The 57,671-nt window shown below is 45.1% G+C and carries 48 protein-coding genes, 1 tRNA gene and 7 pseudogenes (2 of these 56 running past the window's edge); 28 read left to right on the plus strand and 28 right to left on the minus strand.

Annotated features, from left to right (window positions below):
* Positions 1 to 2,988: the 5' portion of an exodeoxyribonuclease V subunit gamma gene (locus tag AC58CZ_RS10595; RefSeq protein WP_494224707.1), read on the minus strand. The gene continues 1,494 nt to the left of window position 1, outside the view; the window shows 2,988 of its 4,482 coding nt (coding positions 1-2,988); the start codon lies at positions 2,986 to 2,988; the stop codon falls past the left edge of the window.
* Positions 2,989 to 3,393: 405 nt separating this feature from the next.
* On the opposite strand from AC58CZ_RS10595, the gene AC58CZ_RS10600 reads away from it, so the two are divergent.
* From AC58CZ_RS10600 to AC58CZ_RS10620, 5 genes are all read left to right on the plus strand, one after another.
* Positions 3,394 to 3,894 (plus strand): hypothetical protein, encoded by a 501-nt coding sequence (locus AC58CZ_RS10600; RefSeq protein WP_494224708.1) that lies wholly within the window; start codon positions 3,394 to 3,396, stop codon positions 3,892 to 3,894.
* A 73-nt stretch (positions 3,895 to 3,967) separates the two neighbouring features.
* Complete coding sequence (locus AC58CZ_RS10605) at positions 3,968 to 4,786, plus strand: hypothetical protein (protein ID WP_494224709.1); 819 nt, start codon at positions 3,968 to 3,970, stop codon at positions 4,784 to 4,786.
* 70 nt (positions 4,787 to 4,856) lie between these two features.
* Positions 4,857 to 4,932 (plus strand) — tRNA-Arg (locus tag AC58CZ_RS10610).
* Complete coding sequence (locus tag AC58CZ_RS10615; RefSeq protein ID WP_494224710.1) at positions 4,921 to 5,409, plus strand: integrase arm-type DNA-binding domain-containing protein; 489 nt, start codon at positions 4,921 to 4,923, stop codon at positions 5,407 to 5,409. The genes AC58CZ_RS10610 and AC58CZ_RS10615 overlap by 12 nt, the downstream gene beginning before the upstream one ends.
* 300 nt (positions 5,410 to 5,709) lie before the next feature.
* The gene (locus AC58CZ_RS10620; protein WP_494224711.1) at positions 5,710 to 6,237 is read left to right on the plus strand and encodes a hypothetical protein; all 528 of its coding nucleotides are present in this window, start codon (positions 5,710 to 5,712) and stop codon (positions 6,235 to 6,237) included.
* A gap of 300 nt (positions 6,238 to 6,537) precedes the next feature.
* On the opposite strand, the gene AC58CZ_RS10625 is transcribed toward AC58CZ_RS10620, so the two are convergent.
* The gene (locus AC58CZ_RS10625) at positions 6,538 to 7,116 is read right to left on the minus strand and encodes a hypothetical protein (protein ID WP_494224712.1); all 579 of its coding nucleotides are present in this window, start codon (positions 7,114 to 7,116) and stop codon (positions 6,538 to 6,540) included.
* On the minus strand, positions 7,116 to 7,409 hold the full coding sequence (locus AC58CZ_RS10630) for a hypothetical protein (RefSeq protein ID WP_494224713.1): 294 nt from the start codon (positions 7,407 to 7,409) through the stop codon (positions 7,116 to 7,118). Before AC58CZ_RS10630 ends, AC58CZ_RS10625 begins: the two co-directional genes overlap by 1 nt.
* A gap of 39 nt (positions 7,410 to 7,448) precedes the next feature.
* Here AC58CZ_RS10630 and AC58CZ_RS10635 point away from each other — a divergent pair.
* Both AC58CZ_RS10635 and AC58CZ_RS10640 read left to right on the plus strand, forming a co-directional pair.
* Positions 7,449 to 7,712, plus strand: a pseudogene (locus AC58CZ_RS10635) (transposase); the annotation flags it as partial.
* 150 nt (positions 7,713 to 7,862) lie between these two features.
* A pseudogene (locus AC58CZ_RS10640) lies at positions 7,863 to 8,741 on the plus strand (IS3 family transposase); the annotation flags it as partial.
* On the opposite strand, the gene AC58CZ_RS10645 reads toward AC58CZ_RS10640, so the two are convergent.
* The 8 genes from AC58CZ_RS10645 to AC58CZ_RS10680 all read right to left on the minus strand — a co-directional run bounded on the left by AC58CZ_RS10645 (position 8,729) and on the right by AC58CZ_RS10680 (position 14,453).
* Entirely contained in the window at positions 8,729 to 8,932 is a 204-nt protein-coding gene (locus AC58CZ_RS10645) for a heavy metal-binding domain-containing protein (protein WP_494224714.1), read from the minus strand. The pseudogene AC58CZ_RS10640 and the gene AC58CZ_RS10645 sit on opposite strands and share 13 nt — an antisense overlap.
* 56 nt (positions 8,933 to 8,988) lie before the next feature.
* Positions 8,989 to 9,474, minus strand: a complete 486-nt coding sequence (locus tag AC58CZ_RS10650; RefSeq protein WP_494224715.1) for a DUF305 domain-containing protein — start codon at positions 9,472 to 9,474, stop codon at positions 8,989 to 8,991.
* 27 nt (positions 9,475 to 9,501) lie between these two features.
* Positions 9,502 to 10,434, minus strand: a complete 933-nt coding sequence (locus AC58CZ_RS10655) for a copper resistance protein B (protein ID WP_494224716.1) — start codon at positions 10,432 to 10,434, stop codon at positions 9,502 to 9,504.
* Between the two features lie 25 nt (positions 10,435 to 10,459).
* Complete coding sequence (locus AC58CZ_RS10660) at positions 10,460 to 12,160, minus strand: copper resistance system multicopper oxidase (RefSeq protein ID WP_494224717.1); 1,701 nt, start codon at positions 12,158 to 12,160, stop codon at positions 10,460 to 10,462.
* Between the two features lie 222 nt (positions 12,161 to 12,382).
* Entirely contained in the window at positions 12,383 to 13,024 is a 642-nt protein-coding gene (locus AC58CZ_RS10665; RefSeq protein ID WP_284719352.1) for a DUF411 domain-containing protein, read from the minus strand.
* Between the two features lie 135 nt (positions 13,025 to 13,159).
* A complete protein-coding gene (locus AC58CZ_RS10670) occupies positions 13,160 to 13,753 on the minus strand; it encodes a c-type cytochrome (RefSeq protein WP_071001532.1) in 594 nt (197 codons plus the stop codon).
* 86 nt (positions 13,754 to 13,839) lie between these two features.
* Positions 13,840 to 14,118 (minus strand): hypothetical protein, encoded by a 279-nt coding sequence (locus tag AC58CZ_RS10675; protein ID WP_071001531.1) that lies wholly within the window; start codon positions 14,116 to 14,118, stop codon positions 13,840 to 13,842.
* Between the two features lie 173 nt (positions 14,119 to 14,291).
* The gene (locus tag AC58CZ_RS10680; protein ID WP_227511550.1) at positions 14,292 to 14,453 is read right to left on the minus strand and encodes a hypothetical protein; all 162 of its coding nucleotides are present in this window, start codon (positions 14,451 to 14,453) and stop codon (positions 14,292 to 14,294) included.
* A 472-nt stretch (positions 14,454 to 14,925) separates the two neighbouring features.
* Here AC58CZ_RS10680 and AC58CZ_RS10685 point away from each other — a divergent pair, with 472 nt between their 5' ends.
* The 3 genes and pseudogenes from AC58CZ_RS10685 to AC58CZ_RS10695 form a co-directional block, all read left to right on the plus strand.
* Positions 14,926 to 15,648 (plus strand): heavy metal response regulator transcription factor, encoded by a 723-nt coding sequence (locus AC58CZ_RS10685; RefSeq protein WP_430284403.1) that lies wholly within the window; start codon positions 14,926 to 14,928, stop codon positions 15,646 to 15,648.
* 1 nt (position 15,649) lies between these two features.
* Positions 15,650 to 17,119: an ATP-binding protein gene (locus AC58CZ_RS10690; protein WP_093070875.1), complete on the plus strand. Its 1,470-nt coding sequence runs from the start codon at positions 15,650 to 15,652 to the stop codon at positions 17,117 to 17,119.
* 182 nt (positions 17,120 to 17,301) lie between these two features.
* Positions 17,302 to 17,463: pseudogene (locus tag AC58CZ_RS10695) on the plus strand (IS3 family transposase); the annotation flags it as partial.
* A 39-nt stretch (positions 17,464 to 17,502) separates the two neighbouring features.
* On the opposite strand, the pseudogene AC58CZ_RS10700 reads toward AC58CZ_RS10695, so the two are convergent.
* A pseudogene (locus AC58CZ_RS10700) lies at positions 17,503 to 18,132 on the minus strand (IS3 family transposase); the annotation flags it as partial.
* A gap of 246 nt (positions 18,133 to 18,378) precedes the next feature.
* On the opposite strand from AC58CZ_RS10700, the gene pqqA reads away from it, so the two are divergent.
* The 6 genes from pqqA to AC58CZ_RS10730 all read left to right on the plus strand — a co-directional run bounded on the left by pqqA (position 18,379) and on the right by AC58CZ_RS10730 (position 22,732).
* Positions 18,379 to 18,453, plus strand: a complete 75-nt coding sequence (pqqA, locus tag AC58CZ_RS10705; protein WP_075107140.1) for a pyrroloquinoline quinone precursor peptide PqqA — start codon at positions 18,379 to 18,381, stop codon at positions 18,451 to 18,453.
* A 79-nt stretch (positions 18,454 to 18,532) separates the two neighbouring features.
* On the plus strand, positions 18,533 to 19,444 hold the full coding sequence (gene pqqB / locus AC58CZ_RS10710; protein ID WP_494224718.1) for a pyrroloquinoline quinone biosynthesis protein PqqB: 912 nt from the start codon (positions 18,533 to 18,535) through the stop codon (positions 19,442 to 19,444).
* A 21-nt stretch (positions 19,445 to 19,465) separates the two neighbouring features.
* On the plus strand, positions 19,466 to 20,233 hold the full coding sequence (pqqC, locus tag AC58CZ_RS10715; protein ID WP_494224719.1) for a pyrroloquinoline-quinone synthase PqqC: 768 nt from the start codon (positions 19,466 to 19,468) through the stop codon (positions 20,231 to 20,233).
* The gene (gene pqqD, locus AC58CZ_RS10720) at positions 20,230 to 20,526 is read left to right on the plus strand and encodes a pyrroloquinoline quinone biosynthesis peptide chaperone PqqD (RefSeq protein ID WP_494224720.1); all 297 of its coding nucleotides are present in this window, start codon (positions 20,230 to 20,232) and stop codon (positions 20,524 to 20,526) included. The genes pqqC and pqqD overlap by 4 nt, the downstream gene beginning before the upstream one ends.
* Positions 20,523 to 21,680: a pyrroloquinoline quinone biosynthesis protein PqqE gene (gene pqqE / locus AC58CZ_RS10725; RefSeq protein ID WP_494224721.1), complete on the plus strand. Its 1,158-nt coding sequence runs from the start codon at positions 20,523 to 20,525 to the stop codon at positions 21,678 to 21,680. Before pqqD ends, pqqE begins: the two co-directional genes overlap by 4 nt.
* 2 nt (positions 21,681 to 21,682) lie before the next feature.
* Positions 21,683 to 22,732 (plus strand): membrane dipeptidase, encoded by a 1,050-nt coding sequence (locus tag AC58CZ_RS10730; protein WP_494224722.1) that lies wholly within the window; start codon positions 21,683 to 21,685, stop codon positions 22,730 to 22,732.
* Between the two features lie 303 nt (positions 22,733 to 23,035).
* On the opposite strand, the gene AC58CZ_RS10735 is transcribed toward AC58CZ_RS10730, so the two are convergent.
* From AC58CZ_RS10735 to AC58CZ_RS10760, 6 genes are all read right to left on the minus strand, one after another.
* Positions 23,036 to 23,419: a hypothetical protein gene (locus AC58CZ_RS10735; RefSeq protein WP_494224723.1), complete on the minus strand. Its 384-nt coding sequence runs from the start codon at positions 23,417 to 23,419 to the stop codon at positions 23,036 to 23,038.
* A 421-nt stretch (positions 23,420 to 23,840) separates the two neighbouring features.
* Positions 23,841 to 24,890, minus strand: a complete 1,050-nt coding sequence (locus AC58CZ_RS10740) for a zinc-binding alcohol dehydrogenase family protein (protein ID WP_494224761.1) — start codon at positions 24,888 to 24,890, stop codon at positions 23,841 to 23,843.
* A gap of 105 nt (positions 24,891 to 24,995) precedes the next feature.
* Positions 24,996 to 25,850 (minus strand): SDR family NAD(P)-dependent oxidoreductase, encoded by an 855-nt coding sequence (locus AC58CZ_RS10745; RefSeq protein ID WP_494224724.1) that lies wholly within the window; start codon positions 25,848 to 25,850, stop codon positions 24,996 to 24,998.
* Positions 25,851 to 26,168: 318 nt separating this feature from the next.
* On the minus strand, positions 26,169 to 27,296 hold the full coding sequence (locus tag AC58CZ_RS10750; RefSeq protein ID WP_494224725.1) for a M14-type cytosolic carboxypeptidase: 1,128 nt from the start codon (positions 27,294 to 27,296) through the stop codon (positions 26,169 to 26,171).
* Positions 27,297 to 27,619: 323 nt separating this feature from the next.
* Positions 27,620 to 28,444 carry a DODA-type extradiol aromatic ring-opening family dioxygenase gene (locus tag AC58CZ_RS10755; RefSeq protein ID WP_494224726.1) on the minus strand — a complete coding sequence of 275 codons (825 nt, stop codon included), beginning with the start codon at positions 28,442 to 28,444 and terminating at the stop codon, positions 27,620 to 27,622.
* 136 nt (positions 28,445 to 28,580) lie between these two features.
* Positions 28,581 to 29,033: a DoxX family membrane protein gene (locus tag AC58CZ_RS10760; RefSeq protein WP_494224727.1), complete on the minus strand. Its 453-nt coding sequence runs from the start codon at positions 29,031 to 29,033 to the stop codon at positions 28,581 to 28,583.
* A gap of 386 nt (positions 29,034 to 29,419) precedes the next feature.
* On the opposite strand from AC58CZ_RS10760, the gene AC58CZ_RS10765 reads away from it, so the two are divergent.
* The 3 genes from AC58CZ_RS10765 to AC58CZ_RS10775 all read left to right on the plus strand — a co-directional run bounded on the left by AC58CZ_RS10765 (position 29,420) and on the right by AC58CZ_RS10775 (position 31,976).
* Positions 29,420 to 30,415, plus strand: coding sequence for a phosphatase PAP2 family protein (locus tag AC58CZ_RS10765; protein ID WP_494224728.1), 996 nt, complete (start codon positions 29,420 to 29,422; stop codon positions 30,413 to 30,415).
* A gap of 257 nt (positions 30,416 to 30,672) precedes the next feature.
* Positions 30,673 to 30,942: an IS630 transposase-related protein gene (locus AC58CZ_RS10770; RefSeq protein ID WP_497413150.1), complete on the plus strand. Its 270-nt coding sequence runs from the start codon at positions 30,673 to 30,675 to the stop codon at positions 30,940 to 30,942.
* 2 nt (positions 30,943 to 30,944) lie between these two features.
* The gene (locus tag AC58CZ_RS10775; protein WP_494224730.1) at positions 30,945 to 31,976 is read left to right on the plus strand and encodes an alpha/beta hydrolase-fold protein; all 1,032 of its coding nucleotides are present in this window, start codon (positions 30,945 to 30,947) and stop codon (positions 31,974 to 31,976) included.
* Between the two features lie 3 nt (positions 31,977 to 31,979).
* On the opposite strand, the gene AC58CZ_RS10780 is transcribed toward AC58CZ_RS10775, so the two are convergent.
* A complete protein-coding gene (locus tag AC58CZ_RS10780) occupies positions 31,980 to 34,373 on the minus strand; it encodes a FepA family TonB-dependent siderophore receptor (protein WP_494224731.1) in 2,394 nt (797 codons plus the stop codon).
* Positions 34,374 to 34,783: 410 nt separating this feature from the next.
* Here AC58CZ_RS10780 and AC58CZ_RS10785 point away from each other — a divergent pair, with 410 nt between their 5' ends.
* Positions 34,784 to 35,698: a LysR substrate-binding domain-containing protein gene (locus tag AC58CZ_RS10785; RefSeq protein ID WP_494224732.1), complete on the plus strand. Its 915-nt coding sequence runs from the start codon at positions 34,784 to 34,786 to the stop codon at positions 35,696 to 35,698.
* 145 nt (positions 35,699 to 35,843) lie between these two features.
* Here the strand turns inward: AC58CZ_RS10785 and AC58CZ_RS10790 are convergent, their stop codons facing one another.
* From AC58CZ_RS10790 to AC58CZ_RS10815, 6 genes are all read right to left on the minus strand, one after another.
* The gene (locus tag AC58CZ_RS10790) at positions 35,844 to 36,839 is read right to left on the minus strand and encodes a porin family protein (protein WP_430284406.1); all 996 of its coding nucleotides are present in this window, start codon (positions 36,837 to 36,839) and stop codon (positions 35,844 to 35,846) included.
* 198 nt (positions 36,840 to 37,037) lie between these two features.
* A complete protein-coding gene (locus AC58CZ_RS10795; protein ID WP_423726092.1) occupies positions 37,038 to 37,517 on the minus strand; it encodes an acyl-CoA thioesterase in 480 nt (159 codons plus the stop codon).
* Positions 37,518 to 37,682: 165 nt separating this feature from the next.
* Positions 37,683 to 39,377, minus strand: a complete 1,695-nt coding sequence (locus tag AC58CZ_RS10800; protein WP_494224733.1) for a long-chain-fatty-acid--CoA ligase — start codon at positions 39,375 to 39,377, stop codon at positions 37,683 to 37,685.
* Positions 39,378 to 39,438: 61 nt separating this feature from the next.
* Positions 39,439 to 40,641, minus strand: a complete 1,203-nt coding sequence (locus AC58CZ_RS10805; RefSeq protein WP_494224734.1) for a 3-oxoadipyl-CoA thiolase — start codon at positions 40,639 to 40,641, stop codon at positions 39,439 to 39,441.
* Positions 40,642 to 40,707: 66 nt separating this feature from the next.
* On the minus strand, positions 40,708 to 42,303 hold the full coding sequence (locus tag AC58CZ_RS10810; protein ID WP_494224735.1) for a 3-hydroxyacyl-CoA dehydrogenase: 1,596 nt from the start codon (positions 42,301 to 42,303) through the stop codon (positions 40,708 to 40,710).
* Between the two features lie 70 nt (positions 42,304 to 42,373).
* Positions 42,374 to 43,150: an enoyl-CoA hydratase-related protein gene (locus tag AC58CZ_RS10815; protein ID WP_494224736.1), complete on the minus strand. Its 777-nt coding sequence runs from the start codon at positions 43,148 to 43,150 to the stop codon at positions 42,374 to 42,376.
* A gap of 384 nt (positions 43,151 to 43,534) precedes the next feature.
* Here AC58CZ_RS10815 and AC58CZ_RS10820 point away from each other — a divergent pair, with 384 nt between their 5' ends.
* The 7 genes and pseudogenes from AC58CZ_RS10820 (at position 43,535) to AC58CZ_RS10850 (ending at position 51,877) form a co-directional block, all read left to right on the plus strand.
* Entirely contained in the window at positions 43,535 to 44,689 is a 1,155-nt protein-coding gene (locus AC58CZ_RS10820) for an acyl-CoA dehydrogenase family protein (protein WP_058025401.1), read from the plus strand.
* Positions 44,690 to 44,804: 115 nt separating this feature from the next.
* Positions 44,805 to 46,073: an MFS transporter gene (locus tag AC58CZ_RS10825; RefSeq protein ID WP_071001514.1), complete on the plus strand. Its 1,269-nt coding sequence runs from the start codon at positions 44,805 to 44,807 to the stop codon at positions 46,071 to 46,073.
* Between the two features lie 280 nt (positions 46,074 to 46,353).
* Positions 46,354 to 47,199 carry an IclR family transcriptional regulator gene (locus AC58CZ_RS10830; protein ID WP_071001513.1) on the plus strand — a complete coding sequence of 282 codons (846 nt, stop codon included), beginning with the start codon at positions 46,354 to 46,356 and terminating at the stop codon, positions 47,197 to 47,199.
* A gap of 132 nt (positions 47,200 to 47,331) precedes the next feature.
* The gene (locus AC58CZ_RS10835) at positions 47,332 to 48,426 is read left to right on the plus strand and encodes an oxidoreductase (RefSeq protein WP_494224737.1); all 1,095 of its coding nucleotides are present in this window, start codon (positions 47,332 to 47,334) and stop codon (positions 48,424 to 48,426) included.
* Between the two features lie 208 nt (positions 48,427 to 48,634).
* Positions 48,635 to 49,263 (plus strand): annotated as a pseudogene (locus tag AC58CZ_RS10840) (IS256 family transposase); the annotation flags it as partial.
* A gap of 377 nt (positions 49,264 to 49,640) precedes the next feature.
* A pseudogene (locus tag AC58CZ_RS10845) lies at positions 49,641 to 50,552 on the plus strand (homocysteine S-methyltransferase family protein); the annotation flags it as partial.
* A gap of 10 nt (positions 50,553 to 50,562) precedes the next feature.
* A pseudogene (locus AC58CZ_RS10850) lies at positions 50,563 to 51,877 on the plus strand (basic amino acid/polyamine antiporter).
* 216 nt (positions 51,878 to 52,093) lie between these two features.
* Here AC58CZ_RS10850 and AC58CZ_RS10855 read toward each other — a convergent pair.
* The 3 genes from AC58CZ_RS10855 to AC58CZ_RS10865 form a co-directional block, all read right to left on the minus strand.
* Positions 52,094 to 53,548 carry an aldehyde dehydrogenase family protein gene (locus AC58CZ_RS10855; protein ID WP_494224738.1) on the minus strand — a complete coding sequence of 485 codons (1,455 nt, stop codon included), beginning with the start codon at positions 53,546 to 53,548 and terminating at the stop codon, positions 52,094 to 52,096.
* 192 nt (positions 53,549 to 53,740) lie between these two features.
* Positions 53,741 to 55,543 (minus strand): acyl-CoA dehydrogenase C-terminal domain-containing protein, encoded by a 1,803-nt coding sequence (locus AC58CZ_RS10860; RefSeq protein ID WP_497413151.1) that lies wholly within the window; start codon positions 55,541 to 55,543, stop codon positions 53,741 to 53,743.
* A 73-nt stretch (positions 55,544 to 55,616) separates the two neighbouring features.
* Positions 55,617 to 56,645 carry a TRAP transporter substrate-binding protein DctP gene (locus AC58CZ_RS10865; RefSeq protein ID WP_494224762.1) on the minus strand — a complete coding sequence of 343 codons (1,029 nt, stop codon included), beginning with the start codon at positions 56,643 to 56,645 and terminating at the stop codon, positions 55,617 to 55,619.
* 819 nt (positions 56,646 to 57,464) lie between these two features.
* Here AC58CZ_RS10865 and AC58CZ_RS10870 point away from each other — a divergent pair.
* Positions 57,465 to 57,671 carry the 5' portion of a hypothetical protein gene (locus AC58CZ_RS10870; RefSeq protein WP_494224740.1) on the plus strand. The gene runs 843 nt beyond the window's last position, so the window shows 207 of its 1,050 coding nt (coding positions 1-207); it begins with the start codon at positions 57,465 to 57,467; its stop codon lies beyond the right edge, outside the window.

Here is a 57,671-nt window from a genome sequence, read left to right on the forward strand (position 1 = left end):
TTTCTGAGCCAGTTTGGTTTTGCGCATGGCTTTATTTAGCAACCTATCTAGCTCATCGGCTACAGCAGTATCAGGGTTACTATCGCTAACATCATCAGACGTATCAGCCTTTTGCTCAGAAGCTCCTTCAATATCTGCTTCAAACAAGCTCTTGTGAAAAGGTAGTGCTGGATGCTCAGTGACCAGCCATTGCTTGATGAGCTTTGGTAAATAACGCTTAAGGCTTTCTGCCGTTGAATCAATACTTTCAGGCAAAGTATCAAGCGAGTTGACCTGCCACTGCACCTCACCTTGCAAAAACTGTAGCAGCTCACTCACAGGATTCGCTGGTAGATGCTCATGCGTGTCAGTCAAGCTTTGACCATTGTAGAATATCCAGCATGCACTACGCGCACATAGTAGCGCATCCAAAAATGCCCCATTATCATCGTCCTCGCTGACTCTATCACCGCGCCGTGAATTGGTCGCTTTCATCAAATCATATCGGTTGTCTCGGTCGCGCCCAGGAAACTCAGAGAGATCCATATTGAGCATGACCACCAGCTCAAAAGGGACGTTCCGTAGTGCACCAAATCGACCAAAAGTAATCACACCAGTCGGCTCAGCACTGACTTGCTGGCTTTCAAGCTCAGCTTCGATACTGTCTAGCATAAAGCTCAGCTTGAGCGGTAATTGCTCGACCCCTGCCAGCCTTTGCTCCACCTCTACCCTACTGCTATCACCACTAGAATATTGTCTATAATGACGATTGGCACGTAAGCTCGATTTAAAGCCATTCATCGCATTATAGATAGCGCGCATCGTACGCGTTTGATCGACATCGCCAAAGTATCGATGGATCACTTGGGTCTCAATCTGATCGAGCCAATCTTCCGCTTTCATTTTTTGTGCATGGTCATCACGCCTTGCCACCAAGCCAGTATAAATACGGCAAAGCGCTTCTACAATCATGGCGTCATTTAGACTCACTTGCGCGAGTGGTAAGCTCATCTCAGGTACAGCCGTACTTGGCCATTCATCTTCATGCAAAGGGTATAAACAATCACTCAGGCCCGCCTCTGGCATGATTAATCCCAAAGTCAGTCTGTCTAATGCTTGTGCGAAGCTAAAGCGATAATCATAGTCATTGACGTCTAGGGTCTGCTTTAGATGCAGCTCGTCAAACCCGCGGATAAATCCAGCTTCCACCAACAAATCACAACCACGGCTCATTTGCTCATAGGTCAACCCAAAACTCTCAAATAAGGGTGGCAGCATCAGCCAGTCCAACACCTCAGCCGCTTCAAAACGAGCGCTATGACTGCCAAGCAGCTTATAGAAACCAATAATCGCTTCCCATAACTGGCGAATATCAGCATCGACAACACCAGTCACCTTCGCAGGCAAAGTCAGACCATCTTGTCCCCTGCCATTGACGAAAATAGAGCTAATTAGCGCATGATGACGCTCAACATCAGGTAGCAACACCACGATGTCTGATATATGGCGTTTTTTCTCACCAGCTTTGATGGGCTCATTGAGCCAGCGTCCAATCATAATGCGCAGTACTTCAAGTTGGCGCTGTAAATTATGACAAGAATGAATGCTTAGGCTATTATCTTGAGAAGAGATAGCCCAAAAACGGTCTTTTTCAAAGCGCTTATTCTCTAATACCTCATCGTCATACCATGACGTTTCTTGCTCAAAATCCAATGCTATTTGGTTGCTGACGGCCTCTGAGACTTTTGCGGCTGTCGCTTGTTGGGTTGATTGCTCGTCAAGCATCAACACATCGTTTTGCAAACGGCGCAATAAACTTGGGCCGTTTTCTGCTGCTTGCAACCTATCATCATCACTGTTATTGGCACTGCCATCGATGACGCTACCAGTTTCATCATCAAACCTATCACTAAAGTTATCTTGCCACTCCACTAGCGCCTCTTGGTATTGCTCATTACCTGACAAATTGGCCAACATAGCAAAAGTATCACGAGACTGTTTGCCTAAACGCGACAGCAAACTGTGCCCGTAATCACGTAAAAACACGCTTTGGGGATTAATAATCTGCTGACGCTGTAGCCACGCTTTATCAACAATATCTGCCCAAAATAACTTTGAGGGATTGTAGTGTAGTAACGTGATGTCCATATATTTTGACAAGCGCTGCAAAAAATCAAGCTCAGTCTGTGGCAATTGCTGAATGGTGAAAATACGTAATACTTTGGGCAACTGCTCACGTTCATTTGCTTTATCATCTTCTAAGGCTGACCAAAAGGTATTCTCAATGGCCACACGGTGCTGATGTACATCCGCAAATAGATGCGACCACAAAAAACGCTGTGCAATCTCTAACTCTACATAGTGCGCCACTAACCATTCAGGCGTACCGCGTGCATACTGATCAAACCGTAGGGACAACGCATCTTTCTCTGCGATTAGCTTATCTACATCAAGTGGCTTGTTATCCGACCATAGCGCCAGCCAGTCCTCACGATGAGTCAAGTAACGGTTAAACACCCTTGCCAAATCACTTGCCAGCTGCCAAATGCGCGCGTCTTGTTGCGCCTTATCTTGCTTGACTCCTTCTTGCGGCTCGTCAATCAAAGATGCCAACAATGGGTTCACAGGATGCGTGTCATCATTGACAATCAACGCCTGATAGTAAGTTAGGTAGCCGAACAGGCGCCACTGCATCACCGTGGGCGACAGCACGGCAACTTCAGGTACATTCAAGGTTGCTGCTTCAGGATTAACCTCTAACAAATAAGCATTATGGCGAGTTAGCACATCCTGCATGAGTGTCCACTGATACTGACCCCAAAATTTGGTACGTACCAATGTACTGATACCAGCACGGCTAGCAATGGTTTTATCCAACCAGTCGCCCAATACCATTGACGGTACAATAACAATAAAAGGTTCAAAAATGTTCTGACTCTTTGACTGATATTGCACCAGTAGTTGGTCAACGAGATTTTCGGTACGATGTGACTGAATGATAGTAAACATAGACAATAATCTGATTAGAATAATCGTAAGCGCTGAGGGCTACTGTTGGTTACAGCTAACCTGTCAATCACTACGCTTGTAATAAAAGTGCCACAGAAAGTAGCAATGAAGCCCGAATTGATACTCATCAATACATCTTTGGCAGTCGTCACTATAATGCATTTCTGCTAGCATTATATGATGTACAATACGCTTTCATAAGCCACGTATATGCTCTGTCAGTGTGCCACTGATGTTCGATGTTTACCAGTATAGATATCAGCATTATACTATCTTGCGACATCTAATGTCGTTTTGTGGCACTGCTTATAATTATGATAATAAAATATACATTGCCACTCTTTTAAGTTATTTTCTATACCTTATCTAGACCTAATATCCATTATCACGAGATGATTTAACATTATGCCTTTGCGTCCTATTGATGCCGTCTTTGTTCATCCGAAACAACGTTTATACGTTGTTTACTATCGTGGTGAGCTATGGCAATTACCGCGTATGAAAATCGATGATAAATCATGGCAAAACAGACGTCCTTATACTGACGATAGTAGCTCCCTTTATCTGAGCATTCACCAAGTCATTAGCGATCCTGTGTTGGCACAAAAATTACGTACATTAGATTTGCCTATTGCAGTGCGTGGTAGCACCTTATCGCGTTTTGAAGCGTGGTGGGAGGCGCATGGGTTTAAATGGCTAAAAGACAAGCTTATGATCGGTCAGTCGCCATTGGCTGCACATCAAGCGACAGCTTATACAAAAGCGATTGATAGCCAGCCTGCATCGCCCGGTCATAACCGTACTGAGAATAAAACCCCAGCGTCTATGCCTTCTTTTGTGAATACAGATGTGTTTGCAGAGATGTTGACAGAGTTAACCAATGAAGTACTCGATCAAAAGCTTTGACGCAAGCCATATATCACCTATAGTGTCTTATGTAAATTTTGAACTGAATCCATTAATAAAAGAGCGGTAATATATGAAAGACTACAAGCTGCTACTGGCTGGGCTAATTTTATTGCTGCTAGCAATTTTTATCGCTCTGATTGCGTGGTTGTGGACCCACAATCGTAAAAGTATAGATCCGCTACCTATCATGGCAAGTGAGAATGAATCTGCCCCTGCCAAAGGCGATGAGACTGCCAAAACTGTGCCTGATAGCATCCTGTATGTCCGTGCAGCAAAAAGCCTGCAAGTGCCATTGGACGATATCATTGTCAGTTTTGAATCTCGTTATCCTCATATTCAAGTGTTAGCAAGCTATGTGCCACCAAACACACTTTTAACCTTATCAGATAATGATATCAATGCTAACAACGACAGCGACGCCGCTTTTAATACAGACATCATTATCGCAAATGATAGGCTATCGGCAGAACGTCTCGCGCAACTACAAGCAAAGCTGACAGCGTCTCAACACCAAGATAACCAGAGTAAGGCAAACGCCAATACCGTTATTACAGAGGATGAAACCGATAGTGAAAATACTGATAGTGAACAGGCAACTGCCGAGAACGATAATAAAGAGGCACGTACACTAACCTCCTTTAATTATGCCTTGAAAGACAAGCAAGAACTCGAAGGCGTTATTTTGACAGACCGTACGGTTGCCGTTAGTTTTCGCAATTTCTTACTCTCAAGTACGGGCCAAGGTATTTTAGAGAAATACGATTATTATAATATTAATGGTTATAAGAATAGCGTAAACGACTTGTTTCAACCAACATCACGGGCAAAAAAAGCATCAGGCGATAATCCAGTAGATGTCGCTGATGCTCTTAGCAATGGAGATAAATGACAAATTGCCTCTATTTGTCTTTTGTTGATTGCTTTTATGACTGCTTTTTCCTACAATGTCACCCCATAATGCGCCTATAGCTCAACAGGATAGAGCAGTTGCCTCCTAAGCGATCGATCGGGGTTCGAGTCCCTGTGGGCGCACCACATGAATATACTAAAACACCCCTTAACGCCCCTCCAACAAGGCTTTTAGGGGTTTTTTATTGTCCAAACCTTACCTTATATACCCATAATTACCCCTTGCTTACTGTAAAAACGGCAAAAACCGTCAAACCCCTTACCAATACTCAAGTCGATAAGACCAAGCCTTTAGACAAACCCTATACCTTAACCGATGGCGGTGGTCTTTATTTACATATCAGTAAGGCCGGCACAAAAGCATGGCGCATTGACTATACGACACCTATCACAAGAAAACGTGGCACAGTAACACTAGGTCAATACCCAGAGATCACTTTAGCAACTGCAAGACAGATGCGGACTGATATTAAGTATCATTTTGCTAACGGTGATGATCCACGCGATATCAAAAGAGAGGAAGAGCGCAAGCAATTGCTTAAGTCTAAAAATACATTCGCTATGGTTGCTGAAGAGTGCAGCCCCTTCTACTATCAAAAATAACTATAGGCAGCTGAAACGGCTAAATGTATACCTTGGCAGCGTGCCTATAACTGATATCAAGCCAATGGATGTATTAGAAGTTTGCAGATCAGCTGAGGCGTAAGGATATATTGAGACAGCGGTAAAGATGCGCTTAAAAGTTTATTATGTCCTAACTATTACGTTAATTTCTAATAAAGATATTACTGATTGAAAGATAAAAAGGTAAACTATAAACGTCAATTTTTTAGCAACGAATGTTTTTAAAAAATGATGAAAGACTACGACTATTAATTGAACGGATTCTACTGAGGATAAGTGATGAAGTGGACTGTGTTGGTGTGTGCGTTACCGTTGTTGACTGCTTGCATGAGCATGAAAAATGTAAGAGAGTTACCGCCTGAGTTGATTTATCAGCCTCCAGTAGCAGGCGCGAGCGCAACTGTCATGGGTAAAATGGAGCCGCGACATACCAAGCTCGTTGGTGATCGTATCGCTTATATCATGGAGATCGATAGTAAGCGCGTCCCTAAAGAGAAAAAAGAGACTTACAGCGATACTTGGGATAATGTCTACCCGATTACGACGGGTGAGCACACATTAACCGTCTCTTACCGTATGGCAGGGCACTATACTCTACCTACTAAAATTACGTTTGATGCCAAAGCAAACACTAACTATCAGCTAGATTTCGCTACTGATATTGGTACTGCATGGTTTAGTAAGGATAGCTATGTTGATTTTTGGATCAAGGACAAGGCCACAGAAAAGCCCGTGACTGAGGTAGTGCGAACTGCGCCACCACCTGAGCCGAGGGTTATTTCTTATCCAATCATTATTAGTAATTGATAATTTACCTCCATACTTATTCCAGTAATATTTTTCATGAAAAAGAGAAGGCTGGAAGTAATGTACAGCCTTCTCTTAATGATTATGATTTAATGAATTTTGGATCTGTAGATTCTAAATAACTACCATTCTCTCCATAAGTTATTAGACTAGGATAACCTATCGTATAGTTGCGCTGTCTTAGTTTGAGATACAAAAAAAGCTACGATATATTGAGTAAAGCTACGATATATTGAGTATCGTACCTTTTCTCTCAAATAAATATTAGGTTATAGATTAATACGCTAAATACACAGGACATTATGCAACAGGGATATAAATCAGATTACCCTCAAAATAAGGATCTATCCCATCAGGTTTAGCAAGCGTTGGACCGTCAGTATTATTATTAAGTCCATGTGACATAATAAGTCCAGAGCCGTTCTCAAATTCAAACAACACCCCTCGCTCGCTTGGTAAGTCCAGTATTTTAGAGTAAGTCTCAGAAGTCTCTTTGATAATGGTCACTGATTTGACTACTTGATTGAGATAAATACTCCACTCATCAAAATCTTTAGCATAAAAAGGAATGGCTTCTTTATCCTCTTCTTGCAACCAGTCGCTATGCTCACCATTCTCTTTTTTCTCGACCCACATGTGGACTGTGTTTCGGCTTGGATCACTGATTCCGCCAATCACTAAGCCATCTTCAAAATAGAATAAAAAAGGCCCTAGTGAACAACAAAAAAAGTCCTTGGGATCTATATAGTAATTGTCAATAAGCTCTTGTTCTGGCACATAATTAAATCTGATAATATTGATAAGTTTGCGTCCAACCAAACTTGCTAGTAAGCCTGTTAGGTTGCTGGGTATATCTACATCATAAATTGAGCCCGCCATTATCTTTTCTCCGCTATTTTGATTAATAAATCTAACGTTTGTATATTGATTGGTGAAGGTTTTTGTTTAGTATGAATTTTTATTGGATCAGCAATAACAACACTGTGATCTTTACCAATTAAAAACTGGAGATCATCAATTTTTATCTTTTCCTTCACCATTTTGCTTCTAATTAGCTTTAAGTCGCGCGCGCTCTGAGCATTTAACAAGCTAGTATCTGCATTAGGCACTAACCCAATTTTACCTGTTTTACTATTGCGTACAACGTGAGCTATGCTGAATAAACCGTACAACTAAACTTGGTAAACTAAGCATAATTATAGGAGTTTACCATGACCAAGAAAGTAAGAACTTACAGTAACGAATTTAAAGCTGAAGCCGTCAAGAAGATAGCGGATAACAACGGCAATATTTCAGCGACCGCAAAGCAACTTGGCATCGCCATGCAAACGCTATCCAACTGGCAGAACAAAGCCAATCAAGGCAAGCTTGTAGGAACAAAGCAGTATGACCCTGAACTTATGAGTGCGTTTGAAGAGGTAAAACGCCTAAAGCGACAGCTTAAAGTTGCCGAAGAGGAACGAAAGATATTAAATGAGGAGGGATAAAGCGAAGCACTGCTTCGCCCCGACGCAAGGGGAGAGCTATGCTCGAATGAGGCGACGGCGTACTTCGCCAATGAGGAACGTTAAGAAACAGTCTGGGAGACTGTTTTAGTGACGCAAGGCGAAGGGCTATGTCCGCAGTGACAGCTAGTCAAGTACGCCTTTATCAAAGATAATCAGCACCTCTTTAGCATTAGTAGCATGTGCCGCGTACTACAGGTTAAGCCCTCAAGCTACTATGACTGGACCAAGCGTAATATCAGTGCTCAGCAAATACATCGTAATCACTGTGAACTGCTTGTAAAAGCTGCGCACAGTGAAACCCTTGAACGCTACGGTTTTGAGCGTCTGCATGCGTATCTAAGCGGACAAGGACATAATATTAGTCTATACATGGTCAGAAGCATCAAAGAGGAACACGACATCAAATGCCGTCGTCATAAGCGCTTTAAAGTGACCACCGACTCTAATCACGACAAGCTGGTCTATCCAAACGTGCTCGATCAGAAGTTTGACGCCAATCGCCCTAACCAAGCATGGGTAAGTGATATTACTTATATCTGGACACATGAGGGCTGGTTGTATTTAGCGGGAGTCAAGGACTTATATACCAAAGAGTTGGTCGGTTACGCTATCAACAAACGCATGACTGCTGACTTAGTTTGCAAAGCACTAAGTATGGCAATTAAAAACAAACGGCCTAATAAAAAATTAATTGTGCACTCAGACAGAGGTAGTCAATACTGTAGCCATGCGTATCATAAGATCATTAAACAGCACCAGTTTATAGACTCAATGAGTGGCAAAGGTAATTGCTTTGATAACGCACCCATAGAAAGCTTCTGGGGCACTTTAAAGAACGAGCTGGTATATCATCAGGATTATAAGACTAGATTTGCAGCGATCAACGATATTATTAGATACATCGAGCTGTACTACAATCAGACTAGAATTCAAAAGGGTTTGAGCTATAAATCGCCAAGACAGGTGTGGTTTGATTATTATCGTCAGGCTGCGTAACTAAAATCTCCCAAGTTTAACTGTACGGAATTGACAGCAGGGGTCAACATACCGCATATTGGGCAATCACTAGCTTCAACATCTCTGATTTTAGGATGCATTGGGCAAATATAGACCGCACCGTTATAACCTTCTGGCACTTTGTCGTATTTACTACTTGTGATATGCGCTTGCTTGGCCACATGTTTCATAAAAACGACTCCTTAAGGACAATGTGTAAAGGTTCAAACAGCGATATCAATACCCTTTATTCCAGCTCATCAATCAACTGCTTCATTTCATCAATTTCACGCTTTTGTGCTTTTATAATATCGTCAGCAAGCTGCTGCACACGCGGATCTTCAATATCAGCACGACTACTGGTGAGAATAGCAATCGAGTGATGCGGTATCATGGCCTGCATCCAATCGACTTGATTAACCGTTGCTTGCGATCTCACGCCCCAAATGCCGACAGCAAATATCAATACGCTCAGACCGTAAATCATCAAGTTAATCTTGGTCTTCTTATACATATTAGTCATAAATGCCAACATGACGACTGCCATACCGGCACCCATGTAGAGCGCCATATAAGCCCTGGTTTCACTAAAGTAAATGTGATCCCACTGGTAGGTATTGAAGTACATCATGATATACATCACAATCGTAGACGTCGCAATCATCAGAGTGAACTTTACATAAGAGTTCATGCCCTGTTGATGATTCATGTTGTTTTGATCTGAAGCATTCATAGTATATCTCCTATTATTTTAATAATATTAAAACCAGAACTTAACCCCCGCAGTTAAACTACTGCTATCAACCGATTCATTATGTTGACGTCGTTGACCACGAGCCTTGCCAAGCGCTGTCTCATAACTCACACCGATGTAAGGCGCGAGTTGGCGACTGAATGTCTCATAAGTAAGCCTGACCTCAGTTTCCATCTCATTAAAGCCCTTGGTAATGTCATTATCATGGTCATCTTTACTAAAGGCAGTCAACCCCACCTCCGGTATAACTACCCAATGCTGATCCAAACGCCACTCGTATTCTGCGCCCAAATCAAGACGAATCTGACCATCCGTATATAAGTACGCCCTAGCGTCCGTTTCGATAAAATATGGCGCGGTACCGACAATACCTGCCATCACTGCAGATTTGTCGTTTTCAGTATCGTAAGCGACACCGGCCTCACCGTTCCAAAAGATACTCAGTGGTTTCCAATAAGCGAGCGAGCTCAAGCTATCGATTTCTTTATCATCTTTGGTCTGAGCACTACCTTCGGTACGTAGCCTTATACGATTACTATCCGTACCGTACCAACCCGTCGCTTCGAAGTTGATTTGATCGTCATCAAACTGATAGCCCAAGTCGTCTACTGACACTCCCCATAACGGCATGCTGCCCATCATCATTGGCTTACCATACTGCCCGTAGGGAACCCCATTTGAATAGTCTGGACTACGAGCATCGGCTGGTGGTTCACCACCCTGCATATTAGACACATCCATGCTGCTATGATCCATATCAGACATATCCATACTGCTGTGATCCATATCAGACATGTCCATACTGCTGTGATCCATATCAGACATGTCCATACCGCTGTGATCCATGCTCGGCATCTCAGCAGCATTTGCTAACGGTGACATTAATAATATCAAAGATGACATGCCAATAAACGGTAGACCTACTTTATATATTCTCATAATAAGGCTCATATTCGAAGGTTTATTAAACAACGGCAACTTCTCGGAACATGCCGGCTTCCATGTGATAAAGCAGATGGCAATGCCAAGCCCATCGTCCAACTTCACCCGTCACATCAAAGCTAATCTTTTGTGCTGGTTGAACCACAATCGTGTGTTTACGTACCTGAAAGTCTCCGGATGGCGTTCGTAAGTCACTCCACATTCCATGCAGATGCATAGGATGGTTCATCATCGTGTCATTGACTAAGGTGATACGCACGCGCTCGCCCGGCTTAATATTGACAGGCGTCGCATCTTTAAACATCACCCCGTCTAATGCCCAAATATAACGCTCCATGTTACCCGTTAAATGTAGCTCAATCTCTCGGGTAGGCTTACGCTGCTCCGCAAATATTGCCTCATCGACAGAGCGCAGCTGACTATAATTCAAAACCTCTCTGTCAATATTACGCAGGTTGATACCTGGGTCATCAAGGTTCATACGTGGACTGTCGACACGCATATCAGATTTAAAGTCATATTCGGTCTTGGCATGCTTTGCTTTGTAGCCTTTGTCATCCATCGCACCCATCATATCGGCCATGGTCAGCCATTCAATCTTGTCCATCGCAGGTATCGCAGGACGAGCACCTTTTTTGGTCGCAAGCGTGGTCGCGACATAGCCTGAACGATCGATATTTTGGGCAAATATCGTATGTGCATCTTGAATAGGCGTGACGATGACATCATAGGTCTCAGCCACGCCAATGCGGAAATCATCAATTGCAACGGGTGCGACGTCGATACCATCGGTTGCCACCACAGTCATTTTGAGACCTGGTATACGCACATCAAAGATGGTTTGCGCTGAAGAATTGATAAAGCGCAGTTTAACAGGCTGTCCCGCTTTCACTAACTGCGTCCAATTGGCGGCTGTCGTCTTACCATTCATCAGGTACGTAAAGTTCTTTTCACCAGATAGATCGGTAAAATCCGTTGGCATCATGCGCATCTGATTCCACATTTTGCGCTTGTCATAAGCGGCTTCTAGATCTGTTGCGGCAATATCAGATAGTAGCTTTTTGAAATCTGGCAAGTGGTAGTTATCAAAGTCAGCGCGCTGTTTGAGCAGCTTCAATAGATTGTGCGGATCGCGGTGCGTCCAATCACTCAGCACGATCACATGGTCTTCTGCGACTGGGTGACGCTCACGGCCTTTTGGCTCAATGACAATAGCGCCCAGCATACCGGTTTGTTCTTGAAAGCCACTGTGTGAGTGATACCAATAGGTGCCTGATTGTTTAAGTTTGAATTTATAAGTAAAGGTACTGTTCGCGGGAATACCATCGAAGCTGATGCCTGGTACGCCATCCATCTCAAAAGGTACGAGCAGACCATGCCAGTGAATAGAGGTCGACTCATTCATCTGATTATGGACACGGATGGTGACAGTCTCGCCCTCTTGCATCTTTAGCGTTGGCGCTGGTAGCGAGTCATTAATCAGTGTCGCTATACTCGACTTGCCATTGACGGTAATCGGCTTTTTGCTGACATAAAGGTCAAACTCATTACCGGTTAAGATGGGTACGATATGGTCGGCTTTGTCACTATTGACGGCGACGTTTTGTTGACCTTTACCGAGCGCACTATTGGCAATAGACGGTAGGGTGGACAACATGGATGCCCCTAACAAGGTAGAAGATCCTGTCAAAAAACGCCTGCGGTTAAGCATAGTTTTGTTCATAATAATTTACCTGATTTATATCCATAAAGTGAGAGTTGAGTCTATATTTATCAGCTAAGTCTATGCCTTTGGCCGCTTATTAATAGAGCTTTATAAGCTATAGTCAATCAATATTAAAAGTGGTACAAGGCAGACGAGTGCAAGTACTACAGTAGTAGGCTAAACGAGTCTAACGCTGTAACACTTTAATAGTGGTTCGACTATATTTAAACGATAACCAAGCTAGATTTGCTGCTGCGGTGTGTCAATAGTTGCATAAACAGCTGTTGACCCATCTTTATTTAGTTGCATCACTTTGTAAGGCATAAATTTGTCTTGATATTCCATACCTGGGCTGCCAACAGGCATACTAGGTACGGCAAGACCGATTGCATCACGTGGCGGATTCTTTATGAACTGCGCCATATACTTAGCAGGAACATGACCTTCAAAAACGTAGCCATCGGTAGTTACTGTAGTATGGCAAGAGCGCATTTGCTGGGGTACGCTATAACGGTCTTTAAATAACGATACATCTTCAACATTTTGAGCAGTTGCATTTAAGCCATAACCTTCAGCATGACTAACCCACTCTTTGCAACAACCACAATTGGCATCTTTATAAACAGTGGCTGAAACATTGTGCAAAACCGCTGATTGAGTGTTTGAATGAACGCTAGCGGGTGCTGTTTTGCTTTCTAGCTTCACCTCTGATGTACTTTGCGTAGCACTGGCTGATTCATTTGCAGGCTTTGATTCAGCTGCAATATTAGGCTGACTGCAAGCAGCTATCGTTAAGGATAATGGTAAAACAGCCATTTTTGTAAGTATATGACTTGATATAAGACTATTTGTATTTATATATCTATTGATATAGCCTCTCATAAAATCACTCCTAAGCGCCTATCTAGCGATCAATCTATAAGCATTGAAGCCGTAATATTGACCAAGTTATACCGATAAATTTTAAAACTTAAATCATAAAAACAGCACTATGCAGCACTGTATACTCACGAATACTCAATGCTGCATATCAGACTCATTACCTGACATGCCCATATCACTATCAAACGACATATTTAGCGTTTCATCATCTAGCCGAGTCGTTAACATCGTGTACTGGTTTTTGTTCAAATCCGGTAGCGATCTGATAAAAGCCATCATTGCCCACATCCTATCATCATCATGAGAAGCACCCCATGCGGGCATACCTGATGCCATAATGCCGTGTTTTATTGCCCAAAAACCTTTTTTGGCACCGTCTTCACTTTGGTATCGTTTAACGACATCTGCGTCAGTAAAATTTGGTGGTTGTGGATACAGTCCTTTACTCAGGTCTGTACCCGCGACTCCCGGCGACAAGTGACAACCAGCACACATCTCTTTGTAATCTGCGCCACCTGAACTGATCATTTCTGCCTTTTGTAAGTCTGGCACCAAAATATCTTTACTGGCATGTTCAATTGAACGACTACGTGCTGTCTCTAAAAAGTTATAGACTAAGGGGCTATGGGCTTGATCAGCACCGATATTTATCACGCCGCTAGTTATTACAATAAAAATACCTATCATGATGATACAGACGGTAAAAAGTATTCCTAGTAAAAACTTCATAGGTCTGTCCTAAAAATCCATTTTTATTCATATCCGCTTATTGCTCGACCACCTTGTCCAACAACATCAAAACGCTATAAACATCTTTAAGAATCATTTTTGCTAGGGATACAATGTTTTTGGTACATCTGCTTCATTTTGCTCATATTGGTCATCATAGCTTTCATAGCCGGATCGTTCATATCCATTTTGCTATGATCCATTTCCTTCATCATTTGCATGTGCTTTGCTATTTTTTCGCAATTCATTTGGTCTTTTTCAGCATGCATTTTTGGATCGTGTGCCAGTGCAGAGGTTGAAACGACCAAGGCTACAGCAGCTGCTACGATTGATTGAGACAGTGGCATTGATTTAAAAAGTGACATAACTCATCCTTGATTGGCTATGAAGTCAGTAGGACTTCAGAATATTAAGTTGCCTTAGAGCATACTGTAGCGATTCTGACAGAGGCATGACGACAACATTACAATTCTGTCATCTTACTATTTATGGTTTTTAATGTTGTCAGTAATCCTTTAGTATGACATCAGAGCTGATATTACTTATCGCTACCATATTTGTTGATGAAGTACTTTTCAGACTGTAGATGTTGATCTTTGTGTTCAATCTCACAAGCCACTCTTGCATCGATATAGCTTTTCATTTGTGAATTTGAGAGCTGAGCATCGTTATGATCCAAGTTTTTTGCAAACTCAGTCAAAGCGTCGCAGTTATTGATGATTGAAGTGCTTAGATCAGTCGTATGCGCATTAGCAGTACTACTTTTTTAAATGAGCCGTGAATCTTCATATAAAACCTCTTTTGTAAGTTATTTAAATTGATTACCGATAAAAATAATTCATCGTATAGTAAAACCCAAATAAAACTGATATAGCATCACAAACACACTCGATTAAATACTACTTTCCTTGCTTGCTGTGACTTCGTCTTTTGATGCTGCGAAAAATAGCCTTTAATCTCGTTGTGTCATTTTTAAATTGACTTGTCTATAGCTAAGTATTGGATAGTAGCTAGGTATTGGAAACGAGCACCTATATACCGTTTATATAGATTAGCAAAATAAAACTGACAGTTTGATTACGAGCACATGACATCTTTGTCAGCTACCAATCAATGCTGTCACTTGTGCTGGTTAGAACGTTAGACAATCTTGACCGTATTGAGGAATTACAATGAAAGTACTGCTGGTAGAAGATGAGTTGAAACTTGGCGAATATATAAAAAAAGGCTTAACCGAAGCTGGGTTTATTGTGGATCATCAGCTCACAGGCTTAGATGGCTATCACGCATTGATGACAGAAGAGTTTAGCGTGATATTGATGGATGTCATGCTACCAGACGTTAGCGGCTTTGAGCTGGTACGTAACTACCGAGCGGCAGGTAAGCATACACCCATACTGTTCTTAACCGCAAAAGATGACTTGAGCGATAAGGTAAAAGGAATTGAAATTGGCGGCGATGATTATCTGACCAAACCTTTTGCTTTTGCAGAGCTAATAGTGAGAATAAAAAGTCTATTAAGACGTGCCAATCAAATCGACTACCAAAGTACAACTATGCAAATAGCGGATCTCAAGATGGACATTGCCAAGCGCACAGTGCATAGAGGAGTGAAGCCTATTAAGCTCACGGCAAAAGAGTTCTCGTTATTACAGTTTTTATTAGAGCGCCGTGGTGAAGTGCTTCCACGCTCAGTCATCGCCTCGCAAGTATGGGATATGAACTTTGAAAATGATACGAACGTGATTGATGTGGCGATAAGACGTCTGCGCATAAAAATAGACGATGACCATGAGGCAAAGCTGATTCATACGGTGCGTGGGATGGGCTACCGGCTAGAGGCTATCGATACAGCGCTTGATAGCAATCAATCTGACGACACTGGCACTATTTAATATGAAACATCGATTAGATAATCGACGCTTGCCTCTACTGTGGCGCACCGTTTTTCTACTCACTGTATTCGTGATTATCTCTCAAGTGATTATTTATGCATGGGTGCAGCGTTCTGTTAGTGGGCACTTTGAACAAATGGACTCTGAGATTCTCACGCATGCAGCTTTTAACCTGCGCAGAAGCATCAATAATGTTGATGCTCAGACAAAGTCAGCAGCAGCTTCAAAATCTCAGTCATTAACTAGCACCAATCATCTACATTCTTCTCAGCGTGATTATGACTTAAAGACTGTCATCGCAAATAAAAACGGTGCGCTATTATCTAGCGATCCAACCAGCTTTGCCAACGACCTACCTTCAGATTTCAGCTTGCCACAATTGTGGCAAGTCTATCGTGATCAACAATTCACGGTTGAGATAAAAAATAGAAATTACCGAGCCATCATCATCGAACACCAAGCGTTGTTGGCACTTATTGCCCTCCCCATCGATGTCCATCACCACTATCTCATCCATTTTAATCGTCAGCTTAGTATGATTTTATTCGCGATCACCTTACTACTGGTGTCAGTAACTGCATTCAGTGTGTACTGGGGGTTTGCACCTTTAGCCACTATCGTACAAAAAATGAAAAGAATTAACCCTGAAAGACTGGATGAAAGAATAACCGTCAGTGATATGCCTTTAGAGCTACGATCACTAGCACAATCTTATAATTCGATGATGGTCAAACTTGAGAGTAACTTTGAATCTTTGTCTCGGTTTTCAGATAATATTGCCCATGAACTCCGTACCCCAATAGCGACGCTTAGTACGCAAACGCAAGTCATGTTGAATAAGCCAAGAGATGGCAATGAATACATTGAGCAGCTACATCATCAACATGACACGTTAGAGCAGCTATCGGCTATGATTAATAATATGTTGCTGCTGGCAAAAACTCAAAAAGGCTTAAGTGAGTCGCAAATTGGTAATGTAAATACTGAGCGCTTAATGACTAAGCTCGTTGACTACTATGAAATGCTGGCCGAGGATCGTGAGATCACTTTTGAAAAATCGGGTGAATTTGTGACAGTAGTAGGTGATGAAGGTTTGCTTCAGCGATTATTTGCTAATCTGCTGTCAAATGCCATCTATTACGCTGCGAGTGCCAGTACTATCACAGTATCAGCTACCATCATTACCTCAGGCATCGGCCTTGATGGTTCAAAAGAAGAGGCTCTAGCCGCAAAACAACGATTGTTAAAAATCGTCCTAACTAATCGCTTAGACAAACCACTAGAGCAGAGTGAAGCTGAAAAGCTGTTTGAACGATTCTATCGTCATGATAAGACAAGCAGTCAACATTCAGGGACAGGGCTAGGATTGTCTATTGTTCGGGCTATCGCTCATGCCCATAAAGGCAAAGTAAATATTGCTATCAAAGATGAGTATTATTTTGAGGTCACTGTAGAGTTATTGCTGGCCTAGTATTGACTATCTTCTATGAAGCTTGGATTTTATGAACTTTAAAGATGGATGAATTAATAGAATGTTAAGATAGTAATAACAGTACCCTAGTGAGGACTTGAATATTGAACCGCCCCGGGATTGTCGGAGACTCAACGCTCCAAGAAAATACGACAATGAAAACATGAAACTATACCCCTGAAATGAAAGAGCGCGCCGTCTGTATACTAATTGAAACTAAAGACGACTACCCATCCACTTGGTCAGCCATCAAAGCCATAGCGCCAAAGATAGGTTGCACGCCTGAGACCCTACGATCATGGCATAAAAAGCACATTGATAAAACCATTCCTGCAAATATTCAAGGGAAATACCCCCAAATTTAAAACACCAAATAAGTAGAACTAAGCTGCCATATTAAGTTTCTGAATCGGCGTAAAGCCACCATTACCCATATTGGGTCTTTCGTTATTATAGTGATACAGCCAAGCTTCAGCCTGGTGCCGCACTTGATCTAAACTATCAAACAGTTCTTGATTAAGCCAATCATAACGCACTGTCTTATTAAATCGTTCAACATAAGCGTTTTGCTGAGGGTTGCCAGGCTCAATGTATTCGATAACGATACCTTGCTTAGTTGCCCAATCCTTTAAATCATTGCTGATATATTCAGGGCCATTATCACACCTGATTTGATTAGGCTTGCCTCGGTACTCTATAAGCTGGTTTAAACTGCGTATTACTCTTTGAGCCGGTAGTGAGAAATCAACCTCTATGTTTAATGCTTCACGGTTATGATCATCAATGACATTAAACAGTCTAATAGCACGACCATCAGTTAAGGCATCGTGCATAAAGTCCATACTCCAGCTTTGATTAATGCAAGTGGGCACAGCAAGCTTTTGCGGTTTGTCTCGCTTAATACGGCGTTTAGGCTTTATTCTAAGGTTTAATTCAAGCTCACGGTAGATGTGATAAACACGCTTATGGTTATAAGGCAGTCCCAGTACATTTCTTAGATATAAGAAGCGTAGCTTAACGTCAACAATTTATTCAACCAAAAATATCTTGCTGGCGAAAATTTTTTTGGATTAACGTATGGCGAGCCTTTAAATGTAGTCGGTAGAGTGACTTATCGCTTTTAGTCTAAATATTAGAGTGTGTTGAGTTTGAAAGTTAACATCTAACAAATTGACATTCAGGGTCGGCTTATAATACCATTGATAATTACTTTCATTCATCTCAACGATGGTCCTATAATAATTTTTTGGAGCAATCCCATGCAGTGGACTAAACCCGCTTTTCAAGACATCCGTATCGGTTTCGAAATCACTATGTATTTTGAAGCACGCTAAAAACTCATAGACCTGAATACATTAAAAGCCCTAGATGATTAGGGCTTTTACTTTTTTTGACATTTGGAAATATTGCGCTATGTATATTCACGTTTTAGGCTCAGCAGCGGGCGGCGGTTTTCCGCAGTGGAACTGTAACTGCGAAAACTGCCACGGCGTACGCCAAGGCACCATTGAAGCAAAGACCCGTACCCAGTCCTCGATCGCCATATCAGAAAATGGTGTTGACTGGATTTTGTTTAACGCTTCACCAGACATTCGCCAGCAGCTATTTGATTTTAAAGCGGCTCAGCCAGCGCGTCAATTGCGAGACACGGGCATCACCGATGTGGTATTGATGGACAGTCAGCTTGACCATACCACGGGATTGTTGACCCTACGTGAAGGCTGCCCCATCTCTGTTTGGTGTACGGACATGGTGCATGACGACCTCAGCACAGGATTTCCGCTCTTTAATATGCTAAAGCACTGGAATGGCGGCCTACAGTACAATCAAATCGACCCAAAACAGCGCTTTCAAATTGACGATTACAGCAATTTAGAGCTAACGCCTTTGGTGATTAGAAGCTCAGCGCCGCCGTATTCGCCGCATCGTAACGACCCTCATGATGGCGATAATATCGCGCTGATTGTGAAAGATTTAAAAACACAAAAGCAGCTGTTCTACGCGCCAGGCTTGGGCAAAATTGATGATGAAGTGATGCAAATCATGAAAGCGTCTGATTGCGTGATGATTGACGGTACGCTATGGACAGACAACGAGATGCAAGAGCGCGGCGTTGGCACTAAAACGGGCCAAGACATGGGGCATTTGCACATCAGTGGTGACGATGGATCACTGCATTATCTCGATCAGCTCGACAATGCTCGCAAAGTGCTCATTCATATTAATAACACCAACCCGATATTAAATGAGCAATCAGAGCAAGCGGCGACCTTAAAACAGCACGGCGTTGAAGTGGCGTTCGATGGCATGCAGATAGAACTGTAAGACAAACAGTAAGGCAATCCTATGACAACAATAACAGAAGACAATATCGCCTTAAGCCCAGAAACGTTTGAACAAGCGATTATGGCAAAAGGTCAGTATTATCATATCCACCATCCTTTTCATATCATGATGCACGAAGGGCGCGCGACGCAGCAGCAAATCCAAGCGTGGGTCGCCAATCGGTTTTATTACCAAATCAATATCCCGCTAAAAGACGCGGCAATCATGGCGAATTGCCCTGACCAGCGTGTGCGTCAAGAATGGATTCAGCGCATGATTGATCAAGACGGTGTATATCCTGATGGCGGCGGGCGCGAAGCGTGGCTCGGTTTGGCAGAAGCGGTCGGTCTGACACGTGAACAGGTCATTTCTGAAGAGTTGGTCTTGCCAGGTGTGCGCTTTGCGGTTGATGCTTATGTCAACTTTGCGCGCCGCGCTACATGGCGTGAGGCCGCTAGTAGCTCATTGACCGAGCTGTTTGCCCCGCAGATTCACCAATCACGCTTAGAGTCTTGGCCCAAGCACTACCCTTGGATCAAAGAAGAAGGCTATACCTATTTTCGCTCGCGCTTGAGTCAAGCGCGCCGTGATGTTGAGCATGGCCTGACCATTACCCTAGACTCATTCAAAACGGCAGAGCAGCAAGAACGCATGCTTGAGATATTACAATTTAAACTCGATATTTTATGGACGATATTGGATGCCTTGAGCCTCGCTTATGTCCATGACCAAGCGCCTTATCAAAGCGTCACCACTGACCATGTCTGGCATAAAGGATTGTTCAAATGAGTATACCCGCGAGTTTACCTGAGCTGGATCAATCTCTGGTTCCCACATGGCGTCATGGCTATCGCTTTCAGTTTGAGCCAGCACAAGAAGCTTATGTCCTGCTCTACCCTGAAGGGATGATAAAACTCAATGACAGCGCCAGTATCATTGGACAACATATCGATGGCACCGCATCGGTTGCTGATATTATCCAAAAGGTGCAAGCCATGTTTGGCGACGTGCCTGAAATCGAGCAAGACATTATCGAATATATGCTGGTCGCCCAGCGTGAACATTGGATTGATTTAGTATGACTGCACCCGTCGGACTGCCGCTATGGTTACTTGCTGAGTTGACCTATCGCTGCCCCTTACAATGCCCGTATTGCTCAAACCCCATTGATTATGCTCAGTATAAAGACGAGCTGACGACACAGGAATGGTTTGATGTGTTTGATCAAGCGCGGCAAATGGGCGCGGTGCAGCTGGGGTTTTCTGGCGGTGAGCCACTGGTGCGTCAAGACCTAGAAGAGCTGGTCGCTTATGCGCACAAGCAAGGTTTTTATACTAACCTCATTACTTCAGGTATGGGACTGACTGAAGCACGCATTGCCAGTCTAAAAGAAGCAGGCCTACAGCATATTCAGATCAGCTTCCAAGCCAGTGATCCATCGGTGAACAATGCATTGGCAGGCTCCAAACATGCTTTTGAGCAAAAGTATGAGATGTCACGTCTGGTCAAAAAATACGACTATCCGATGGTGCTTAACTTTGTGATTCATCGGCAAAACATTGATCAGATTGACCAGATTATTGATCTGTGTTTAGAGCTGGAAGCGGATACGGTTGAATTGGCTATCTGCCAGTTTTATGGTTGGGCGTTTGCAAATATCGAAGGCCTACTACCGACTAAAGAACAAGTGGTACGCGCCGAACGCATCACCAATGAATATCGCAAAAAAATCGAAGCACGTGGTATCAAATGCAAACTCATTTTTGTGGTGCCTGATTACTATGAAGAACGGCCAAAACCTTGTATGGATGGCTGGGGTAAGATTTTCTTGACCGTGGCACCTGATGGCACTGCCCTACCTTGTCATGCTGCCAGACAGCTGCCTATGGATTTTCCTAATGTCAGGCAGACGCCATTAAAAGACATCTGGTATGACTCAGACAGCTTCAATCACTTTCGCGGTGATGAATGGATGCCTGACATGTGCCAAAGCTGCCCCGATAAAGAGCGCGATTATGGCGGCTGCCGTTGCCAAGCGTTTATGCTGACGGGCGATGCCAAAAACGCCGATCCTGTGTGCGGCAAATCACCTTATCATTATCTGATCGAGGAAGCACGTGTTAATAGCGAGACGCCAACTCCGTTTGAAGAGCTGCGCTTTAGGAACCCTAAAAATTCTAAACGATTAAGTATGAGTCAAGAGCAACTGATTCCCACGCGTATGGTCACGGATTAATGATGAATAACCAGCCTATAATTTTTGATGGTCATAATGATCTGTTAACCCGCCTATGGCTAAGCTCTGCTGACGATCCGGTGCATGATTTTATTTATGGCACACTACCGGGACATTTAGATTTAAAGCGTTGCCGACGAGCAAGATGGATGGGCGGCTTGTTTTCTATTTTCTTACCGCCCTACGCTTATGTGAAAAAAAACCATCCTGATAAGTTATCCAACCCGTCAAACTCAGACTTCACTCCGCAAGAAATCGTTGATATTTGCTGTGCGCAACTAGAACTTGCTCAGCAATTGCAGGCGCGATCAAACGGTCAGATTCAGATCTGTACGTCTGTTGCACAAATAAAAGCCTGTCAGCAGAACCAGCAACTGGCCATCGTGCTGCATGTCGAAGGCGCGGAGTTTTTAGCTATTGAGCCTGACTTGCTGGATGTGTTTTATGAGGCAGGACTCAGAAGCATTGGCCCACTGTGGAATAGAAAAAGCCTATTTGGTGATGGTTTAAATGCGTCTTTTCCGCATTCGCCAGACACAGGCTCTGGTCTAACTCGCGAAGGTAAAGACCTTATTTTGGTATGCCGTGATAAGCATATGCTGATTGATGTATCGCATATGAACGAGCGCGCGTTTTGGGATACGTTAGAGACTGCAGATCAGCCCATTGTCGCAACGCATTCCAATGCACACGCCTTATGCGCGCAAGCAAGAAACCTAACTGATCGACAACTGGCTGCCATTAAACAAAATGGTGGTCTGGTTGGGGTGAACTTCGACGTGGCGTTTCTACGTGCGGATGGGCAGCGAGATACGCAGACCTCACTTGATGTGATCGTCGATCATCTTGCTTATCTGATAGACCATCTAGGCGAAGATCACGTTGGCTTCGGCTCTGATTTTGATGGTTGTCTATTACCTGATGAATTGTCTGATATCAGTCAAATCTCTAAGCTGATTGAGCGGATGCAACAACGGCACTTCTCTGATGCGCTTATTGAAAAGATCACGTCAAAAAATTGGTTTGCTGTGTTGGATGAGATATGGCAGTGATGGTTTATATCTTTGGATACCGCGAAATAAAATATCTATATCGATGCGTATTGCTCTAAGAGTTGGATATAGTCGAACCACTATTAAAGTGTTACAGCGTTAGACTCGTTTAGCCTACTACTGTAGTACTTGCACTCGTCTGCCTTGTACCACTTTTAATATTTGTTGACTATAACGGGTATGAATTTCTCCTGACTCCCAAGGTACTTTTTCATACTATTTACTATTAAAAATATAAAGCCTAACTGATTACGTTAGGGTTTATGATAAAAATTATCAAGCGTTAAGCCTCATTTTCATCGGTCAAGTACCACTCCATAAACTCATAGAAGCTATCCCAATGCGGTAATGTACCGTCCCGTCCGCTAGCTGCTGTAGTTGACCAATATTAAAATTCCATACACTATCATCTTCTATATTGTACAAATAGCCCCCTTCACCTTCGCCTGTACTGAATAGAATATAGTTCTTAGGAACTTCCCAAACCTCATGTGCGAATTTTACTCTAAGGATGAAACTTCTGGTCGGTAAGGGATCAACTATTTCATCGACACCAGAACGACTATTCAAAAATCTTAAAAAATATTTTGTATATAATTTAAAAAAACCACTGTCCTTTTTAACACCATATTCTAAAAGAATATTTTCTGTACTTTCTTTCTTTTCAATTTTTTTTGCATTAGACATGCAGCATGCTTTTTTTCAGATAACAACTTTTCCACTGTATTGAATGAACTCACATTAATCTCCTTGGAGTTGGTTTAAACGATCTTTCCAATATTGACCTTTATCTTTATCAAAAACCTCACGATTATCTGGATGACTGTTGTTTCCATAAGCTTGCCACTCTCTTTTTCATATTATTTAATCATTTCGGTTTGTTTGCGATGCATGTCAATTTTTATTCCTGAGTCTATTTTCTCATATTCAACACCCATCTCTTCAATCTCATCAGTAGAATAGCGCTTTTGGTTACCCTGCGTGACGGAAGTACTATTAGCTATTGAAGTACGACTAATTATATAACCACACCAACACAAAAAAACCATCTTAGCTAGGATGGTTTTATATTTTGATTTTAAGATTATACTTTCTAAAACTATAATCCCTACACAGGCCAACCTTCTAATACAATCTTGCCATGTGCTTGCTGGTTTTCTAGCATTTGATGCGCGTGACGTACATTTTCAGCCGTGATAGTGCCAAGATGATAGGCAACGGTGGTTTTGATCTTGCCTGCATCAATCATGTTGGCGACGTCCGTCAATAAGCGATGCTGCTCAATCATATCTGGCGTATGGAACATAGATCGCGTAAACATAAACTCCCAATGTAAGCTCAGACATTTAGTTTTAAGCGCCCTAGCGTCTAGTGAGTCAGGATCATCGATGAGCCCTAATTTACCTTGTGGCTTTAAGCATTTGATGATTTCTTCATAATGCTCTTCGGTGTTGTTTAGACTGATGACATAATCCACCTCAGTGATACCTGTCTTCTGTAGCTCATCAAACAGTGGGTTACGATGATTGATAACATGATCTGCGCCTAAATCCTTTAACCACTGTACGCTCTCATCTCGTGATGCAGTACCGATAATCGTGGCAGAAGTTCGCATTTTTAATAACTGCGTTAAGATAGAACCAACGCCGCCTGCCGCACCAATGACTAATATTGAGACGTCATTAGCACTCTCATCACTACCGTTTTTATCTGCCGAATTATTAGTAACAGGTACTTGCAGGCGCTCAAATAACATCTCCCAAGCCGTGATCGTGGTGAGTGGTAATGCTGCCGCTTCTGCAAATGACAACGATGCTGGCATACACCCAACGATGCGTTCATCAACCAGTTGATACTCAGCATTACTGCCCGAACGAGTCAAATCCCCTGCGTAATAGACCTTATCCCCGACTGAGAATAGGCTTACCTCGTCACCAATCGCTGTCACGATGCCCGCTGCATCCCAACCAATCACTGCATACTCACCCTCTGGTGCAGGACGCGATTGACGGATCTTATAATCCACTGGGTTGACGGAGATGGCTTTGACCTCTACCAGAATATCGTGACCTGATGCAGTTGGCTTATCAAGGGTAATGTCCTGTAGCGCTTGTTCGTTATCGATAGCTAGGTTGTCTTGATAGCCAATGGCTTTTATTGTCTGATTTTGCATTGTTTTTATTCCTAATAATAAATAAATTGAACAGAACTCTTATGTGGGCAGTACTAAAATACATAGCGATTAACAGGAGGTAATATATTTTTAATATAACGACTGTAACACCTGCTGTGTTTGGTTTTCTAGCTCTGCAATGGCTTCTTTGTCTAACGCATCGGCATGCGGTTGGCCAAATTCGCCCCTAGCATCGCCATGTGTACCATCTTTGATATCGTTGTCAAAGTATTTACCCGTGTCACTAGCGAACTCGTCCGAGACAGCCAATGCCGTTAAGATATTTGCGCCTTTATCTGCTGATGACCAGTGATGACCATACGCTTCGTCAACCATCTTGGTGTTCAGCAGTGAGCCTGGGTTAACAGCGATCACATTGATACCATCGCTAGCGACTCTATCTGCCAAATCCATACTCCACATCGTGAGTGCCAGCTTACTTTGCGCATAGGCAGCTTTGTCATCGAGACGCTCTTGTCCTACAAATGCCTTATATGATATTGGAGCTTGAGCAGCCGAGCTCAGATTCACAATGCGCGCTTTACTAGATTGCTTGAGTAACGGTAATAAAGCATTGGTCAGCTCATAAGGCGCTAGGTAATTGACCACAAAGCGTACGTCCAAACCATCTTTAGTCATCGCTGATGCCGCGGTATAAATCCCTGCGTTGTTTATCAATACATCCAGCTTTGGTAGCTTTTCATTGACGTCTGTGGCCATCTTGAGTACAGCCGTTAAGTCAGAGAAATCAGCGACAAATCCATCAATATGATCTACCGCATCGCCTGTTGCCACTGCTTGAACTTCTGCAATGACGCTGGCAAGTTTGTCAGCATCGCGGCCATGCAGGTACACTTGATGCCCAGCCTCTGCTAGCTTTAAAGCAGCCAACTTACCAATGCCATCTGTGCTACCGGTAATTAAAATTGTTTTAGTTTTACTCATGATTGCAACCATCCTGATTATTTGATTATTTGATTATTTGATTATTTGATTATTTAACTTATGGTTATATTATTAGGTACACGCTACATTTTATCCGCCGTCCTGGTATCCATTGTTATGAAAGTGTTGTACTTCATACAGCCACTATTGATCATTTTTCAGTATTATTTTAAAAGTGGCGAACGCTTTATATAATTGTTTACTATAGGAAAATCATAACTATACACATAAATATCTGATAAATAAAAAACGCTAGTAAGTGAGTACTTACTAGCGTTTGAACAACGACTGTCTATCTAAATCTTCAGTTAGCGTCAATTAACGTAAATCATCAACGACGGCTAGCATGGCGATAAGCGATGCTTCCCCTAACTGAATAGAACGCTCTGGTGACCAGCCCATCTCTGTATCAGGTAGATTATCGTTGTCTTTAAATGGCATCTCTAAGGTATTGGCAAGACAATCAAAACGCTCAGCGACCCAATGGGTTGCCAGTGTCATGTTCGCCTCACCTGGCGCATCAATCTCATAGCCGACCTCGGTCTGAAAGTCAGCACTGGCTAATTTCAATACGTCTGAGAACCGATCGCGTAGATGTGCGAGGCGCTCGTTATAACTCGGGGTTCCTTGAGAGCCAGCAAGAAACGCATAAGGCAATGCTTCATCGCCATGCACATCATAAAACAGATCAACGCCCGTCTCTTCCATCTTCTTGATTACATGAAACACTTCAGGGCTTTTGTCCAAGCTTGGACTCGCCCACTCACGGTTTAGGTTCGTACCTGCGGCGTTCGTACGTAGATGCCCGCGTACACTGCCATCAGGATTCATATTGGGCACGATATAGAAATTGGCTTTTTCTAATAATTGTCTACCCGTTGCATTATCACTATCTAACAAGCTATAGAGCAAACCTTCGACCAGCCATTCGGCCATCGTTTCACCTGGATGCTGACGCGCAGTGATCCAAATATTGCGTTTATTAGTATCGCCATCACCAATTTTGACCAAAGTAAGGTCACGCTTATCCAGCGTGTTGCCTAAATGCTCTAATGTCACTAGCGGATGTGTCTGTACAGCGGCTAATAAATCTTGATGACGCTCATAGCTATAAGGGGCAAAATAAGCAATTTGAATGGTCTCGCACGCCAGCTCTGCCACGATGGTTAATTTGCCATCTTGATAAGAAGTAGGCAAACGAAACCAATGCTGACGATCGTAGGAAGCGACTGCTTGATAATTCTCCCACCCTTCGAGATAGGAAGCCTCCCCTGCATTCATAATATTGAGAACGTACTTCTCTCCAACCTCGCCAGAGAGACGGAAGTTAAACCATTGAAAAAATTCTTCGCCAACGTCTGGACGAATGGCGAGCTGAATATTATTTTTATCTTCTATATTAAGTACGTCAATATTACCTGCGTCAAAATTGGCAGTGATACGCATGATCGCTCCTTGATGGGTTGTGATGAGTGGATTTGATAAGCTCAATTGAGGCATAAAGACATATGATAGTCTGTTTTATGCTAGATATGGGCCAATCTAATATAGTAGAACCTCAATAAAATTGATACAGCATAGGAAACGCGCTCGATTAAACGCTACTTTTCTTGCTTGCTGTGACTGCGTCTCCAGAGGCTGCGAAAAATAGCGTTTAATCTTGCTATACCATTTTTATAATGGTTTCACTATACAGTAGCGTATTATTTTATTGGTCATCACGCCCTCTTTTTCAAGTGTTCAGCTGAATGGCGTTCTCTACTTGGACTTTATCCAAACTGAAAAGCAGATAGCTGCGTTTTTAGCACTTGCTCAGAGTAAATTTTATCCCCCTTATCATTGCCTGCTGCACCTGCTGCCACCATCAGCGGTAGCAAATGCTCCTCTGCGCCTAATGGATGTGAGGCTGTTGCATAAGGGGCTTTTGACCAGTTAGCTAGTGCTGACCATCGCGTCTCCCAATCCGCTGCAACAATATCGGTCAGCCAGTCGTCAAAGCGCTCTGACGGTGCGGTAAATTTTGCATCACCATAGCCGCGCATATTATGAAAACTCATACCGCTACCAATAATCAACACCCCCTCTTGGCGTAATGATTGCAAGGCTTGACCTGCTGCCAGATGCGCTTCTGGGTCGAGATCATTACGTAGTGACATCTGTACTACAGGAATATCTGCCTCAGGGAACATTACCTTTAACGGTATAAAGACGCCGTGATCAAAACCGCGTGACGCATCTTGCATATTCGCTATACCTGCCTCAGTTAGCATTTTACTGACCCGTTCGGCCAGCACTGGCGCACCTGATGCCGGGTAAGTCAAATCATAAGTATGCTCAGGAAAGCCATAATAATCGTAAATCAGATCAGGTTTTGCGCCAGAGGTGATACGAAATTCAGGCGTCTGCCAATGGCCGCTAATGATTAAAATAGCCTTTGGTCGCTCAGGTAATCGAGTGGTAATGCTCGCTAAAAAACTTGCCATACCGTCCCATGTATCCGCAGGTTGCCAATCCATAAAAAAACAAGGTCCTGCGCCATGCGGTATAAAGAATACAGGCAGGCTTACTACCTCGTTAGATGCGTATATGCTCATCACTTTCTCCTTGTCACTTTTATAAGATGGTTTTATTGGTTGATATGAAGCGGTTAATGTAAGTCATGACGATCTTGAAGGTGACACTTTTTTAGCGTTACTGATAGCCATTAAAGGTAACTATTACACAATCCGCTTAAGCTCGCCCTAGATTTTTTGATAATACCTTGTCCATACTTATCGCACCGCCACCTTGTACCATCAGTGCCAGCAGCGCTACCATCAAGGTCAATGCATATTCGTAGCCGCCATTGGCAATGAATAAGCCACTACCGATATGGACAGAAAAAATAGCAACTAACATCGTAAAAGCGGCGATCAATGCTGCAGGTCTCGTTAATAATCCTAATACTAACGCAAGACCACCAAAAAACTCAGCACCGCCTGCTAAGATAGCCATCAGGTAGCCGGGCTCCAACCCTATACTGCTCAACCAGCCTGCCGTACCTGCCAGCCCATTGCCGCCAAACCAGCCAAATAGCTTTTGCGCGCCATGTGCCATCAAAATTAGGCCCACAGGTACACGAAGGATTAAGGCAGCAGTGCCAGCTTTCGATGTTAAAACTCTATTTAATAATGAGGATTGCATTGATGAGTACTCCATAACGTAGTAGTAAGATAAAGTGTTTAGATATTGGTATAAACATACTTTACTATCATCGTTATGGAAGAGTAAGCCAATTTATATTGAATAATTATCAACGTAGTGTTGTTAATTGGTTGGACACCAAGACTATCAAACCTAGTAACGGTCTGAAGAAAAGAGTCTGGTCATTCATCTCATCAATGGGGTTTTTCTGTATTGACACACCGTAAACAAAAGCAGACAGCAACCATCAATAGGTCTGCTACAGTAGCAGCCGCTTTTGATTTAGTATTTGGTATCTAGTATTCGGCATTTACTATTTGGCGCGTTGCCAAGCCACCTCCATCTGTCCCATTTTTATGACGCACGACACTAGGGCTTCTCTGTTCATGATCGCATTTATACAAGAAAACCAGCAGTTATTCAGTTTGGCGATGGCGCTATTGTTCATCGTTGTTTTCTTGTGGGTGCTGCAATATGTATTGATTCATTATGGCAAGCCCGCGCTCAGTCTGATCTCACGCGGGGAGCTGTGGCTGCGTAGACATATCGCCCGCCTACCCTTGATCACACGTTTACAGCACAAATACCCTGTGTTGTTTGGCTTTATCACCAAGCGCTTTGCCCGTGGTCATTTTTCTGGGTTGATACTCACGGTTTTAACGCTGCTCAATGTATATATTTTGGCAGTGTTTGCAGGCTTGGTTGAGGATGTGGTGCAGGCCGACTCTATCGTGACCACTGATTTGTTTGTATCGCAGCATATGAGCGTACTGCGCGAGTCTGGGATCATAGATATCTTTGTGTTGATCACCAGTTTGGGCTCTACGCCCGTCACTTGTCTGATTATCGTACTGACTGCCATTTTATGTATGGTGGCGCGCCAGCCTTACGTCATTATCGGGCTACTGGTCTCAACCATCGGCAGCACAGCCTTTACCTTTGTGAACAAAATGGTGTTTCAGCGCGCACGCCCTGTCGATATTTTGTTGCATGAGCATACCTACTCATTCCCAAGTGGTCATGCGACGGTCAGCATCGCGCTCTATGGCTTTTTGGGTTATATGGCGATTCGTTTTAGCAGTCGCTTTGTTCATCAAGTCCGGCTGCTCTCACTGGCTGTTTTGCTGTGTGTGCTGATTGGACTGAGTAGAATTGTGTTAAACGAGCACTATCTGAGTGATGTGCTGGGCGGGTTTTTGGTGGGGTCACTGTGGCTGATCATTGCGATCAGTGTGACGGAGTGGCTGACCGCAAAGGGCAAGATTAATTGGCGCATGTCATGGTCAAAAGGACAAATCTCACTGGTATGGCTGGGCGTCATCATGGTGTTTGTCGCCACACTGATTTATGCCAATATGTATCAGTTTCCACTGTTTGGGTAGAGTTCTAATTTGAGTTTACAAGTTATCGCTTCATAAAGTTAACCTTATGATAGGATGTGTATACACACTTTCCCTCTCAAAGGGATCATTTCAACTTTTTAATATTTCGATCAGAAAACTCAGAAATTGATAAAATTCGGAACTGATTCACTCTTGAACGATGAAACGGCTGGTTACCAGCCAAGAAGCCAGAAACAGCCAGATAAGGAGCACCCATAGCTTCTAGTGCATCTTTAGCTAGACCTCCCCAAACAACTATGACTTACTCCCTAGATTACCGCAAACAAGTTCTTAAAAGCTTAAATGAGGGTATGACCTTTGCCGAAGCTGCTGTTTTCTATGATATTAGTCCAACGACCATACAGAAGTGGAAAAAGCGTCTTCATAGTAAAACCACTCGAGACATCACTCCCGACAAAATAGAGGATGAAGCCTTAGCTCAAGATGTCAAAGACCACCCTGACGATTATCATGATGAGCGAGCCCAGCGTTTTAATTGCAGTCCAACAGGCATCAAGAAAAGATAGATATGCCAAAACTTCAGGCAATATTTGCCATGACAAGAGTTATCTTGGTAGCAGTAACTTTGGTAGGAGTAATGATGTCACCAAGCGCCGCTAAGCCTGACTTGACCAAAATGGTAGATATGAGCTTATTGACTGCTACAGATACTGGGTATCGCTTCGTATCTCATACCTTTAGGGCACCTGCAGCAAAAATACTCTCTGCAAACGAAACCGATACTCAGTCAAAATCGCTGCAAGCCTATGCAGTCGCTCGCTATTATCAAGTATGGTTAGCGATCCCCGAGCAGCCACTCTCTACAGACTCTACAACAGACTCTGGCTCTGTAAAAACGCCCAGTAAGGTGCTGTATATGCTGGATGGCAATGCAGCTATTGATGATGTAGACAAGGATACGCTGCGATTACTAGCCAAATCTGAGACGCCAAACACCGCCCCCGCCTTGGTCTTTATAGGCTACCAGACGCCTTATCGTTTTGATGTGACGGCCAGAGCGTATGACTATACGCCGCCTCTATACGCGCGCCCTGCAAAGGCTTTTCAAGAAAAAGGTAGAGAGCGATTAAATGGCGGTGCAGCACACTTTTATGAGTTGATTGAAAAACAAATAAAGCCGTGGGTATATGGTCAGTTGGGCGATATACCAGAGCAAGAGGCCATCTGGGGGCACTCTTATGGTGGTCTGTTTGTCTTATATAGCTTATTTGAGCATCCAGACTCTTACCAGCAGTATTTTAGTGCAGACCCTTCGTTATGGTGGAACGACGGAGAGATACTGACCTATTGGCGCTCGTATCGGGACCTTGCTAAAGCGCAGCCTGCGCAGCTCGCTACAAGCAGCCCATTACAGCTCACTTTTAGTCGCGCCTCAAAGCAAAGCGCGATGCCTGACATCACGCCTACTGTGCTGAATAAAAAAGAGTTCGCTAAAGAAGTTTGTGATCACTTTGACAAGCATTGTCGTTATCAGTTTTATGATCAATCACATGGTGAGGTATTTACCACCTCTTTATTAGAGAGCCTAAAGCGTTTTTAACCATTAAAAATCAACACTCACATCAAACACATAAGTACGGCCAGGCTCATTAAAAGTACGTGCACCAGCATTCGTAGCGGTACCCTCACGATAAACACCCGTATCAAATAAGTTTTTGACCCCAGCGCCAATAGTGATATCGTCTGTCAGATCATAACGGGTGCTCACGTTGGCGATCGCATAGGGTTTACGATCAAGCTTGGGTGTGCTTAGAGCGTCGCCAGTCGTGACAGATATTTCAGGGGCTTCGATGGGGCCGTAGTAGCTGACACCAAGGTTTGTATTCCAGCGCGGGGTGATGTCCCAATCGACATTGGAGTTCATGGTATATTTTGGAATCAAGGACAATGGCTCACCGTTGTCTTTACGCTCTGAGCGGATATTGCCCGTCATATTAGTCGACCAAGTGACCGTATCTGTGACTGGCACTTTGACAAACCCTTCCAGACCTTCGATGATTGCCTCTCCCTGGTTTTCCCATTGAAACACAGAACGATCGGCGGCGATACCGTCAGCGACCACGCCAACCACACCCACACGCTCTACTCCAGCGCCGATACGATTGTCGTAGTCGTTGCGATAGTAAGTCAAGCCAGCGTTCAGGCCAGTCTCATCCTTATAGGTAAAGGTCAGCTCCTTATTCCAAGAGGTCTCATGATCCAGCTCAGGATTGCCCAAGACATAACAGCCCCGTTGATCAGTAGGTACGCTGGCTGGGCAGCCATTACTACGCGTGTAATAGATATAGTTCGGATCCAGCTGATAGAGTGACGGCGCTTTGAACGCGCGACTGGCTCCTGCTTTTACCGACCAATCAGGGCTAAAATTCCAAGTGGTATTAAGGCTGGGTGACCAATTACTACCTGCCTGATCATGATAATCAAAACGCAAACCAGGAGTGATATACCAGTCAGGGGTGATTTGGTAATTGTCTTCTAAATACGCACCAACCAGATATGACTCTGTCTTTGCATCACGCTTGGATGGATCAGCCACGGTCTCGCCAAAATCAAAACCCTCATCAAACGTCAAGGTCGACACCAGCGGATTATCCAATTGCTCACCGCGGAATTCCGCACCTGCCGTCACGGTATGACGGTCAAAGTAGACGTCCCATTCAGATTTTGCATTTAGTGTGTCATAGGTCGCTTTTGTCCAATTATACTCAGCCTCTCCTTCAGGTTGCGAGATTTCACCTTCGTAACGACCAGCGTTGCCTTCATTCAGACGCTCATTAATCGTGCGCGTATATTCTAGATAGCTATTGCTACTGGTATTCTCATAGTCACCGCGGTGGGTCAATGCCGCACCATAACGCTCCATCTTATTGGTCTCCTGACCTGCCAGCGCATTGACTAAGTCATCATTGACGGTCTGAAACTGTGAGTCGCCCGCCCAGCGGTTACTTTGATTGCTATAATTCACCTCAAACCCAACGGTATTCATCGCATCCATCGCGTATTCAAACAGCTGGCGAGCATCTATATTTTCTACCCCTTCACGCCCTGCTGCCACCGAAGCGGAGGGACCGCCGCGACCATCGACAACCTGAGCATCGTCGGCATTGATATAAGGATCGTCCCCTTCGCTCTCGTGATAGCCAAGCGTGGTACGAAAGGAAAGCTTATCACTCAATGGGCCTGCCATATTGATATTGGTGCGCCAGTCTTTGCCCTCAAGATCGCTCTCTGGCATCTCGTAATGCCCTGTGACAGAAAACTCTTCTTTGTCAGGTGATTTGGTGATGATATTGACGACCCCGCCCATACTACCTGAGCCATAACGAGCGGCAGCTGGACCACGCAACACTTCGATGCGATCAATGGCGCTTGGTGGTACCCATTGTGAGTCGCCGCGCGTATCTTGCTCGCTGCCACGACCCGGACGCACCGCGTTACGTGACGTCACTGGACGACCATCGATCAGAATAAGCGTGTTGTTTGGCCCCATACCGCGCAGATCGATTTGACGCTGATTGCCACGTTGACCCGAAGTGGACGACCCTGACAGGTTCACACCCGGCATTTTGCGCACGATCTCTGAGATATCATTAGACAATGAAGCCTTCTCAATCGCCTCTTCACCAATCACTGATAGACCCGGCGCTTGTACCAACTCATCCCTAGCGGCACGTACGACAATGGTATCTAGCGTGGTACTGGGTAGCGCTGCTTGTTTATCAAGGCTTTTTTGATCGAGACCTTGCTCATCAAGACCTTGCTCATCAAGACTTTGCTCATCGGTAGTTTGTGTCACGTCATTCTCAGCAGCAACAGCAGTCGTGCTAAGGATAGAGGCAATGGCAATGCTTAATAGGGCTTGACTGGTTGCTAAGCGTGGCAGCTTTTGTGAACGAAAATGATTTTTATCATTAGAAGGTGTTGATAGTATCGGCATAAATCACAATCCTGAAAGTACTTGGTTTTATCAATATCGTCAGCGTTACCAAAAAAAGGCTTTTACAGCGCATTGACTACGCTTGTCAAAAAGCTAAGACGAGCTGCCTTTATTTCAATTGATATAAGCCCAATGGCGAATGTATTGATATAGATCACATCTCAAAAGCAGCGATAGTAAAATATGGTTCGCTACTTAGTAATAAAGCATGCACACTTTAGCAACATTATAAAAATAATACAAACAATAATGAAAATTATTATCATTTATATTAACTAGAAACAATTTAGATGAAAAATCAACGCTGCCATCCAAAGTCAATAGAACGCACGACTTTACTATCGGTGAAGCAACAGCGTAAGATGACTGACGAGAGAATATTGATAACCGCTGGAAGGAAAACCTGAATAATGGATAGAATTGATGCGATGCGGGCGTTTGTATCAGTGGTGATTGAGGGCAGTTTTAGCAATGCCGCTACAGCCATGCAACTGTCGCCGCAGTTGGTGAGCAAATATGTGTCAAAGCTAGAAGAGCGACTGGATATACGCTTACTGAACCGCACGACCCGTAAAGTCAGTCTGACGGAAGCAGGTACTCACTATTTCGAGCATGCACAGCAAGTGTTACTCAGTATCGATGATATGGAGTCCAAATTAGGTGGGTTTCAGCAGAACCCAAAAGGCACATTGAGAATAAGCGCGCCTGTGTCCTTTGCACTAAAACATATGGCAAAATTGGTCACGGATTTTCAGACACGTTATCCTTCGGTCAATGTCGATTTGCAGCTGAACGACCGCAAAGTAGATATCGTTGAAGAAGGATTTGATGTGGCGCTGCGCATCGGTCAGCTCAAAAGCTCGTCACTGATTGCCAAGCAAATTGCGCCTGTCCGCGTCATCTTGTGTGCTTCCCCTGCCTATCTAGACAAATATGGCGTGCCTAGCAAACCTGAAGACCTAAAAAACCATCGGTATTTGCATTACAGTTATATGGAAAAATACGGCAAAGAAGATATTTATCAGTGGCTAGATACCACCAATCAGCCAAACTCAGAGCTGAGCAGTAATAACGGAGATTTGCTTGTCAATGCGGCAGTGGCTGGCGCTGGAATAGCATTACAGCCCACGTTTATTGCAAGCGAAGCACTGAGTAAAGGGAAGCTTATGATGGTGTTACCTGATTACGAACCCGAGACATTGGGGTTGTATGCGGTGTACGCCCATCGAAAGCTGTTGCCACACAAAATTAGGTGTTTTATTGATTTTATCGAAGGATATTACGGTTCACCGCCCTATTGGGATGAATCGATACAACACTTGTAGATAACTATTAGCGACCCTTACCAAAACACCCCATGCATTGATAAATGTCTAGGGTGTTGTTTAATGCGCTTGGTAGCATGACAAGTCTATCGTGAGCTATATTATAAATATCATTAAAAATAGCACCCCTCTCAATTCATCACTCTCAAAACTCGTATTTGGCCATCACTTCTATTTGCTGACCTGCTGGCATCCATGGAAAGGTCGTCGCACTTTGCTCTCGCCACTCAATTCCCAAATCCAAATCTGGCAGATACTCATAGATAAGATTGGCGCTTTTGACATTGGCAGAGGTATTTGCCGCGTCATCGACATTGACCTCACCATAACGCAAGTTGCCACGCAGTTTTTGAGAGAACTGATGCTTATAACCAACACTATAACCTGTCTGAGAGATCAGTTTGCCATCTTCAGCGTCACAATCGGCACCGCCATTCATAATAAGCGGCCCGCCCACACATATGGCAGAATAAGCACCCATGCCTTTACCATTGAACACACTACCATGAAGCGAATGCTCTCCCAAAGCCAGCTTGCCTGCTAAAGACACGCCGACGCCTACATCCGAGTCCTCTCCGTTCTCAGCCTCACGCGCCGTGACAGCGACATTATAGTCGAGATTGGCTATCTTATCTTTGTAACTGACCACCATGTCAGGCAGGCTGGCATCGTCATACACAGGGTCTTGAGCGGTAAAACGCAGCCCCTTGTAAGTGTAATGCACCGTCAAATCTGGACGAATGTATGAGCCGCCACCGGAGGCTGTGCCGATACCTGTTCCCCAAAAATCAAGCTGCTCGGTGGAGAGGGGTGCAACGGCTAAAAATTGACCGTTCCACGTTTTACCCACTGTCAGATCATCCACTTGCACATAAGCATGGCGCAAGCGCAGGTTGGATCCGCCCTTGGCATAATCCCCATAAAAATCGCCTTCAATAAAACCTGTGAGCTTTTTATCCTCCACAGACTTGGTCGTCTTCACATTAATACGTGACTGGCGTAAGTTTCCTTTAAATTCTGAATCTCCCTCATCAGGCGAATTAAATGCCCCTTCTGCTTTGATATAACCCCCGATACTCAATGTTGTATCGCCCGTTGTCACAATATCGATCGCTTGCGCAGATGCGCAGGTTGCTACCATAGCCAATCCTATAGATAGCCTTTTTGTATAAAGCATCATTCCTCTCTTCCCTGTTATATGTTGATATCCTTATCAATGCCAATGGCGATTACGCGCTCTTTACTTCATAACCATGAATGCGTTTTTTATAAATTGCCTCCTACCTATTACCTGCTGTCTCATCAAAGAGTCAGTAACGAATTGATGTTCTATTGGGTGTTATGCTTCTTGGTCGATACTCTCTAATGCTGCAATGGCTTCTTTTTGCGATACATCGATCGGTTTTTTTTGTCCGCTCAATTTATCGAGATAGACCAAAACCGACTCACCGATCGCAACGACTTTTTTTAGTGCGGTACTATAATAGGTATATTCGTGCACCAGACTTGAGTTTCCGATTTTTTTGACCTTGACGCCGATCCACAACGTATCAGGATAAGCAACTGGAGTAAGGTATCGACATGACGAGGCTGCCATCACCGAAAACGTTTTTTCATTAAATAAACCAAGTCGCCTGTTGTAGTAGATACGAGCATTTTGAGAGTATTCGTAATAGACCACATTGTTGACATGACCAAAGGTATCCATATCACCCCATTCCACTTGCTGAGGGTAGATAACCGTAAAGTCGTGTAATGGATGACTGTCATCGCTAGTGACAGCCTCTTGTATTTCTGGAAATGTAGGAACCGCTTCCATAGCTTGTCTCTTTTTATTAGGCAGGTTTTGTTATATAGATGATGCGTGTGACTCAGGGTACTCATGACACACACCTCCCCCATCCCTAGCATTTATGCAGATACTAGGGTTTATATACGTCTTTTCTGTTAGTAAACTCGCTGTGATGGTGACAGGTCTATTTGGCTAGATAAGGTTTTCTGAATACATCGAGCGCATGCGTTTTTTATCGAGTTTACCGACGCTGGTTTTTGGCATCTCTGATAAGAACCTCACTTCACTTGGCACGCCATATTTTGGCAAATGACCTCTCTCAACCGCTTGATGACCCAATGCCAAAATATCTGTCGACGTTGTATCGGCATAGTCTGGTTTTAGCACGACCAATGCAAGAGGGCGCTCGCCCCAGCGCGTATCTGGGACACCAATTACCGCGATATCAGCAACGCTTGGGTGAAAGGATAGAATCGTCTCAACCTCGAGCGAGGACACCCATTCGCCACCAGACTTGATAACGTCTTTTAGTCTATCGGTGATGCTCAGCGTACCATCGGCGCTTATGCAGGCAATGTCTTGCGTATGCATCCAGCCGCCTTTCCATAGCGCATTGCCTGCATCGGGATTTTTAAAATAGCTTTGAGTTAGCCACGGCGCTCGTATCACAAGCTCGCCTGTCGACTCACCATCCATCGGTTGAGGTTGACCATTTTCGTCCCAGATTTCCATTGATACCAGCATGATGGGCGAACCTGACAGACAACGATAATTGAGATTGTCCTCTAGAGTCATTGACTCGGTTTTGTCATCGAATACCGCTCGAGACAGCACAGGACAGGACTCTGACATCCCAAACCCTGACATAAACTCAATACCGCACTCGATAGCGGCTTTAGCTAAGCCCTCGTTGAGCTTTGAGCCCCCTAGCAGTAGTTTGAGATTCTCAAATTTACGACCGCGTTCTGCCATTTCTTTGAGGAGCATTTGTAATATCGCAGGGACACCATGTGACAACGTAACCTTGTGCTCCTCGATCAAATCGACAAGCTTTGGAGCCAGATAGCGTCCCGGATACACTTGGTTTAGCCCTATCATGGTGGCGCCATATGGCCAGCACCATGCATGAACGTGGAACAAAGGCGTCATCGGCATGTAGACATCGTCGTAGCGAGCGCCTTGACCTTCAGCATTGAGCGCTGATGCCAAAGTGCTTGCCATCGTCTGTAGTACAATCTGTCGATGGGTAAAGAAAACTCCTTTTGGATCGCCTGTCGTCCCACTGGTATAAAAGGTGGTCGCAATGGTGTTTTCATCAAAATCTGGAAAATCAAACTCGTCACTAGCAGCTGCTAATAGCGCCTCATATTCACCGTCAACATAGTCAGGCAGCTCAGCTTTCTCACTACCTGCATATGCTTTATCATTCTCTGCATCATCTGCCCAGATCACATGCTCAATAGACGGCGCATCGTCACGGTAGTTTTTGATCATCGGCTCAAACTCAGCATTTAATAGTAGCGCTTTTGGCGCAGCATGATTGACGGTGTATAGCACTTTGTCTTCTGACAAGCGCACATTGACGGTTTGTAAAATCATGCCCGACATCGGCACGGCAAAGTATGCCTCAAGGTAACGATGACTGTCCCAATCCATGACCGCGACCACATTACCTGCCTGCAAACCCATGTTTTTTAAGACATTGGCCAAGCGATTGATACGCTTAAAAAACTCAGCATAGCTATAAGTCACTTTGTCCGCATAGCTAATGGTTTGGTTGGTAGAAGCGACTTTGGCACGGTTGAGTAGCTGCTTAATAATTAACGGAAACCCATACGCGTCTTCGGCCTGATGGTAGTTGTCATGTTGATTGAGTATGGTTGTCATAGTGTCATCCTTGATAATAAACTGTCCTTGATAATCAGTAATGTGGCGCGTGCTTTTAATATCAGACGCGCTCTATCACCATGGCAAGCCCTTGCCCGATGCCAATGCATAGGCTAACCACTGCATATTTGCCACCCGTACGCTGTAATTCTCGAGCGGTACTCAAAGCGATTCGTGCACCAGATGCGCCCAGCGGATGCCCGACCGCGATGGCGCCGCCATTAGGATTGACGCGCTTATCATCAAAATCAATATCCAACCCTTTTAGACAACCCAGTACCTGTGAGGCAAAGGCTTCATTGATCTCAATGACAGACATATCATCAAGGGTTAAATCCGCACGCTTTAGCGCCAGCTTAATCGCTTCAACAGGACCCACGCCCATGATGTTAGGCTCAACCCCCATCGCACCTGATGATAAGATTTTGGCAATGGGCTTAAAGCCTAGCTTCTCTTCTGCTTGTTTTGAGCCGATGATAAGCGCAGCTGCGCCGTCATTGATACCGGAGGCATTACCTGCTGTAACTATGCCATTTTCATTTAAAGGTTTAAGCTTTTGTAGCGCTGCAATATCGGAGCTGGCGCGGGGATGCTCATCATCTGTGATGACTTTTTCAGGCAACTTTTTACCTTGTGGGACGGTGATAGGCGTTATCTCATCGTCAAAGAATCCTGCTTGTTTGGCAGCTTGGTATTTGGCTTGCGATGCGGCGGCAAACTTATCGGCTTCCTCTCGCGTAATGCCGTATTTATGAGCAACATTGTCACCCGTCTGCGGCATGGTATCGCTACCGAACTGCTCAATAATCTTTGGGTTAGGAAAACGGCTACCGATGGTCGTATCAAATACTTTAAAGTCACGGCTAAACGGCTTTTCTGTCTTGGCAAAGACAAACGGCGCACGTGTCATCGACTCGACCCCACCCGCCAAAATAATATCCCCTTCATTGCACGTAATACTGCGAGCAGCATCGACCACGGTAGACAGACCTGACGCACATAAGCGGTTGACGGTCTGACCTGGCGTTCTTACGTCCAATCCTGCTAACAGAGCGGCATTGCGCGCAATATTGCGAGAATCCTCACCCGCTTGGTTGGCACTGCCTAGCAGCACTTCATCAAAAATATCGCTCGGCAATTGGTGTTTTTCGACCAGCGCTTTTATCACGGTGGCGACCAAATCATCAGGACGCACCGTTGCCAATGCACCGACATAGCGACCAAAAGGGCTTCTTAAGCCATCATAAATATAGGCATCTAACATAACGCTTCCTTGTTGTATTTTTTCACTTTAAATAAATGGTTTTATAACGATATTTTGTCGTTCTTATTAATAAATAGTCTGCTGAGTGAACAATGACACAGCCAGCTTGGCGCGGCGCTGTAACCAAGGGCTTGGGCGATAGCGTGGATCGCCTGTGAGCGCGTAGATACGCTCTAAAATGAGCAGGACACGCGAGGCACCAAGATGATCGCCCCAAGAGATCGGACCATACGGATACCCCAGCCCAAGTTTGACGGCATTATCGATATCCTCTGGCGTGGCAATCTTTTGCATGGCGATGTCACAGCCAAGATTGATTACCATGGCGACCACCCGCTGTGCCACAAAACCTGTACTTTCGGCAATCAGCGTGGCACTTCTCGCCTCCTGCGCATCTGCTTCACGACTATCTGAGCCTTTATTACCTGTGCTACTGCCAAATAATGCATAAGCTTGCGCCACGAATCGTTCTTGTGTGACGATGCTTGGCATCAACGTACGATGCTTTGTAAGCTCGGTAAGCATATCAATGGCAACGGCTTGCTTGGGATCGACCTGATAACGAATCGCGGCATTGGTCGTATCCTCGCCATAGATGGCGAGTAGCACCAAACTATCAGGGTGTGGTGTGTCGTTGTCATCGATAGTGACGTCATGAGCATTTAAGTAATCAATCAGCTGCGTTTTATCTTCTGCCAAATCAGCCCCAATCCAAACTGAGCTAATAGTCGCATCAGATACAAGCACTTCGGACGATTGATTTTGAGCGCTGTCCATTGGCAACTTCTGACCGTCTTGTTTTTTATTTTCTGTGTATTGATAAAAACCTTCACCAACCTTACGGCCGAGCTTTTTGCCTACCAGCATCTGACGGGTTAATGGATGGGGGCGATAGCGCGCTTCGTGATAAAACTGGTCGTAAATTGACTCCATCACGGGGTGTGACACATCGATGCCCGTCAGATCTAACAGCTCAAACGGCCCCATGCGAAAGCCTGCGCCCTCACGCAAAATACGGTCGATTTGCTCAAAACTTGCGACGCCCTCGCCCAGTATTTTTAACGCTTCGGTGCCATAGGCTCTGCCACCATGGTTGACGATGAAACCCGGTGTGTCTTTTGCGACCACGCCCAGATGACCCATCCGCTTGGCCAAATCAGTGAGCGCGTCAATAACTGATTGCTGAGTAGAAAGGCCCGGAATAATTTCTACAATTTTCATCAGTGGTACGGGGTTAAAAAAGTGAAACCCTGCCACGCGCTCTGGATATTCACAGTCAGCAGCAATTGCCGTGACTGATAATGAGGAGGTGTTGGTCGCCAAAATAGTATCGGGGGTAACCACACTTTCTAACTGGGCAAAAAGCTGTTTTTTGATGTCTAGATTTTCGATAATGGCTTCAACCACGATCTCAGCGGTCGCGATTTGGCTTAACTCTTGAACGACGGTTAAACGGCTTAGCATAGCCTGTAGCTCGTCATCGCTGAATTTGCCTTTAGCGGTGAGCTTTTCGAGCATGGCTTGCAAGGAGTGTCGCCCTTGATCAGCTGCGCCTGCTTTGGCGTCATATAAAAGGACTTGGATACCAGCTTGGGCAGCAATTTGGGCAATACCCATACCCATAATACCAGTGCCAACAATGGCAAGTGTATTCACGGTCATAATGATTCTCTACATAGTTTGCGATAGGAGTTGGTCGGCGTGGACAAAGGAGATAAGCGGCATCTGCCCCTTAATAGCCTTGATAGTCGGCTGAGCGCTTTTCCAAAAAAGCTTTGGCGCCTTCTTTTTGGTCATGCGTATCAAACAGAATCTGAAAGGCTTTACGCTCCAGTGCTAACGCGCCTTCTAAAGGCATATCAACACCCAGCGTTGCCACCTCCTTGATTTGCGCTAAGGCAATAGGAGAATAGTTTGATAGCTGCTCGGCAATCTCAATGGCGCGAGTGATGGTAGCCTCATCGTCGACGACTTCAGAGACCAGCCCCATTGTGTCCGCCTCATCAGCACTGATCATATCGCCAGTCAGTACCATCTTCATGGCCTTGTGTTTGCCAATGGCACGAAACAAACGCTGCGTGCCTCCTGCTCCTGGCATCAGTCCTATTTTGATCTCAGGCTGCCCAAATTTGGCAGATTTGCCAGCGATGATGATGTCAGTATGCATGGCCAGCTCACAGCCACCGCCAAGCGCATAGCCATTGACAGCCGCGATGATGGGCTTGCGGCAATGAGTAATGGCATCCCAATAGCGCTCGCTACGACGCAAATACATATCTGCTGTGCCAGTCGTCAAAAAATCATTGATGTCGGCACCAGCGGCAAACACCTTGTCACCACCTGTCAGCACGATCGCTTTGGTTTGTGGATCATCATTTAACTGAATGAACAAATCTGCCATTTGTTGGCGTAGCTCACTGTTTAGTGCATTGCGCACTTTGGGGCGATTCAGTCTAATGACACTCACGCCGTCTCCTTGTTTTTCACAAATAAGGATTTGCTCTTCCATGATCCACTCCTTAAACCTCATTCCGATATAAAGTACAAATACATAATAAAGTACAAAAACATATTAAAACGATTATTTTGAAATAAAAATATCGCTATGCGGTATTTAATATCAATATATACTGTTTATTTTGGTTTGTGAAGGGCAAAAATTGGTTAAATGAGAAAAATTATAGAGAATATTTACCATATTTATAATAAAAATACCGCAATGCGGTTTTTTAAACCAAAACTATTGTAATTTACTTATTCATCGATTATGCTAATTATCCAAGGACGTCACATGACTAACATCGTCAAAAAGCCGTTATGACTATCAGGTTAAAAACCATTATGAATATCAGTCATCAATCAAACAGGCATTTATCCAACAAGGAAGACTCATATGATTAGAGATAAAGAAACCCTCGACCATATCACTCATACCATCCGCAACTTCGTTAATGACCAACTCGTTCCTCTGGAGCACTGGGTGGCAGAAAACGATCGCCTACCAGAAGAGATCATTGAGCAGATGCGCGAGCTTGGGCTATTTGGGCTAACTATTCCTGAAGAGTACGGTGGTCTTGGTGTCACGATGGAAGAAGAAGTGACCTTGGCATTTGAGCTGGGACGCACCTCCCCTGCCTTTCGATCACTGATTGGCACCAATAATGGTATTGGCTCCTCTGGTCTTGTGATTGATGGGACAGAAGCGCAAAAGCAGAAATATCTGCCTCGCCTTGCCAGCGGTGAGATCATTGGTTCATTTTGCTTGACCGAGCCTGACTCAGGCTCAGATGCGGCCTCATTAAAGACAACCGCTGTTAGAGATGGTGATACTTATATCATCAACGGTACCAAGCGCTATATCACCAACGCCCCGCAAGCGGGTATCTTCACTGTCATGGCACGTACTGACCCACAAAACAAACGCGCTGGCGGCATTTCGGCATTTATCGTGGAGAGCGACACACCGGGTATTACTTTGGGCAAAATTGATAAAAAAATGGGGCAAAAAGGCGCGCATACCTGCGATGTCATCTTTGACAACTGTGTCGTGCCAGCCGATGCGCTCATTGGCGGTGTCGAAGGTGTGGGCTTCAAAACCGCGATGAAAGTTCTTGATAAAGGGCGCTTGCACATTGCAGCCGCCAGTACTGGCGCCGCCACTCGCATGCTAAATGATGCATTACATTATGCCGTCGAGCGTAAGCAATTTGGGCAGCCTATTGCCAGTTTTCAGCTCATTCAAGGCATGCTCGCTGACTCAAAAGCAGAGATTTATGCCGCCAAATCCATGGTACTAGATGCAGCGCGCCTGCGTGATGAAGGCAAAGATGTCGTGACCGAATCCTCATGCGCCAAAATGTTTGCCACCGAGATGTGCGGCCGCGTGGCGGATAGAGCCGTACAAATCCATGGCGGTGCAGGCTATATCGCAGATTATGGTATTGAGCGTTTTTATCGTGATGTGCGTCTCTATCGTTTGTATGAAGGTACGACCCAAATTCAGCAAGTCATCATTGCCCGCAACATGATCAAAGAAGCCAGCGAGTAATCTATCTCGCAGGCGTACTCACCAAAACACAAGGCGGTATTTGCTAGGATGCTGATGCCGTTCCCTTCTCTTTATAACTCAGACTTTGATTCTCACAACGATAAGGATATACATTGTGAAAAGTGTCGCTATAACGTCAGACCCAAGCGCAAGCGCGGTCCAAAAACAGCCTTGGAAGCTGGCCTTTGTTTTTTGTTTTTTGGTATTGCTATGTGATGGCGCTGACATCGGTATTCTTGCTTTTACCCTCTCTAGTCTCAAGCAAGAATTTGGATTGACCAATGTACAAGCTGGCGCGCTGGGCAGCTGGTCATTGTTTGGCATGGCTATTGGCGGGGTTTTTGGTGGCTGGGCCTGTGACCGCTTCGGACGGGTACGCGTGATCGTTCTGGCGACTGGGATGTTTTCTATCCTATCTGGTTTTAGTGGGCTTGTGCAGAGCTATGAGCAGTTTGTGGCACTACGATTTATTGCTTGCTTAGGGCTTGGCAGCTTATATATCGCCACCAACACGTTGATGTCTGAGATGGTGCCGACGAAGCATCGAACCACGGTACTTGCCGCGCTCATGACAGGGTTTACGCTCGGATCTTTGGTGATTACCAGCGTTTCAGCATGGATCATCCCTAGCTATGGCTGGCGCACCTTATATCTATTGACGTTTTTGCCACTGCTGCTAGCCATTTCCATGTACTTCTTAGTACCTGAGCCACAATCCTGGAAAGAGGCGCGTGCGCGCAAATTAAGCGGCGAAAAAGACACAACCAAAAAAGCGGAAAACCCTTACAAGGCTATCTTTGAAAACCCCAAGCATCGCATCATGTTTATATTGTGGTCGATGAGCTCAGGGTTGTTACTGTTCGGGTATTTTGGGGTAAGCAACTGGTTGCCGTCTTATTTAGAGACCGAGCTTGGAATTAAGTTTAAAGAGATGGCGCTATATATGGCGGGCACTTACTTGACCATGATGTTTGCCAAAGTAGTGGCAGGATTTATGGCGGATAAAATCGGCCGCAAGATCGTCTTTGCCTTTGGTACCATGGGTACTGCACTGTTTATCCCTATTTTGGTATACACGCACACCCCAGAGAATATTGGCTGGTTAATGATTACCTTTGGTTTTTTATACGGTATTCCTTATGCCATCAATGCCACTTATCTGACCGAGAGCTTCCCAACAGCTATTCGAGGGACAGCCATTGGCGGCGCCTTTAATATCGGACGACTTGGTTCTGTGATTGCCCCTGTTGCTATTGGCTATATGGCCATGCATAACTCCATCGGTGCAGGTCTGCTGCTGATGGCAGGTGCTTACTTCTTATGTGGTCTGATCCCAACCTTGTTTATCAAAGAAAAGCAGTATGATCCACAAGAGGCCTCATAAAATCTTTTATAATGCCGTTGACTCCCTATATTACGACCGTTCATACCGCATAGCGAAACAATCTCCCCATATCATGCTATGCTGAGAATATAAATGTACGGTAATATAGTATAATGAACAAGATAAACTGCCTTTGGTATGTGACTGTGAGTCAGTGATAAAGCCTATAATGAGTATTTGCTAAATACTTGTTCTATAGAGCAATACTGGCTCACGGTGACGCTAGGTAGTGATAATTTTACTATGCTTGTATGGACTGAATTGGGATAATAGACCGCCTATGACGAACGACACCCTTGCCAATGACGACCCTAATAATGAGATGCATATGGAGTTGTTAGAACCCATTGCAGAGATGCAGGGCAAAAACGACAGACAGTTTGTCACCGCGTTGGCTCGTGGTCTTGAGCTACTGCGCTGTTTTACCCCGAAGCGACCTTATCTGGGCAATCAAGAGCTGAGTCAACTGACAGGGATTCCTAAGGGTACCATCACTCGCCTCACCTATACCTTGGTCAAATTAGGCTATCTCAAACAGTCTACCACGAGCAGTAAGTATCAGCTCTCAACCGGTGTGCTTGGGTTTGGCTATACCATGATGACCAACATCTCCATCAACAATCTCGCCACCCCTTATATGGAAGAGCTGGCAGATTATGCCAATAGTGCGGTGGCCATGGCGACTCGCGATCGGTTGATGATGGTCTATCTCAATGTGGTGCAAGGGGCTGGTAGTACGACCATGCAGCGCAATATCGGCTCATACCTCCCCATTCATTTAAGCTCAATGGGACGCGCTTGCCTAGCGAGCATGCCGCCTGCTGAGCAAGAATTTATCCTAAATGCGATTCGCAATAAGTACAAGGATGATTGGCTAAAGATCAGACGAGGGCTAGACAAAGCCTTTCAAGATTATGAAGATTACGGCTATTGTTTTTCTATCAGTGAATGGCAAAAGGATGTCAATGCGGTCGCCATTGCGCTGATGCATCCGACGGAAGGTTTGCTCACGTTTAACTGCGGCGCGCCAAGTTTTATCCTGAGTCGCACCAAGCTAGAAGAAGATATTGCCCCTCGCCTGCTACATATGAAAAACATGATTGAGAGTAATCTATATATCAGCTAGCGTCACTTAAATGTAACCTATAAAAACAACCATTCATCCCCATCATGTATTCAAGCGCTAATCGTATAAGTCATTTATATTGTTTTTGTATTTTATTTTCCATGCCTTTAGGCACGTTTTTAAGGATTTACCATGAGCCAGCTTTTTTCGCCTTTGCAACTTGGGCAACTCACATTAGATAACCGTATTATCATTGCTCCTATGTGCCAATACTCTGCCAACAATGGCGCGGCAAGCGATTGGCATACGATTCATTTGGGCCAAATGAGTTTGAGCGGTGCAGGGCTACTTATTTTGGAAGCGACAGCGGTCAATCCGCAAGGGCGTATCAGCTATGCTGATTTGGGATTATGGGATGACAGGACGCAAGCGGCACTGGATAAAACGCTAACAGCAATCAGACAGTACAGCCCGATGCCGATAGGCGTCCAGTTGGCCCATGCTGGGCGTAAAGCGTCAACCAAAAAACCGTGGGACGGCGGCGGCTCGATTGCCCCTGATGAGGTAAATGGCTGGCAAACGGTGGCACCATCAGCGCTTACGTATGACGAAAACTCTACTGTACCCACAGCAATGGATCAACATGACATTGATGCGCTCATCAGCGATTTTGTCGATGCGGCAAAACGCGTAGATACGCTAGGGCTTGACTTGATTGAGCTGCATGGTGCGCACGGCTATCTATTGCATCAGTTTTTATCGCCGCTTTCTAACAAGCGTGATGATCAATACGGCGGCAGTCTTGAAAACAGAATGCGCTTGTTACTTGACGTGTTTACAGCGGTGCGCGCTGAGTTTTCAAGTGACAAGCCAGTGGGCGTGCGGGTTTCTGCAACCGATTGGGTCGAAGGCGGCTGGGACCTTACCCAAACGATCGAGCTGGCTAAAGCGTTAGAAGCGCTGGGCTGTGATTATATCCATGTGAGCACCGCAGGACTGAGCCCAGAGCAGCAAATCCCTGTGGAAGCGAGCTATCAAGTGCCTTTTGCTGCCGCGATAAAAGAAGCGGTCAATATACCTGTCATTGCCGTGGGCCTAATCACCGAGGCCGAGCAGGCAGAAAGCATTATTGCCAAGCAGCAAGCGGACGCGGTTGCCTTGGCACGCGGCATCCTCTATGACCCGCACTGGCCGTGGCACGCGGCGGCCGAGCTTGGCGCAACCGTCAAAGCGCCCAAACAATATCTGCGCTCAAGCCCGCACGGTAAGCCGTCTCCGATAGAGTAAGGGTACAAGTAGCACTGGCTCAATGGGTTATGACCGATTGAGCCTTTTTGTTATGAATAGGGTCGTTAGCGAGTACTTTTCAGCTCAGAGGTGGTTAAAATATTTTGCATAAATAAGAGATAAGTAGATATTAATATAGCTTAAGTGTTGATGGTCAGCTCAGGTATATGAGGAGAAGCTGGTAACGACTGCATTTTCGGCTAGTTTGGAAGAGCTGCTTGGTATGTGGCTCTCAGAGAATGAAGGCGCTAAGTTCTGGCTGGGTGTTCTTACCGAGCTTCAAAACCGCGGGGTACAAGATATTCTCATTGCCTGTGTCGATGGTTAAAAGGCTTCCCTGATGCCATTAACACCGTCTACCCCAACGCTCAGGTTCAGCTATGTATCGTGCATATGGTGCGTTACTCCATGAAGTTTGTGCCATGGACGGATAAGAAAGCCGCAGCGGCTGATTTAAAGGCTATCTACGGCGCTGATACGCTTGAGATAGCAGAGGCCAATCTTGAGCACTTTGATGAGACTTGGGGTGATAAGTAACCGCATGTGGTTAAGTCTTGGCGTAATAACTGGGAGGGCTTAACGGTGTTCTTTGGCTACCCTAAAGACATCAGAAAAGTGATTGATACCACCAATGCGATAGAGTCGCTAAACAGTGTGATTCGGACAGCGGTGAATAAGCGTAAAGTATTCCCCTCTGATCAAGCTGCATTTAAAGTGGTGTATTTAGCCACCCAGCAGGCATCTTCGAGGTGGTCGATGCCCATTCGTAACTGGACGTCTGCTTTGAATCGCTTTATGATTATGTTTGATGACCGTATTAGTAAGCATTTAATCTAAATGGCAGTTACACAGAATGTGGGATGCTCTCCATAATTCCAATAAACCACCCAATTGTAAACAATTGATTATCACTATCTAAAAATCTGGTAATAACCATCACCACTTAACCCATCACATTTACTCACAATTTGTATAGACCTTATCAAGAAAGCCTTACCATAACGACGCCAAAATCAGGCAATCACACCGCAAAATCGATCAATTAGCATTACTCCTAAACTTTCGGTTGCATCTGCTTATCATTACGCCTAGTATTTTCACCCTTAAAAGACTTTGCCCACACAAACCGTGGCTGATTCAATCCACTATTTCTCATCAAAAGGAAGATATGATGTCAACCAATACCGTTACTCTTATCGATGGCGGCTTAGGCCGGCCGAGAGCTAGAAAAACGCGGCGCACCTTTTCGTCAGCCTGATGGTCGGCGCTGGCGATGATCGAAGCCCCTGAGATCGTCCGTGACGTGCACCGTGCCTTTATCCAAAGCGGTGCATCGGTCATCACTACCAACAGCTATGCGCTGGTGCCGTTTCACATTGGCGAAGAGCGCTTTGCCAATCAAGCACAGGACTTGGCCGCGTCCGCAGGCGAGATGGCACGTGCTGCGGTCGAAATGGAAGAAAGACGGCAATACCAAAGTAGCAGGCTCTATCCCGCCGCTATTTGGCTCATACCGCGCTGACTTGTTTGACGCCGATCATGTCGAAGATATTGCCACCCCACTTATCAATGGCCTAAATGACCATGTGGATTTTTGGCTGGCAGAGACCCAAAGCCTGATCGCAGAGTCGGTTGCAGTTCGTGCGCTGTTAGACACGCTAGATACAGACAACAAGCCGCTATGGGTGTCATTCACGTTGGAGGACAGCGAGCATCTGGACGTACCGCGCCTGCGCTCAGGTGAGACGGTAAAAGAAGCGGTTGCTAAAATGGCGGATCTGAATGTAGAGGCGGTGTTATTTAACTGCTGTCAGCCAGAAGTCATCGATCAAGCACTCGATGTGGCACAGAGCGTGTTGCAAGATAAAGGCGCCACACAGATCAAGCTTGGCGCGTATGCCAACGCATTCCCGCCACAACCAAAAGACGCCACTGCCAATGATGGTCTTGATGAAGTGCGTGATGATCTCACCCCGCCTGCCTATCTAAAATGGGCAGAGCAATGGCAAACCCAAGGCGCGTCACTGATCGGCGGCGGCTGCGGCATTGGCCCTGAGCACATTCACGCATTGGGCCAGCATTTTACAAGTACTTCGACGACAGGGACAGGTACTTCGACCAAATAGAGACAGTGCGATGCAAAACGGACAAAAAATTGGGCTAACCATGCTCACCGCCATCGTCTTTAGCTCGATGGTTGGTGCAGGCATTTTTAGCTTACCGCAAAACATGGCCGAAGTGGCAGGCGTGAATGCCATCATCACTGCATGGATCATCACAGGCGTGGGTATTTTGTTCCTCGCAGGCTGTTTTTTGCATTTGTCACGCCTCAAGCCTGAGCTGGACGGCGGTATTTATACCTATGCCAAAACAGGCTTTGGCGATTTGGCAGGCTTCTTTTCGGCATGGGGTTATTGGCTGTGTGCGACGGTTGGCGTGGTCGGCTACTTGGTGGTGGCCTTTACCGCGCTTGGTAGCTTTATTGATACGCCAGAAGGGATTGTTTTTGGTGAAGGCAATACGATATGGGCGCTGGTCGGTGAGTCAATCATCTTGTGGTTGGTGCATTATTTGGTGATACGCGGCGTCAAGCAAGCCGCCTTTATCAATCTGCTGGCAACATTGGCAAAAAGCTTACCGCTGATTGCTTTTATCATCTTTGCCTATCTGACTTTTGATATGCAGACCTTTAACGCTGATCGTGCAGGCACGACACTCGACGTGCCCTTTATGGAGCAGGTTAAGGGCACAATGCTGATTACGCTCTGGGTGTTTACGGGTATCGAGGGCGCGATTGTGTTGTCGCAGCGTGCCAAGCGCCGCGCGGATATTGGGCGTGCCACATATATCGGTGTATTGTGTGCACTGGTTCTGTACGTTGCCATTACCCTGCTCTCGCTTGGGGTCATGAGCCGTATGGATGTGGCTTCCCTAACCAACCCATCGATGGCAGGCATCATGGCGCAGATGACGGGTAGTATGGGCAAATGGGTCATCAGTATTGGCCTCTTATCTGAGCTGGTTTCTTTATTCTGCCGAAGTACCCTTTACCGCAGCCAAGCACAATGCCTTTCCGCGCATCTTTACCAAGCAGAACGCGCAAGGCACGCCAACAGCATCACTGATGCTAACGAGCTTGACAGTGCAGCTGTGCTTGCTGATGATCTTTTTGACGGGCAAAGGCTATAACACCTTGGTGATTATCTCCACCTCAATGATTTTGATTCCTTACTTTTTGGTTGGAGCCTATTTGGTCAAGGTATCATTTGCCCAATCAGAGCGCTGGAGCATCAAAACCATCGGTCTGGGTGCAAGTGTCTATGGTCTGTGGCTGATTTATGCCGCAGGGGTAGAAAACCTGCTGTTGTCGCTACTGCTGTATATCCCAGGCTTAGCGATTTTTCACTACAGTCGCTATCAATCTCGGCTGCCGTCAAAACAAGCTAGTTAATACAAGTCATCTACAACGAGCCAGCTAGCGGATAATGCGCTAGTGCCAACTTTAGAAAGTTCGATTAGAGCGCAAAAAGGTCCAAAAAACCTCGTTTTTTGGACCTTTTTTTAAACGTTTAATAAAGAATAGTGAGGTTTGCAATATACATCAGACCTTGAGCCTTATTTGTTTCTTGAGGTGTTGATATATTGCTTCTGCCTCTTCTACTCAATTTTAGATAGGATAGTGGCGCTGTTCGGTCTGTACCGATACCCACTGATAGGTGGTGAACTCATCAAAGGTGATATGACGACCAAAACGCCCGATACCTGATGCTTTCTCACCGCCAAAGGCAATACGCGGCTCATCATTGACGCTTTGATCATTGATGTGCACCATTCCTGTTTTCCAGCCAGCGGCAAACTTTTGCGCGCGTGCGATATCGGCTGAGTGTACAGCGCCGCTGAGTCCCGCTTCCGTATCATTTGCCATTTTTAGTGCATCTTCATCACCCGTATGTGAGATCAGCGTCGCAACGGGGCCGAACATTTCGGTACACGCCGAGTAGCCGTCATTGGTGCTCTTTAGGACATACGGATAAACGAGCGCGCCGTCACGTTTGCCTTCGAGCAGTATCTCAGCGCCTTCTTCTACTGCACGTTTGACGGCCTTCTCCACACGGATGGCTTCTTTTTCATCAATCAACGGCCCAACCAGTACTTCAGGCTGTGATGGATCGCCGACATTGAGCGCTTTGGTGTATTTAACAAACTTTTCTGCGAAGTCATCAAAGATAGACTCGTGCACGATGATACGGTTGGCTGACATGCAGATCTGACCGCTGTGTAAGAAGCGACCAAAGACCGCCGAACACGCTGCATAGTCAACGTCAGCATCCTCGAGCACGACAAACGCATTGTTACCGCCCAACTCTAAGATACAACGCTTAATCGCGCCGCCTGCTTTTTCGCCGATACGTTGACCGACTTCGGTAGAGCCTGTAAACGAGATGACACGCGGAATCGGATGCGTGTAGAGCTCGTCACCGATCTCAGAAGTTTTTGGCACTACAACGGACAATACGCCTGCTGGCAATCCTGCTTCTTCAAATATTTTAGCCAATAAGACCCCACCTGTGATGGGCGTGTTTGAGGCAGGCTTGAGCAATACCGCATTGCCACTTGCCAGCGCGGTGACGACCGAGCGCATCGCCAAAAATAATGGGAAATTAAACGGCCCAATCACCGTCACCACGCCAACGGGTTTGCGAATAATGTGATTCATTTTGTCAGGGATGGCAGAGCGTGTGACCGTGGTTTCGAGCAAAAACGGATATTCTGCTGCCACTTTGATCGCGCCGACACAAGCATCAACTTCGATACTGGCTTTAATGACTGTAGAGCCCGCCTCACGTACCAACATATCAATCAGCTCGTCACGGCGATTGATGATGACCTGCGCAGCTTGCTCAATGATGTGACTCATTGCATAAGGATTGGTCGCGCTCCAGTCTTGCTGCGCTTTTTCGAGTTCGACATACGCCTTATTAAGATCATCCAAACTGGCGGCTTTAAAGGTCGCAATCGCTTCACCCGTGAAGGGGTTACTGGTCACGATGTCATGATTTGAGGTGCCATCGCGCCATTCGCCAGCGATGTAGTTAAGGTTAAGATCGTTATAGTTCGACATAAAAACTTCCTTATTCATAATGATAAAAACTGCCAGTTAATAATCAACGTAAGACGATGCCTACGCGTTGTCTCCGTCTGCTCTAAATCTGCTCTAAGTCTAGCAGCAGGGCTAGGTGAATGATATTTCCCACACGACCAATGTATATTGAGTCATGGGGTTGTTAGTAATCGATGGGTATGACTCATGGGTTTATGCAGGTTCAAAATAAGCCAAGTCAAAGGCCATCATAGACTGGCTTCCTGCTTGAGCCATCTCGATATGCGTGTGCATACGCGGCAAAATATGATCGATAAAGTAATTCGCCAGTCTGAGCTTATTGGCATAAAATGCGCCTTCCTTATGTTGGCTGGACGCCACAATCATGGCATACATATAAGCAAAGCACAGATAGCCCACCGCATGTAGATAATTGACCGCGCAACCATTTACATCATCGCGGCGCTCGTCCATGTTATTTAATAAAGTATGGGTCAAGCGCTCAATGCTATCGGCAGCGGTCAGTGTCGCTTGCTTGATGCCATGCGCTGCTGACATGTCTGCAATAAAGCCGCGTATCTCAGCTAAAAAATCAAACAGCATGGCGCCATTGTCTTTAGCCACTTTGCGCCCGAGTAAGTCCAGCCCCTGAATGCCGTTTGCCCCTTCATAAATCTGGGCAATGCGGGCGTCGCGTACGATCTGCTCCATGCCCCAGTCACACACATAACCATGACCACCAAAGACTTGCTGACAATCAACGGTTGCCTCAAAGCCTTTGTCACTTAAAAAGGCTTTGGTAATGGGCGTTAACAAGGCAACGCGCGCATTAGCGGTCTCGATCAGTTGCTGATCCTGACTGTATTTTGCAATGTCCAGCTGTTTGGCAACATACATCGCAAAGCAGCGTGATGCTTCGGCATGAGACTTGGCATTGAGGAGCATGCGGCGTATATCGGCGTGATGAATCAGGGCGTCTGCGGCTTTATCAGGGTTTTTGATGCCCGAGTCGCTGCGTGATTGCAAGCGATCGTTGGCATAGGCGACGGCATTTTGGTATGCCAACTCGGTGACGGCAATGCCTTGCATACCGATTGCCAGACGCTCATAGTTCATCACCAAAAACATAGAGGCCAGCCCTGTAAATTCCTCCCCGACCATCCAGCCTTTGGCCTGATCAAAATTGAGCACGCACGTCGCTGAGCCTTTGACACCCATTTTATGCTCGACAGAACCCACCGAAGCGGCATTACGCGCTCCGATGCAATCATTTCCTTGCGCATCTTTTTCAAGCAGATATTTGGGGACGATAAATAAAGAAATGCCTTTGGAGCCCGCTGGGGCATTGGGCGTTTTGGCCAATACCAAGTGGATGATGTTTTCTGTCAAATCATGATCGCCACCCGTCACAAAAATCTTACTGCCCGTGATGTCATAGCTACCGTCTTCATTGGGCACGGCTTTGGTTTTGATCAGCCCCAAATCAGTTCCTGCATGTGCTTCGGTCAAACACATCGTACCCGCCCATTCGCCCGTGTATATTTTTTCCAGATAGCGCTGTTTTTGTTCCTCCGAGGCGGATTTCAATAGACACAGCCCAGCACCCAGCGCCAGATTGGGATAAAGTGCAAATGCCTGATTGCTACTGAACATCATCTCCTCTTGAAACATCGACACCATTTTGGGGAATCCCTGCCCGCCATACTCTGGCGCTGCCCCAAGCCCAACCCAGCCGTCTGCTTTATACTGCTCATACGCTTCTTTAAACCCTGTCGGCGTACTGACCGCGCCATAACCCATTTCGTCATACGAAAAGCCAACCCCTTCTTCATCGCCGCGACGATTGAGCGGGAGTAGCGCCTTTTTGGTAAACGTTGAGAGCGCTTCGAGCACACTGTCTACGGTATCCATGTCAATATGGCTAAGGCTATCATTCGCCTGCCAAAATGAGGGCGCATCAAAGACATCCGTCAATAAAAAACGCATGTCCTGCAACGGTGCATTATAGATATGCATAAACTGTCCTTCTAACCAAACCTAAGATCGAACCATAAGCTAAAAAACGAGGTACAAAACTGCTCAAGCATTGCTAAACCTGACAGGCTTCACTGGCTGCTTTTACTTTTTCATAGATGGCATTGGCATCCGCGCCATTGGCATCAACAGAATCAAGATATTTTTGCGTGCCTTGTTTTAACGGGCCTGCCCACGCTGGATCATTGAGGGGGTCAGGAATATCAACAATGGTATTCCCCTCATCTTTGGAAGCTTGTAGCGCCTCCTTATCGTCTTCGGTCAGCATCGCGCCCACTTTTTGGGCAAATACCATGCCTGAGTTGTCATCGATGACTTTTTGTAGATCAGGCGGCAAGGCATCGTATTTTTCCTTATTCATATTCATGACAATGCTAGAAGAATACAGCGGAATGTTGGTGTGGTTTTTGACCAGCTCATTCACACGGAATATAGGCACGCCATCCCAAGGTAAACTCAACCCATCGATGACCCCGCGCTGCAAGGAAGTATAGATATCGGTCGCAGGCAGACCAACGGGCGCTGCGCCCATACTCTCGATCATATCACCCGCTACCGCAGAGGGTCTGCGGATGCGTAGGCCTTTCATATCGTCAGGTTTGCTGATCAATTTGGTACTGTGGAGCACGCCAGGGCCAAGGCCATATAGCGAGATGACATGAGAATCTTCATACTCGCCTGCAATAGTGTCATTGTCATACAGGGTCTGCATCAGGCAGCTCATCTGAGTCGCTGAGTTGGACAGCCCCGGCAGCTCAGCAATTTGCGATAAGGGGAAACGACCACTGGTATAACCTTGTAATTGGATACCAATATCTACTCTGCCGTTTACCACTGCTTCGTAGGTGTCAGATGGCTTGGTCAGCGTCGATCCAGGAAAGTTTTCAATTTTGATACGACCATTGGACTCTTCTTCGATTTTTTTGGCCCACGGTTCAAATATCTCCACATTCATGGCCGATGGTGCTGGCATAAAATGTGACATCCGCATCAGCACCACCTCATCAGCACCGCCCTCTTTTGCTTCTGAGCCGCTACTGCAAGCCGACAACGTCAGCGGCAACATCAGCGACAATGCCAACATCGAGATGCCTTGGCGTACGTTAAAGCGGTTTTTAATACTGGTAGATGTGGTGCTGATAGCTGCGCTGGTATTTTTGGCGCGCGTGTTGTCGCTAAACATAATCAAATCCTTTTGATTGGTAGGTTGAGGGCAATATTGTGTTTCGTTTTGGTCTGACGACCCAAAGCTGACTAATAACAGTCTCTGATATAGCGCCTTCATTGCTGTATATCGATTCATCATATTATAAACTTTCTTTATAACATTATCTCATGAATAAAAATAATTTTCGTTAAAACCCTTATATTAAGCCCATAATACGATTTAAAGCATAAATATGTCAAACTATTTTATAAAGTAGCTTGACAATAATTTAGATAAGTTGCTATCTTGTAACACGAGTTAACACAACCTAAACAGCACTGCTAAATGGGCCATTCGGCCTTGGGTTTTGCCCACTGGTTTTGTCCATTTATCTTGGCAGGGTTGTTAGCACTCAGCAGTACAGATGTTTTCCCTATCCTTTCTATTTTAAACACTGTGACGCTTTTAGACTGCGGCTAGCGCGTGCAATCTTGCCTGATGTCACACCGTATTGTCTGTACGTCAATGCTGTTTTTAGCATGGTTTAGAAAAAAAGGTTAGATAAAGCGCGGCTTGAGCACTCATGACGAGCGCGTGAAGTAAGCAAACAAAAGGAATTGGTTGGTGCCAGATGATAGGATCTGCACTATTTTTTATCGGCCAAAGTCGCTGGCTGCACGATACCGTGCCGCATAGCGCGCGTGAAGTTTAACACGCATGACGTTGGTCTTAAAATAAACACGGAGCGTAAAGTGTATGCGTAATCTAAAAATGGTGCTGTTTGCAGCATCCACATTGACCCTATGTACCCAAGTGCAAGCCATAGATGTCATCACCGATGGGGACACCACGTTGAGTATCGGTGGTTATATCAAAGCTGAAGGGATGTTTATCTCACCTGATGATAAAGATTCTAGTTTTGAAGGCAATATCCGAGAATCTCGTGTGAACCTTAAAGCTACT

It is taken from the genome of Psychrobacter sp. CR212 (assembly GCF_059693765.1).

What these genes read in the sequence shown, in the direction of transcription:
- AC58CZ_RS10750 (WP_494224725.1), bottom strand. Translation starts at nt 27,296, where the DNA reads ATGCGTATCACTGCCAATTTTGACGCAGGTAATATTGACGTACTTAAT.
- AC58CZ_RS10600 (WP_494224708.1), top strand. Translation starts at nt 3,394, where the DNA reads ATGCCTTTGCGTCCTATTGATGCCGTCTTTGTTCATCCGAAACAACGT.
- AC58CZ_RS10650 (WP_494224715.1), bottom strand. Translation starts at nt 9,474, where the DNA reads ATGAATGCTTCAGATCAAAACAACATGAATCATCAACAGGGCATGAAC.
- AC58CZ_RS10835 (WP_494224737.1), top strand. Translation starts at nt 47,332, where the DNA reads ATGAGCCAGCTTTTTTCGCCTTTGCAACTTGGGCAACTCACATTAGAT.
- AC58CZ_RS10815 (WP_494224736.1), bottom strand. Translation starts at nt 43,150, where the DNA reads ATGGAAGAGCAAATCCTTATTTGTGAAAAACAAGGAGACGGCGTGAGT.
- AC58CZ_RS10855 (WP_494224738.1), bottom strand. Translation starts at nt 53,548, where the DNA reads ATGTCGAACTATAACGATCTTAACCTTAACTACATCGCTGGCGAATGG.
- pqqD (WP_494224720.1), top strand. Translation starts at nt 20,230, where the DNA reads ATGAGTATACCCGCGAGTTTACCTGAGCTGGATCAATCTCTGGTTCCC.
- AC58CZ_RS10745 (WP_494224724.1), bottom strand. Translation starts at nt 25,850, where the DNA reads ATGAGTAAAACTAAAACAATTTTAATTACCGGTAGCACAGATGGCATT.
- AC58CZ_RS10800 (WP_494224733.1), bottom strand. Translation starts at nt 39,377, where the DNA reads ATGACAACCATACTCAATCAACATGACAACTACCATCAGGCCGAAGAC.
- AC58CZ_RS10805 (WP_494224734.1), bottom strand. Translation starts at nt 40,641, where the DNA reads ATGTTAGATGCCTATATTTATGATGGCTTAAGAAGCCCTTTTGGTCGC.
- AC58CZ_RS10625 (WP_494224712.1), bottom strand. Translation starts at nt 7,116, where the DNA reads ATGGCGGGCTCAATTTATGATGTAGATATACCCAGCAACCTAACAGGC.
- pqqB (WP_494224718.1), top strand. Translation starts at nt 18,533, where the DNA reads ATGTATATTCACGTTTTAGGCTCAGCAGCGGGCGGCGGTTTTCCGCAG.
- AC58CZ_RS10690 (WP_093070875.1), top strand. Translation starts at nt 15,650, where the DNA reads ATGAAACATCGATTAGATAATCGACGCTTGCCTCTACTGTGGCGCACC.
- pqqC (WP_494224719.1), top strand. Translation starts at nt 19,466, where the DNA reads ATGACAACAATAACAGAAGACAATATCGCCTTAAGCCCAGAAACGTTT.
- AC58CZ_RS10685 (WP_430284403.1), top strand. Translation starts at nt 14,926, where the DNA reads ATGAAAGTACTGCTGGTAGAAGATGAGTTGAAACTTGGCGAATATATA.
- AC58CZ_RS10730 (WP_494224722.1), top strand. Translation starts at nt 21,683, where the DNA reads ATGAATAACCAGCCTATAATTTTTGATGGTCATAATGATCTGTTAACC.
- AC58CZ_RS10830 (WP_071001513.1), top strand. Translation starts at nt 46,354, where the DNA reads ATGACGAACGACACCCTTGCCAATGACGACCCTAATAATGAGATGCAT.
- AC58CZ_RS10670 (WP_071001532.1), bottom strand. Translation starts at nt 13,753, where the DNA reads ATGAAGTTTTTACTAGGAATACTTTTTACCGTCTGTATCATCATGATA.
- AC58CZ_RS10645 (WP_494224714.1), bottom strand. Translation starts at nt 8,932, where the DNA reads ATGAAACATGTGGCCAAGCAAGCGCATATCACAAGTAGTAAATACGAC.
- AC58CZ_RS10765 (WP_494224728.1), top strand. Translation starts at nt 29,420, where the DNA reads ATGATCGCATTTATACAAGAAAACCAGCAGTTATTCAGTTTGGCGATG.
- AC58CZ_RS10780 (WP_494224731.1), bottom strand. Translation starts at nt 34,373, where the DNA reads ATGCCGATACTATCAACACCTTCTAATGATAAAAATCATTTTCGTTCA.
- pqqE (WP_494224721.1), top strand. Translation starts at nt 20,523, where the DNA reads ATGACTGCACCCGTCGGACTGCCGCTATGGTTACTTGCTGAGTTGACC.
- AC58CZ_RS10785 (WP_494224732.1), top strand. Translation starts at nt 34,784, where the DNA reads ATGGATAGAATTGATGCGATGCGGGCGTTTGTATCAGTGGTGATTGAG.
- AC58CZ_RS10620 (WP_494224711.1), top strand. Translation starts at nt 5,710, where the DNA reads ATGAAGTGGACTGTGTTGGTGTGTGCGTTACCGTTGTTGACTGCTTGC.
- AC58CZ_RS10735 (WP_494224723.1), bottom strand. Translation starts at nt 23,419, where the DNA reads ATGTCTAATGCAAAAAAAATTGAAAAGAAAGAAAGTACAGAAAATATT.
- AC58CZ_RS10775 (WP_494224730.1), top strand. Translation starts at nt 30,945, where the DNA reads ATGCCAAAACTTCAGGCAATATTTGCCATGACAAGAGTTATCTTGGTA.
- AC58CZ_RS10860 (WP_497413151.1), bottom strand. Translation starts at nt 55,543, where the DNA reads ATGCATATCTATAATGCACCGTTGCAGGACATGCGTTTTTTATTGACG.
- AC58CZ_RS10660 (WP_494224717.1), bottom strand. Translation starts at nt 12,160, where the DNA reads ATGAACAAAACTATGCTTAACCGCAGGCGTTTTTTGACAGGATCTTCT.
- AC58CZ_RS10810 (WP_494224735.1), bottom strand. Translation starts at nt 42,303, where the DNA reads ATGACCGTGAATACACTTGCCATTGTTGGCACTGGTATTATGGGTATG.
- AC58CZ_RS10790 (WP_430284406.1), bottom strand. Translation starts at nt 36,839, where the DNA reads ATGGTAGCAACCTGCGCATCTGCGCAAGCGATCGATATTGTGACAACG.
- AC58CZ_RS10795 (WP_423726092.1), bottom strand. Translation starts at nt 37,517, where the DNA reads ATGGAAGCGGTTCCTACATTTCCAGAAATACAAGAGGCTGTCACTAGC.
- AC58CZ_RS10755 (WP_494224726.1), bottom strand. Translation starts at nt 28,444, where the DNA reads ATGAGCATATACGCATCTAACGAGGTAGTAAGCCTGCCTGTATTCTTT.
- AC58CZ_RS10760 (WP_494224727.1), bottom strand. Translation starts at nt 29,033, where the DNA reads ATGCAATCCTCATTATTAAATAGAGTTTTAACATCGAAAGCTGGCACT.
- AC58CZ_RS10820 (WP_058025401.1), top strand. Translation starts at nt 43,535, where the DNA reads ATGATTAGAGATAAAGAAACCCTCGACCATATCACTCATACCATCCGC.
- AC58CZ_RS10665 (WP_284719352.1), bottom strand. Translation starts at nt 13,024, where the DNA reads ATGAGAGGCTATATCAATAGATATATAAATACAAATAGTCTTATATCA.
- AC58CZ_RS10865 (WP_494224762.1), bottom strand. Translation starts at nt 56,645, where the DNA reads ATGTTGGCATTGTCGCTGATGTTGCCGCTGACGTTGTCGGCTTGCAGT.
- AC58CZ_RS10675 (WP_071001531.1), bottom strand. Translation starts at nt 14,118, where the DNA reads ATGTCACTTTTTAAATCAATGCCACTGTCTCAATCAATCGTAGCAGCT.
- AC58CZ_RS10770 (WP_497413150.1), top strand. Translation starts at nt 30,673, where the DNA reads ATGACTTACTCCCTAGATTACCGCAAACAAGTTCTTAAAAGCTTAAAT.
- AC58CZ_RS10605 (WP_494224709.1), top strand. Translation starts at nt 3,968, where the DNA reads ATGAAAGACTACAAGCTGCTACTGGCTGGGCTAATTTTATTGCTGCTA.
- AC58CZ_RS10655 (WP_494224716.1), bottom strand. Translation starts at nt 10,434, where the DNA reads ATGAGAATATATAAAGTAGGTCTACCGTTTATTGGCATGTCATCTTTG.